Source organism: Microtetraspora sp. AC03309 (assembly GCF_020826795.1).
In the GTDB taxonomy this organism is placed as follows: domain Bacteria; phylum Actinomycetota; class Actinomycetes; order Streptosporangiales; family Streptosporangiaceae; genus Microtetraspora; species Microtetraspora glauca.
Genome location: NZ_JADDIL010000012.1, coordinates 53,485 through 111,155, shown reverse-complemented (window position 1 = coordinate 111,155; position 57,671 = coordinate 53,485). Strand labels below are relative to the sequence as shown.

Genomic DNA, 57,671 nt, shown 5'->3' with positions numbered 1-57,671 from the left:
GCGAGCTTCGCCAATCCCTTCGCCGGCGGCCCCCAAGCGCCGGTCGAGATCCACGTCGCCTTCGACGGCCATGACCCGGAGCTCGCGGCCGAGGCCATCGACCCGATCCGCCGGCTCAGCACGGCGATCGACGACGATATCGCGCTGAAACCCTGTGCGGACACGCTCGTGGATGGCGCGACCCCGCCGCCTGGCATCCAGCTTGTCACCCGAAGCGCATTCGTCGACAAGGAGTCGGTGTCCGAGGTCCTGCGGATCCTCGCTGAGGTCGGGGCGTCGGAGCGGTCGCCGTTCATCGCTGTCCGCAGCGTCGGCGGTGCGGTGTCCCGAATCCCCGACGATGCCACCGCCTACGCACATCGCCGGGCGGAGTTGATGGTCGTGACCACCACCGCGGGTCCGACGCCGGTCGTCGAGGCCGCTCGTCCTGCTCTGGAAGAGATCTGGGGGAGACTCACACCTCACGTCAACGGCGTCTACGCGAACTTCCTCTCTTCCGCCACCGAGGAGGATGTCGCCGCGATCTATCCAACGGAGACCTACAAGCGGCTCGCGGCGGTCAAGCGTCAGTACGACCCCCGCAATCTCTTCGCCCGAAACCACAACGTCCGCCCTCAGTAGGCCGTGCGGACCATCCAAGCCGTCTGCGGCGCCCCGGCCAGTTCGGACAACAAGGAGTAGCCGGCGCCGCACACCGTTCTCCTTGCCGTCATTGCCGGGGCCGCCCCAGAGCGGGGCGGCCCCGGCAAGGCAGGGGTCAACCCTGACATTTGGCGACCAACCGGACGCCAGGGGGCGATCAGCGACCCCTCACCCACGCGAGAGCCTCACCCGGCCGACCATCACTCCTAATCAGGATTGATTTACCTACGGGCATTAGGTTAATTTAATGACATGAGGCAAGATCGGAGGCTCCGCCGGCGCAACGAGACCGTCCAGGAGATCCTCGACACCGCGATCGAGGTCATGGCGGAAGAAGGCGTGGCCGCGCTCAGCCTCGCGGAGGTCGCACGACGGATAGGCATCCGCCCGCCCTCCCTCTACCAGTACTTCCCGTCGAAAATCGCCATCTACGACGCACTCTTCGAACGCGGCATGCGCCGATCGGTCGAGATCCTCGCCCCCTACCGCGCCACGATCGCCGACGACCCATGCGGCGCCATCGCCGCCGGCCAGGAGGCGACCATCGCCTGGATGACGGCCAACCCAGTGCTCGCGCAACTCATGTACTGGCGACCGGCACCCGGATTCGAACCTTCCTCCCAGGCATTCGAACCCGCCGTACAACAACTGGAAATCCTGCGCGAGGCACTCCAGGCCGCCGTGAACGCCGGACAACTGGCACCCGCCGCGGCGAGCGAGGAGGGCCTCGCCCTCTACACGGTGCTGATCTCCGGGGTGATCAGCCAGCAACTCTCCAACGAACCGTCCGCGCCCCCCGGACAGGGACGCTTCACCCGGTACGCGCGCACGGCACTCGACATGTTCTTCCGCTACTACGCCCCCGAGGAGGGCGAGACCGATGATCCCATCCTTCGTCGAAGCCGCACGGCTGCCCCAGACTGATCGCGACCAGGCCGCGCCGATCTCCGACGCCGAGGGCCGCGCGACACTCGCACTACTCGGAGAGCTCCGCCACGACGACTGGGCACGCCCCACCGACTGCGTCGAATGGGATGTCCGCACCCTGGTCTCCCACCTCGTCGGCCAGTGCGAGGACAACATCCACCTACGCACGATGATGCGGCGGCAGCTCACCGGACGGCGACGATACCCCGGCAAGATCGCTCTGGACGCCCACATGGCCGTACAGATCGACGACCACGCCACGGAAACCGGACCGGCACTCGTCGAGGAGTTCGCCCGGCTGTGGCCCCGCGCCGTACGCGCCCGCCTGCGGAGACCGAGCACGCTCCGACGCGTCACGATCGACAGCGGCATACCCGGCACGCCCCGGATGCCCATCGGCTACCTTCTCGACGTCATCTACCCCCGCGACCTGTGGATGCATCGCGTCGACCTCGCCCGCGCGACGGGGCGGCCGATCACCACGGGGGAGCACGACCGGCAGATCACCGAACAGGTCATCCGCGACCTGGCACTGACCTGGACGGGCCCACCGATCGCACTGGAGCTCACCGGCCCGGCCGGAGGGTCCTGGCTGATCGGCACCGGCGATCCGGCGGGAGTCGTACGAGCGGACGCCGTGGCATACATGCGCGCCCTCGCCGGCCGCGACGACGACGTGCGCCTGGAACTCGTCTCCGGCGACTCGACCGCATCCGCCGCCGCCCGCCAGGCCAGAGTCGTCTTCTGACGCCCCTCCCGGCGCCAGCCGCTCAGCGCATGACCCGCCGCCCACCGGCGCGGCCCAGGGGAGACCAGGGGAGACCAGGGGAAAGGACACACGCGATGAAACCTCAGGCGACCGCGCCGGCCGACACACGCATGATGGGCATCATCCACGACGCGCTGCGCCGTGACCTCGAACGCACACGCCACGCGCTCACCGAACGGCCATATCCCGAGAACGGCCGACGGGAGGCGATCGGCGACCACCTCCGCTGGATGATGCGTTACCTGCACGACCACCACAGCAGCGAAGACCGCGGCCTGTGGCCACTGCTCCGGCGCAAGCAGCAGGTCCTGGCCGACCACGGGATCGCCGCGGACATGCTGGACATCGAGAACGCCTTCACCGGCCACGAGCTGGGGACCAAGTCCCCCTACATCCGCAATCTCAACTTCGCCTCCGGTGGCGGGGGAGGAGGCGGCACCAGCACCCCCAACGTGGGCCCACGCTCGACCATGACCTTCGTCAACATCGGCCCGCCACCGCTTCAACGGGCGCCCCAGCCCACCCCCCGAACAGGGACGACAGATGCGACACCGCGATGGAACATCTATCCGGTCGATACCGTCCAGCCGACGACTCCGACCGTCTCCTTCGAGCTGACCCAGCCGCTGCCCTATCTGTGGCCCATTTCCAGTGGAAGCCCGTACCGCGAGACGTATGAGGTGAAGATCAACGTGGACCAGCTCATTCGCTGATGATCGGCACCGACCAGATCACGAGCTGAGCGACCACGGGCCGACGCCCGCCTGATCTGGACGCCTGGGACTCGCCTCTGTGCGTGCGGCGAGTCCCATCGCACCCGTCGCACAGTGCGACTCGGGCACGTTGAGCGCCAGCACCGGCCGTACAGGAGGGCCGGACCTAGCGCGAGGAATGCGGCCGTCTCGACGTCGAGACGGCCGCGCCGACTGCCCCGATCGGGGAGGCCGCAGACGGCCTACTTGACATAATGTTCATTATCGAGCATTGGGAAGAGGCTTCCTCAGACCCTGCCAGAGCCGTACGATCACGGCGTGTCCATAGGAAATCCCGGGTTCGTCATCGTCCTCATCCTGCTGGTGATCGCCGTCCTGGTGATCGTCGTCATCCTGGCGGCACGTGCGGGAGCCCGACCCAGCACGCAGCTCGCGTGGCGGACGCCGGGAATGATGCCGCCGATCTCACTCGATCTTCAGGACCGCGTCCGCGAACTGTGCGCGGACAGCAAGAAGATCCACGCGATCAAGCTGGTCAGGGAGGAAACCGGACTGGGCCTCAAGGAGGCCAAGACCGTCGTCGAGGCCCTGGAGGCCGGACATCCCGTCCCCGGCGAGCGCTCCGCCGAGCACGGCGATCTCGCCTCCCGCGTACGCGAACTCAAGGCCGCCGGCCGCACCGAGCAGGCGATCTTCCTCGTACGCGGCGAGACCGGCATGGGACAGGACGAAGCCGAGATCTTCGTCAACGCCCTCTGACACTCCCGATCCGCCTTCCCAAGGGCCGCGCGGCCGACAGATCCGCGCCCAGGCGAACGCGTCACCAGCGCGAAGTGTGGTCACCGCACCCGCTGACCGCGCGCAGCAGTCGTACGGCCGATTCCGCGTGATGGGTCGCCGCGTGCGCACTCCCCAACACCTCAATGTCCCGAAAAATCACCTTAAGTCCCATACCAGACAGAAGGTGAATTCTGTTTGGTATAGGACGCACGGCTACCGATGCCCCACCGTCACCGGTGAGACGAAGGAACACAGAGAAAAGAGGGCTGGCACACTCGGCAATCAACGGAGATCCAGTTCTTCAACGGATAGTTGTGGAAGATCACCTCTCTACTGGATCTCCGTTCCCATGTCCGGGGAACTCACGTTCTTGACAGCGCCACGAGCGCCCTAACTACCCGGCCTTGGGGGAAGCCCACGCGGCTTGGCCACCTGCCGCCGCAACACCGCCAACTGATGCCCGCAACACCAAGATCTCGAAGTCTTTGTCATGATCGCTCCTGGGCAGCAGCCGCAGGAGCGAGAAGGCGTTCGTCACCATGAGGTAGGCCAAGCGCAGCACCACGACCGATCATCATGCCCGCCCCGCAGCGCTCGGGACACCCACCGGGGCCGAGATCGCCCACCATGCCTACGACCTGCACGGATGAATATTCGGCACCCGCAGAGCTGTACCGGCACGAGGTTCCGGCATCTGCGGGTTAGCCTCGGCGGGTGAAGGTCATGGTCACCGGCGCATCCGGATTCATCGGGAGACACATCGCTGAGGCACTTGAAGCGGCCGGTCACGACATAACGGGATTCGACCTGCGAAACGGAGACGACATCCGGGACGCGGGCGCACTCGACCGGGTGCTGGACGGCGTGGACGCGGTGGTCCACCAGGCGGCCAAAGTCGGGCTCGGCGTGGACGTGGCGGACATGCCCGGCTATGTCTCCGTGAACGCGTACGGGACCGCCGTCCTGCTCGCCGCGATGGCCCGGCACCACATCGCACGACTGGTGCTGGCCTCATCGATGGTCGTCTACGGCGAGGGCGCCTACACCTGCGCCGAGCACGGACGGGTGCGGCCGGGACCACGCGCCGAGAACGACCTGGCGGCCGGGTTCTTCGAACCACGCTGCCCGCGCTGCGCCGCCGCGCTGACCCCGGCCGCCATCGGTGAGGACGCGCCCCCTGACCCACGCAGCGCGTACGCGACCACGAAGCTCGCCCAGGAGCATTTGGCCGCGAACTGGGCACGCGAGACCAGTGGCACGGCGGTCGCCCTTCGCTACCACAACGTGTACGGCCCGTGGATGCCCAAGGACACGCCTTATTCCGGGGTGGCAGCGATCTTCCGGTCTGCGCTGGAGACGGGGAGAGCGCCCGCCGTGTTCGAGGACGGCGCGCAGCGGCGCGACTTCGTGCACGTCCGCGACGTCGCCCAGGCGAACGCCGCCGCCCTCGATGCGGGGTCACCCGGCGCGCTGGCCGCGTACAACATCGCTAGCGGCGATCCGCACACCGTCGGCGAACTGGCCGCCGCACTCGCGGCGGAGCGCGGCGGCCCGGAGCCGGTGATCACGGGCGAGTACCGCCTGGGCGACGTGCGGCACATCGTGGCCTCGCCGGACAGGGCGGCGAGAGAGCTCGGATTCCGCGCGCGGATCGGCTTCGCAGACGGCATGAGGGAGCTCGCCATCGCGCCGCTGGGATGAGACCGCCCCGCTGCCCCACGTCCGCACTGCCGCCCAGCCTCCACCCACCGCCGCGCTGCCGCGACCCGGTCACCGCCCCGGCCGCGACCCGGCGTCGCGGATCGCCCGAGCGGCGTTGATCAGGCCGATGTGGCTGAATGCCTGGGGGAAGTTCCCGATCGGTTCCCCAGTGGCCCGGTCCACCTCCTCGGCCAGTAGGCCGACGTCGTTGGCGTACGAGACGGCCGTGCGAAACACCTGCTCGCCGCGTCCGGTCTCACCGGTGAGGGCCAGCGCGTGGGCCAGCCAGAACGTGCACAGGAGGAACGCTCCCTCCACGCCGCCGAGCCCGTCGCGGGTGCGATAGCGCAGAACCAGGCCGCGCCTGTCGGTCAGCTCTGTCGCGACGGCGTTCACGGTCGCCCGTACGCGCGGGTCGTCGCCGGGAAGGAACCCGACCAGCGGGAGCATCAGCGCCGACGCGTCCAGGCCCGTTCCGTCGAGCACCTGGGTGAAAGCGCCCGCTTTATCACTCCAGCCATGGGTGAGGATCGCGGCGCGGATCCGCTCTCTGGTGAGTTTCCAGTGGGAGACCCGGTCGGTGGCGTGCAGGACGGGGGCCAGCGCGACCGCGCGGTCTAGGGCGACCCAGCACATCAGCTTGGAGTGCAGGAAGTGCCGGCTCGGTCCACGCATCTCCCAGATGCCCTGGTCCGGCTCCTGCCAGCGCCTGGCCGCCGATTCGGCCGCGCCGAGCAGAAAGGCGCGGGTGAGCGGGTCGAACCTGCCGCAGGAGAGCTCGTGGGCAGCGTCGAGCAGCTCGCCGTAGACATCGAGCTGACGCTGACGCCAGGCGTCGTTGCCGACCCGGACCGGGGCGCTGTCGCGCCAGCCGGTCAGATGAGGCAGTGACCGCTCGCTCAGGTCGCGCTCGCCGCCCACGCCGTACATGATCGGCAGGTCCGTGTCATGGTCGAGCAGGCCGGCCGCGGCACCGGCGAGAAATGTGAAGAACGCGGTCTCCTCCCTTTCGCACGCCGCCGTGGAGAGCGCCTGCAGAGTGAGGCTGGCATCCCGTACCCAGGTGTAGCGGTAATCCCAGTTCCGTTCCCCGCCGACGCACTCGGGCAGCGATGTGGTGGCGGCGGCGACGATGGCGCCGGTCGGAGCGAACGTCAGCGCGCGCAGCACCCGCCCGCTGTGGCCCACCTGTTCCTGCCACGGGCCTTGGTAACGCGCGTGCGCCCGGGACCAGGAGCGCCATCCCGCGGCCGTGTCCCTGATCCGGCAGTGGACACGCCACGGGTGCCAGCATCGCGGTTCCGGCTCCCAGCCGGGACCGGTGTGCAGGGCGAGGCAGAGGCGCCGCCCGGCGCGCAGCGTGACCGTCGCGCGCGCGGTCGCGTCCTGGATCCGCAGGTCGATCGGGCACGACAAGGTGACCGTCTGGGCTCCCCCGCGCGCCACCAGCCCGCCGCGAACCGGCTCCATCAAAGGCCGGATGAGCCCGAACTCGGGCCGGGGGGCGAAGTCCATGATGATCGGTACGTGTCCTTCGACGCAGGTCACCTCGCGCAGGAGTGCGCCCGGGGAGGCCGCCCCGAGTGCGTGCCCTCGTTCCCGGCGGCCCAGGGCGAGCGCGTCGCGGAGCACCGCGGTCCCGGACCCGGTACGGAAAGTCGTCTCGATCACCAGGGTGTCCTCGAGGTATCTGCGAGTGATCTCGGCGGGGCAGGCTGGGCCGACGGACCAGTACCCGGCGTTCTCGTCGAGCAGCCGGGCGAAGATCGCCGGGCTGTCGAAGCGGGGAGAGCACAGCCAGTCGACCGACCCGGCCGAGGAGACCAGGGCTGCGGATCGGCAGTCCGACAACAGTGCGTAGTCGCTGATAGCTCGCGTACTCAACGGGCACCTCGCCAGGGTGGATCAGTGCGAGTCGGACTTTCGCCGTGCCCGCCTTCTCAGCGCGCTGGCGTACGCCAGTGCCGATCCGGCGAGGAGCACGCCGGTCACCAGGAGCCAGCGCCCCAGGTACGGGGTGGTGTCCAGCGCCACGGACGCCCGGTACCTGCGCTCGGACAGGCGGAACACGAGGGGAAACCAGATGAGCAGCAGCAGCACGGACAGGCCGACCGGGACGCGCAGGTAGTTGATCCACGGCGGAGGGCGGAGCGGCTCCGCCGGCGGCCGGGGACGACGCAACGGCTGCCGCCGCACGGTGCCGTCGGCGATCGTGTACAAGGGGTAGAGCAGGAGGTCGTGGATGACCGCCGCGCCGACGAACCAGACGACGAACCCCACCCAGATACCGGCCACGACGACCCGGCTGGCGGCGTAGCCGGCCAGCGCGAAGCAGGCGAGCAGCACGAGCAGATGCAGCGGCCCCGCGCCGTAGCGACCGGCCGCCCACCGGCGCAGCGCGCGAATCCGGGAGCGCATCGCCGTCACATCCCCGTGTGCCGGAAGCTGAGCCTGCGCACCCACTTGGTGTTGTGCACGCCGGGGGCGTTCGGAACGATGATCCGGGCCGGATAGCCGTGATCGAAGGAGAGATCCGCGCCGTTGACCCGCAACGCCAGCAGGGAGCGGGGGTCGGCCACCTGCCTCGCGCTCAGCGACGCCTCGGAGAACGCGCCGCCGCGTTCCAGCGATTCGACGAAGACCTCGGTCAGGCCGGGGGTCAGGCCCGCCAGGCGGGCGAGGTCGGTCAGGCGCACGCCTGTCCAGGTCTGCTGGGTCGACCAGCCTTCCACACACGCGATCGGCAGCGCGTACGTGTACAACGGCATCGCCAGCAGATCCGCGCGGGACAGCCGCAGCCGGCGAGGCCCGACCAGGTCGAGCCGCCAGCCCGGTCCGGCGCCGGCCGGGTCGACCCCCATGGCCGCCGCGGACTTGTTGACCTGGAAGTCGTTCGGCCCGGGGCCGTACACGCGGCCGTGCGGAGACAGCAGGGCGGTACGGCGCAGCGGCCCGTCCAGGGTCTGCCCGACGGACAGTCCGAAGATCAGTAGCGAGCCGCCTCCGACGAATCCGAGCAGGCCGCGCCGGGAGATGGTGGGCTCGGCGGGGCGGGTGGCCACCAGGCCGTAGGGATCGGGCGGTTCCTGGCGGGTGCCGCCCAGGTCGGTACGGAGTTCCCGGCGCAGGCTTCGCGACCGCAACCCGCCAACCATCCGCGGCAGTTTGAAGGCGACGTGGACGGCGAACGCCGCGATGAAGATCCACGCGCCGTAGAGATGGGCCGGGTAGAAGGAGAACGGGAACACCGTGTAGAAGAGCTGGATGTTGAGCACGCCGGTGACGAACTCGAACACCGCGCCGCCCACGAGGAGCAGCAGGCTGGCCCGTTCGACCGCCTGTGCCACGGAGCGGGCGGGCGGCCAGGTGAAGAGCTTGGGGATGACCGACCACAACTTGGCCAGCAGCACGGGGATGAGCGTCAGCCCGAGGATGACATGCGCGCCCTGCGTCACCCGGTACAGCCACGCGGGCCGCGTCGGCCAGTCGAAGAAATAGAACCCGAGCAGTCCTCTCTCCGGCGTCGTGTCGTTGCCCGGCAGCCACGGGTTGTACGCGGCGTACGACAGCAGCCCGGTGACGGCGATGATCGGAATGCCGATCAGCAGGACGACGCCGAACACCGAGGTCAGCCAGGGGCCGCGCAGCGGGCTGCGCCAGAAGTCCGGCCGGAACGGGCCGGGTGGCGGGTGCGCCCGCAGCCATGAACCGATGCTTCGTGGCGACGGATGTCCGCCGTGCTCATGACCAAGCCGTGCTCTCGGTTCTTCTGGCACCGGACCACCCCGCAATCGGCGCCCGCGGGTGCATGCCGCACAGGCACCGGTCTGCCGGAAATGTCTCTTTCGCATATTGTAGCGGTACGATTACGATCTGATGTCACGGGCCAACCGGTCGAAGGCCGCGGCACACGAACCCCGGTCGACGGGCAGCCACAGCGCCGACGGCCGTACCCTCGGTCCGGCGACCGGTCGGAACAGCTGCCGTGGGACACCCGCGAGCAGCGTCCCGGGACAACGGCGGTAGGCGCGGGCCAAGCCGGACGGGAAGCCTTCGAGGTCGACGGGCTGCTCGACGACGATCGCGGCGAACCGCCGTTCGGCGACCGCCCGGTCGACGTCGCGTGCCAGCGACGCCTGCGCGGTACGGCTCGTGCCGCGCACGATGTCGTACACGGCCCCCCGATGGGCCACGGCCGGCAACCCGGCGATGACGGCGAGGCCGGGATCGGAGAAGACCGCGACCGGCCCGCCGAAACCCCGCAACCACGCGAGGAGCCCATCGCCCACGCGCCTGTCGGCCGCGGTGGGAACCGTCCGGCCCGGAGCGAATGTCGTTGCGGCCAGGAACACGATCTGCGCGAGGACCAGCACCCCGGCCATGGCGCCGCGCCACCCGGTAGGGGCACCGCCCATCGCCACACCGGCGAGCAACGCCACCACCGCGAACACGGGAAGCATGTTGTTGGCCGCGCCGCCCGCGTGCAACAGCCCCGCGTAGCCCTCCACAACCAGGGCGAGGCAGCCCACCGCGAGCACCGGCGAGACCCTCCCCGCCGCGAGCAGCGCCGCCCCGAGCGCGACGCCCATGACCGGGAACAGGTACCAGATCCAGAACCCGGCCCAGGCCGCATGCTCGAAGGGGTGCTCGCCCAGCAACCGGAAGACGTAGAACACGTACCACCCCCGGCTCGCCGCGCCCCAGAGCAACGTGGTCAACCCCACCAGGAGGACGAAGGTCCCGGCCGTGATCAGCGCCAGGCGGCGTGCGGCACCGAACAGCAGCACCGCGATGATCGCCGCCGCTTCGGCGAGCGCGTTCTGCTTGGTGAGGAACGCGGCGGCGAGCAGCAGGCCCGCCGCCACCGCGCCGCGCGGGCGGCGCATCCACCGTGCGGCGTACAGCCCGGCGAGGCTGAAGGCGAGGAACAGCGAGTCCACCCGGGCCAGGTCGAACCACGTGCCGGTCGCGAAGTAGGTCGCGGCGTACAGGCCCGCCGCCGCGACCCCCGCGGCCAGGTCTCCCGTCTCCCGTTGAACCAGCCGGGTGAGCAGCGCGAAGCAGGACAGTGTGGCGAGAAGCGACACCAGCCGGAGCGGCAGGTAGGACATCCCGAGAAGACCGGCCGGCCCCGCCGCCACGACGAAGTACAGCGGGGGGTAACCATCCGGCACGTAGTCGATCGTGGGAGCGGAGTAAAGCGGCCGCCCGGCGAGCAACCGCCCCACCTCGACCAGGGAGTTGCCCTCCAGCCACTCCAGGCCGTACGGGTAGCCCACGCGGCGCACGGCCGTCCACAGGAACACGCCGATCGCCGCGAGCCCCGCCATCGCGGCGGGCACCCGCACGACCCGCGCGCCCCAGGCGGCCACGCCCCTGGCGTACGGACGGGGTGCGCGCGGCGGGCAGGCTCCCGAGCTCACGGGTGACCGCCCCGGCCTGCGGCGATCCGGCCGGCGCAGGCGGCGAAACGAGTCAAGGGGGCGAGGGCGGCGACCGCGACAACGTCCTCGGCGGTGTCGACGTCCCGCAGGACCGGCAGCTCGGCCACCCGCAGGCCCGCCTCGCGCAACCGCAGGAGCTGGGCGGCGCCGGTGCCCGGCGTCGATACGGGGATGCCGCGAAGGAGCTCCGGATCCGGCTCGCGCAGCCCGAGCGCCCAGAACCCACCGTCCAGCGCCAGGCCGAACCACGCGTCGACGCCGTCCCAGCCGACGGCGAGCAGCTCGGGCGCGACCTGCGGGGTGTCCATGCCGATCAACAGCGAGGGTCCGCCTACCGAGCCGAACGCCGAGGCCAGCCGCTCGTCCAGCCCGCCCTCACACTGTTGGATCACCTCGAACCCCTCCGGCAGCCATGGCCCCACTCCCCCGTCCAGCACCAGCACGCGGCGCCGCGCGGGAGCGGCGAGCACAGCCGCCAGCGTGTCGGACAGCGCCGCCTCGGCGAGAAGCGCGGCCTGCTCGAAGGTGTACGGCGGCACCAGCCGGGTCTTGACCCGGCCGGGCACCGGTTCCTTGGCGATGACCAGCAAGGTCGTTCCGGTCCTGTCCCCGATGGCCCGGGTCTCCCCTGCCTTCAACGGGCCAACACCTTCCTCATGTCATGTACCGCCTGCCAGTACCCACGCGGCGTACCGGTGACCTTCGAGCGGCCGATGCGTGGCCGGTAGTCCACGTCCGCCTCGCTCACCCGCCAACCGGCGTCGGCGGCCCGCACCAGCATCTCCAGCGCGTACCCGCACCGCTGGTCGGTCAGGTCCAGGGCGAGGAGATCCGCACGCCGGGCCGCCCGCATCGGCCCGAGGTCGCGTACGCGGATCCCGGTGCGACGTCGTGCGCGCCGGGCGAGTACACGGTTGGCCAGCCGCGCGGGAAAGGGCCAGACGCCCCGGGCGACAGGCCGGCGGCGTCCGAGCACCAAGTCGGCGTCGCCGTGCAGGACCGGCCCGGCGACCAGGGGAAGCTGCCGTGGGTCCAGGGTGGCGTCGCAGTCGCAGAAGCAGACCACGTCTGTGGTCGCCGTGCGCAAGCCGTGCGCGCAGGCCGCACCGAAGCCGCGCCGGGGCTCGGCCACCACCACGGCGCCGAGCGACGAGGCGATCTCCGCCGATCCGTCGGCCGAGCCGTTGTCCACCACGATCGCTCGGAAGCCTTGTGGGAGGCGGTCGAGCACCCAGGGCAGCGCTTCGGCTTCGTCCAGGCAGGGCAGGATGACGTCCACACTCACATGACCACTTTAAGTGACCATATGAGCGCATGTCGTAGCCATAGGTCAATTGCATCGGCCGAGTATTCGGCACTCACAGGCAAAACCAATGAGATAACCCGGTTCCGGCCGCCTACCAGGCGCCACTGGCGAAGCTGCTCTCGTCCTGTCGGCCATCTGTTGCCCACCACAGCGACACGGGGGGCGACATCCAGTAAGACGCGAAGGCTAGCAGCAACTCGTCCCTTCCGTCGTTGTCGTAGTCCGCCGCCCCCCAGGGGCGCGCCGCGCGCTGCTCGTCGCTCAGGTTGTGGCCGTCTGGCCCGATGGCCGGTCCGGATCGGCGGATCACGTGCCCGCCACGTCGCAGCCCCTTCTGCGCGCCGCGGAGAATCTCGACGCCCGAGGCTCCGCGGCCGAGCGCGAGATCATCGTGCCCGTCACCGTCGTAGTCTCCCGCCACCATCCCACGGGCTGGGCCGATGTCCCCGAGCACCTGTGGACTGCGCCCGGCCGCGCCGAAGTAGACCGTCATCACCTGGTCGACCCCTGGTGGTTCGGTCTCGTAGCCGGGCTCGTCATTACGGCTGCCGCTATCGGCGACCACGACGTCACCTCGGCCGTCGCCGTCGAAGTCTCCGAACGCGGAGGAGTTACCCGCGTTCAGCCTGCGGGCCCGGGTAGACAGCCCGCCGGGTCCGCCTTCAAGCAGCCACGACGGCGCCTGCTCGCCGTCATCGAGTGCGTACACGAGCAGGTCGGTGGCGTGGCGCCCGTTCATTCTGCTGGCGATCAGCCGTCCGAACTCACCGCCGGTCGGTGAGGACTGGATGGTGTGACGGCGTGGGGCACCATCTCGGGTGAAGGGCCCGTACAACACAGCCAGGTCGTCGCCGGACTGATCCGGGCTCGGCACCGGCATCGCCAGGTCCGCGACGCCATCGCCGTTGAAGTCCCCCGGCACCGCCGGGCGCGAGAAGAGGTTCAGCGTGACCGGCACCTGGACGGAGGTCGGCCGCGCCGCAGGGTCCACCCCTTTCGGGCCGCCCCATAAGAGGTACGGCCGGCTAGGCGCGTTCGCGCTCGCGTCCAGGCCGAAAACCACCACGTCGGCGAAGCCGTCGCCGTCCAGGTCACCGGTACTCGTTCTCAGGTCGAAGTCGAATCCCGTACCGGTCGTAACCGTGCGAGTAGCGGAGTTGAGCCCGTCTGCCGAGCCGTACACGATCGCGAGATAGGTCCCCGCGTCGCCGCGAGGGGCCGTGAAGACGAGGTCCGCGAAGCCGTCACCGTTGACGTCGTCGGGATTGTGGCTGCCCTTGCCCTTACCCGTGAGCGGCGAAGTCGGTGCCGGCACCGGCTCCAGGGACGACTGTGACACTGAAGGCGACACTGAAGGCGACACGGAAGGTAACGCAGCCGGGGATGGGCCCGGCCCTCGCTCGGCACCGCATCCACCGAGCAGCAGCGCGATCAGGACTGTCACCGCAGCCCTATTCCCGATCTTCATCGTGTTCCCTCGGCAGCTGGGTTCAATTTGGATCGAGACCATCTTCGCGGGCCAGACCGAGGGCTGGCAGTAGTCTCGCCGACCGGAGTGCATGATGTGGAGACACGCCTATTGCCAAAACATCAGGCTTGAGCTCGCACAGGCCGCGGAGGTTTGGGTCGATCACGGCCTGTCAATCCCCTGAAAACGTGGAGACGGTCCTCAGCCCTTGGCGGCTCCGGCCAGGTTCCCGCCCAGGTCAGCTGTCCGTCGTGGCCGGCCGTACCGGTGCGAAGGTCGCCTGACCGGCGCGGCGGAAGCACCAGAGGCGACGGCCGAGTGCGACCGCCCCGAGCACGCAGCAGGTGAGGCAGAAGAGCGCCAGCAGCGGCAGCAGCCAGGCGGTGATGATCCAGTACTGGAAGCTGAACGCCCCCCAGATCAGCGTCGGCAGCACCGCGCCCAGCACCGTCACCAGGGCAAGGGGCACGAGCCGCAGAACCAGCCTCGGCCGGCGCGCCGCGCGGCGTCGCGAGGCCCAGCGGCGCGCTCGGACGACCGCGGTGACCAGCAGTGCGGCCATCCCCACCGTGAGCCCGAGCAGGACCGCGTTCACGACGGTGAGCGGGTTGCTCATCGGCGTTGCCGGTGCCCCGATCCGTTCGGCGAGAAGGTTGGTCGAGAGCAGGCTGGGATCGCCGCCGCTGTTGGTGAGGACGAGGGCGGCCACGCCGGTCTTGGGTGAGAAGACCATGTCCCCGGTCCACGTCGCCAGTGTTCCGCCGTGGCCGATCACCGACGGCGGGGCATCTGCTGCGACGGGGCGGGCCTGCCAGCCGAGGGCGTAGTCGCCGGCCTTCGGCTGGACGGTGTGCAACTCGGCCAGGGAGCCGGCACTCAGCAGGTCCGCACCGAGGCTTCCCTGGTTGAACCTCAGCCACCGCACCATGTCGTCCAGAGTCGAGATCACCCCGCCGTTGCCGACGCAGATCCCCGGCATCTCCGGTGCCGCGACGGCGACCCCGAGAACGACCTCGTACCCGGACGGCAGGCCCTCGGCGCGATCGGAACACCCCAGCGTCGAGCTGGTGCCGGTCATGCCCAGCGGCGTGAACAGTTCGGTGTGGAGGAAGGCGTCGAAGGACTTCCCCGACACCACCTCGACGATCCTCGCCGCGATCGAGTAGTTGGTGTTGTGGTACTCCGAGCGGGTGCCCGGATCGGCGGCCAGGGTCTTGTCGGCCAGCCTGGCCACAATTTCCTGCGCGCTGCGCGGAGGCGGGAACACGTACTCGTTGTTCGTGCTGTTCGACAGCCCCGAGGTGTGGCTGAGGATCTGGCGCACGGTGATCCCGGTGAAGCGGGGATCGGCCATCCTGAAGTCGGGCAGGACCTTGACGACCGGGTCGTCCAGGGAGATGTGGTCACGGTCGACCAGCAGCATGATCGCCGCCGCCGTCATCGACTTGCTCATCGACGCGATCCGGAACCGTGTCCGAGCCGTCACCGCGTTGCCGTCCCCGTCCCGACCGCGGACGATCGTCTCGACCGACGACCCGTCGATCACGGCCGCCGCGACACCCGGCGTGCCGTAGACGGAGCGGTAATCGTCGACCAGCCGTTCGCCGGTGGCATGGGCCGGTGCTGTCCAGCCGAGCAGCAGGGCGACGAGCACACCGCCGAGGACGAGGAGGGAGGTCGCACGAGGAAAGCGGAGACGTAGGAAACGCACGACGTCGAACCTAGGCTGGGCGTCACCGGCCGACATCACCCGAAGGGGTGAGCCGGGACCACCCGGCAGGATGGAATCCTCAGTCAGGCAGATCGCTGCGACCGACGAGCCCGTTCTCGTACGCGTGGATCACCGCGTGCACGCGGTCGCGCAGGTTCAGTTTCTGCAGGACAGCCCGGACGTGCGACTTCACCGTGTTCTCGCTCAGCACCAGTTCCGCGCAGATCTCGCTGTTGGACCTGCCGCGGGCGAGCAGTCCGAAGATCTCGACCTCGCGCGGGGTGAGGCCGTCCAGGGCTGTCGTCCGCCGCATCGGCACCTGCCGTACGAGATCGAGGATCGTCGCGGCAACCCCCGGCGCGAGCGCCGACGTCCCGGAGGCGACGTCACACACGGCCTGGGCCAGGGCGGCGGGCCGGACGTCCTTGGTCAGGTAGCCGCTCGCGCCGGCCCGGATGGCGGCCACGACCAGTTCGTCATCATCGAAGGTCGTCAGCATGAGCACCCGGGTCGCCGGTGCGATCCTGACGATCTCCGCCGTGGCGGCGACCCCGTCCATGCGTGGCATGCGGATGTCCATCAGTACCACGTCCAGGCGATGTCGTCGGACGACCTCGATCGCGTCGCCGCCGTTCGCGACGTCGTGGGTGACCTCGATGCGCTCGTCTGCCGACAGCACCGTACGGAGCGAGACCCGCAACAGCTCCTGATCGTCGACGAGCATGACACGGATCCCGGTCACGCCCCCTCCTTCGTGGGGAGCCGCGTCTGCAGCACCCACCCGTCGTCCCCGTCGTCGATCGACAGGGTGCCGCCTGCGGTACGCACACGTTCCTCGATCCCTATCAAGCCGGTCCCTTGGCTGCCGGCGTCGCGAAGTGCCCTGCCGCCGTCGTCACGAACCTCCACCACCAGCTCAGCCGGGGTCCAGCGCAGGCGAACGGTCACCTCGACCGGTGGTTGGAGGTGGCGCAGCGCGTTGGTGATGCCCTCCTGCACGGTACGGACCGCCGCGACCTCGGCACTCAGGCTCAGTGGCCGTCGCTCACCCACCTCCGCGAATGTCACCACATGGAGCGGGCTCGCCGCCGAGGCCACGAGGTCAGGGAGGGCATCGAGCGAGATCGGGACCTCTTTGCGCCGGGAACCGGCGCGCGGCGCCACGGTGGCGGGGCCCAAGGTGGCCAGCATCGCTCGCAGACCTTGATGGGCGTCCCGGCCGGCCTCGGCGATGGCGCCGAGTTCACGGCGGGTCGCCGGATCCGCCGTCGTCACCGCCGCGGCCTCGATCCGCGCGACCATGACTGTGACCGTGTGGGCGATCACGTCGTGCAGGTCGCGGCGGATGCTGGCCCGTTCGTCCGCGACCGCCGCGGCCAGTCGTTCGCTCTCGGCTCGTCGGCCGGCCTCGTGCCTGCGGCGTATCAGCAGGGCCGCAAGCCACATACCGCCGACCACGAGCATCAGCGACCCGCCCTCGACCAGGCGGGCCCACCCAGGGACGTCAGGGGGCTGCCGGGCCCACGCCACCAGCTCGGTGAGGACGATCCCGAGCGCGGCGACGGCCAACGCCACCACCGAGGACCTGACCGAGACCCGGGTGGTCAGCCGCCACAACGTGAGGGGGAAGCACACAGCCGAGGGCAGCATGCTCGGTGACCAACCCAGGAAGGGCGTCATCACCTGGATGAGCATTGCCAGCGCGCCGATCGCGTACCCCGCCCACGGCCGTCGATGGGCCACCACCGCTCCCACATGGAGCAGGACGGCAGCGGCCGCCACGGCGAAGATCTGCCACAGGTCCGCGCCGAGGTGCCAGCCGCCCGCCAGGATGAGCACCGTCAGGAGAGCCAGGACCACGTGCGCCACCGTCATCGTCGCCGGCCATGGACGGCCACCGAGTACACAGCGGCCATCGACATCCGCAAGCTCAGCGGCGACGAGCCCCGGTGGTGTCCGGATCTGCCGATGAGCGCGCACCCCTGGCTTCCGGAGCGACGTCACGTGACGAGCACGGCGGTGAGCATCGAGAGATACGACTCGTGGGCGAGACGCAGGCTGTCAAGGTCGGACGTCTCGAACCACGCCACAGCGTCGTGCTCGTCCGGCGCGGCGTTGACGGGTGTTCCGGTCCACCTGTCGATCAACCAGATCTGCATGTCGAACGTCGCGGTCCGGATCTCATGCATCGGCGGGCTGGACGGCTCCGATGCCGTGATTCCCAACTCCTCCCGAAGCTCGCGGACAAGGCTCTCTTTCGGATCCTCCCCCTCCTCAACATGACCGCCCGGCAGGTCCCACACATCGGGATACCAACGGCGTCCGGCGCTTCGATGACACAGCAACACCCGATCGCCGTCGCGAAGAACGGCCGTCACAATCCGGACCGGAGTGGAGTCGTCAACGGAGATCGTCATCCGCGCATTCTGACCCATGCGGATCTGAGTTCGGTCAACTTGGCCTACGTGAATGAAGAGATCATCATCCTCTGACCTGCTGGAAGGCTCCGACAACCCTAGATAACAGCAGGTCAGTGCAGCAGGCACTCGACCTCGCCAGCCGTTTCCATACGGCCCTGGCCAAGATCGGCGAAGGCAAGCGAACCTCGGCAAGCCGTTGCCTTTGGTTCTGCTGGGACCACTTTGCTGAGACGGCCGCGTCGGCGGGCGGGGCGATGTCAAGAAACCCGCACTTCATAGACCCGGCTTCGGGGCCACTTTAGTGAGACGGGACCATTTTGCGTGAGACGGGACAAATCGCCGTCAGCCCGGCACTGGAAGAGAGGCGTCCGCGCAGGAGCTCGCCCGGTAGGGCGCCGTTTCCTTGAGGCGGGGAGTTCACTGATGCCGGTGCCGGAGTGCTCGTTGCTCGGCGGCGTCGAGTGCGGGTGTGAGGGGGGCGAGCGTGGTGCGAAGGAGGTCCGGTAGCGAGCCGGACGGCACGACGAGCCCGCTGGTTGTGGAGGACGAGGCAGTCGTTCGCAGCCACTGCTCGAGCGCCACGCGAACCGCGGCGGCCACGCTCGCCGCGAGCACCCGTGCGGTGTGCGGGTCGCCATCGCCGAGACGTTCGGCGATGGCGTCGGTGAGGGGATGTTCGATCGCGGTGGCGGTTTCTATGAATGCGTCGCGCAACGCGGGACGGGTGGTGATCAGCAACAGCGCGTCCCGGCCGGATGCGTCCGGGGCGGTGTACTGATCCACGATCGCCTCGATGACGGCATTGGCGAGGCCGACGCCGTCGGGCCGGTCGGCCACCGCCGCCGCGACTCGCGCTTCCCGTTCGCCGGCGACGGCGGCGACGATCGCCTGTTCGCGGCTGGAGAAGTAGTTGTTGTACGTCCTCGGTGAGACGCCGGCGGCCTCGGCGATGTCATCAACGCGCACGTTGTCCGGTCCGCGCTCAAGAGCAAGCCGCAGGGCCGCCGCGCGCAAGGCCTCTCGGGTGGCCTGCTTCTTCTGTTCGCGCAACCCGGTCCGTCTCGTTGTCACCGTCTCAGCCTCCCAGTTTGAATGCGTGTACGCAAACTTGCGCGTACGCAATTTCCTGCTTAGCCTGGCGCACGGCCGCCTTCGCTGCCCTCGCCGAGTACTACCGCGGCTGACCACGTCGCAAAGACCGCACCTTGCGGCGAGCCACACCGGCCACCACCCGCAGACCGGCCGGGCGCTTCGGCGCTTCATCCGTCCTGCCCCTTTTGCGGCAAACAAGGGAGTCCACATGATCACAGATGTCGTCATCGCCGGCGGCGGTCCAAACGGGCTGATGCTGGCCTGCGAGCTGAGCCTGGCAGGGGCCCGGCCGGTCGTGCTGGAGCGGCTGCCGGAGCCGAGCGAGGAACCGAAGGCGAACGGATTGCTCGGCCAGGTCGTGAAAATGCTCGACCGCCGGGGGCTGTGCGAACGTCTCAGTGGTAGCCCAGAACCGCCGCAGCCGAACTCCGCGTACTTCATGTTCGGCGCGATGGGCCTGGACCTGAGCCTTCTGGAGGACAGCCCCATCTATGCCCTGCCGGTGCCGCAGCGACGCATCGTGCAGGTTCTGCAGGAGCGCGCCATCGAACTGGGCGTGGAGATCCGGCGGGGACATGAGGTCGTTGGCCTGTCGCAGGACGATGACGCGGTCACCGTCGACGTCGCGAGTCCGGGTGGGGCGTACCACCTGCGGGCCCGCCATCTTGTCGGCGCGGATGGAGCCCACAGCACCACGCGCAAGCTCTCCGGCATCGGATTCCCCGGCATCACCTACGACCGGATGACGGTGCGCTCAGCGCATGCGACGGTCCCGGCGGACTGGGTCGATCCTGCGACCGGTGCACTGAACGTGCCCGGCTACGGCGCCGTCATGCCGTTCATGCCCCATCGCACCGAGCGCGGAGGGTTCTCCTACGCGCCGATGCCTGGCCACCCGCCGCTGGTCAGCACCACTGAGTGGGACCAACCCGCGACTGACGCTCCGATGAGCCTGGAGGAGTTGCGGGCGAGCGTCCGCCACGTGCTCGGCGTCGACGTGCCGCTTGGTCCGCCCGACGGCCAAGGACCGCACGCGCTGCGCCGACTGACCGGCGGTAACACCCGGGTCGCCGAACGGTTCGCCGACGGCCGGGTGTTCCTGATCGGTGACGCCGCCCACGTGTACGCCGCCACGGGGGGCGGTCCAGGGCTCAACCTCGGCCTGCAGGACGCGGTCAACCTCGGCTGGAAACTCGCCGCCGAGATCCGTGGAAGCGCCCCGTCCGGGCTGCTGAACACTTACGAGACAGAGCGGCGATCGGCCGCCCAGCGCATGGTGCTGAACGCGCAGGCGCAGGCGGCCCTGATCGCCCCCGGCAGCGATGTCACAGGACTTCGCGAGGTGTTCACCGAACTGCTCCGCGACCCGGACACCGTGCAGCGCCTGGCCGAACTCACCGCGGGCGCCGACGTCCGCTACGACATGGGCGGACGCGAGACGCACCCGCTGACCGGCCGGTTCGCCCCGGACATGGAACTGCACACCCCGACCGGTCCGGTCCGCCTCGCCGAGCTGGCCAGATCCGCACGCCCTCTGCTGCTCGACCTGACCGAAGAGGCATCACTGGCGGAGACCCTTGCCCTGCGGCACGACCAGGTCGATATCGTCACGGCGCGCTCCCAGACCCCCGCGCCCACCGCCCTGCTCCTTCGACCGGACTGCTATGTGGCCTGGGCATCCGCATCGCCCCGGCCCGATGCCATGGAGATCGAAACACTCCGGGCAGCCTTGCAGCGGTGGTTCGGAGTCATCGAACCCGCCCACTCCTGAAGCCGTGAGCGTTGACTCGGGCACGTATGTGGGCCGTCCAACACTTATTTTCCTGTCTTCCTGCTCACACAGACCGAGCCGTGAGGCCCCTCCCCCGGCGCTGCCGCGGGGCTCGCTGAGATCCCGTCAGCGGTCGAGCTCCGGGTCGGCCTGCAGGATCCTGCGGTGCAGCTCACTGACCGCCCGGCCCGGCTGCAACCCCTGCTCGCGGATCAGTGTCTCGCGCAACGAGCTGTATACGGCCAGGGCCTCGCTCTGACGGCTGCACCGGTACAGCGAGAGCATGAGCAACGCGTGCAGGGACTCGCGCAGCGGGTGGGCGATGATCAGCTCCCGCAGGCGGGGCACCACCTCGGCCTGCCGTCCGAGCGCGAGGTCGGCCTCCGCCTCGGCCTCGAGCGCGAGCAGCCGCGTCTCCTCCAGCCGCCCCGCGTGCGCGAGGATCATGGGGCTGGCGGGCACGTCGGCGAGCGCGGGCCCCCGCCACAGCCGCAGCGCCGATGCCAGCCGGCCCCGCGCCCGCGCGTGCTCGCCCATCCGAGACGCCCGCCGCCCCTCCGCGACCAGCCCCTCGAAACACGTGGCGTCGGTCTCCCCCGGCACCGCCCGCAGCTCGTACCCGCTGCCCCGCGTCACCAGGTGTCCGCCGACCAGGTGGCGGATCCGCCACACGTATCCCTGCAATGTCTTGCGGGCGAACGCGGGCTGGGCGCCCTGCCACAGCTCCTCGATGATCCGTTCGGCCGGGATCGGCCGCCCCATGTTGATGGCGAGGATGGCCAGCACGGCCCGATGCTTGGGCGCCGGCACCGGGGTCACGTTGCCGTCGAGGGTCAGCCGCAACGGACCGAGCAGGCCGAGCCGGAGTTCCGGAGACGTGGCGAGCAAGCGGTACCTCCTGCGTGCGCCGGGCGCCACAGGCCGCCCCGGGGCGTGATCTTTTCGCGTTCTATACTGCGGGGCGGGGCTTGCGCGGAGCTTGCGCCCGTGGGGAAGGGGCGGCGTGCACTTCAGGATCCTCGGGACTCTGGAGATCTCACGAGAGGGCATCCCCATGCCGCTCACGGCGCCCAAGCAGCGCGCCCTGCTCGCACTCCTCCTGCTGTGCGGCGACCACGCCGTCCCGGCGGCGCGGCTGGTCGACGAGCTGTGGGGGTCCACCCCGCCCAGGAGCGCCGACAGCACCCTGTACTCCCTGGTCTCCCGGTTGCGGCGAGCGGGAGTCGACCGGATCGTACGCGAGCCGGGCGGTTACCGGTTGCCCATGGAGGGCGCCACCCTCGACCTGCACACCTTCCAGCGGAGGGCGAGCCGGGCGCGGGAGCTGACGCGCGACGGCCGGCCCGGGGACGCGGCCGAGCTCTACAGGCGCGCCCTGGCCCTGTGGCGGTCGACCCCGCTCGCCGACGTCCCCGCGTCGCCGCTGGTCACCGCCGAACGCGACCGGATCGGCGCGCTACGCCTGGCGGCCGTCGAGGAGTACGCCGACGTGCTCGCCATGCTGGACCAGCACACCGTGAGTGTCCCCGAACTGCGCCGGACGCTGGCCAACCATCCCCTGAACGAGTCTCTGTGGGCCCGGCTCGTCCGCGCGCTCGCCCGATCCGGGCGCACCGGCGAGGCGCTGGCCGCGTACGGCACCGCGCGCCGGGTGCTCGCCGAGGAGCTGGGTCTGGAACCCTGCGAGGAACTGCGGAACCTGCACGCGTGGGTCCTGCGCGGCGGGATCCCCCAACCGGCGGACCATGCCGCACAGGGACCGTTGCCGCAAGCACCGGATCCGCAAGGGCCGGATCCGCAAGCACCGGGCGCCCCGGAGACGGAAAGCCCGGGGATGGAAGACCCTGGCGCGTCGGCCGCGCACCCGCAGGACGACCCCGTCGAAGCCCCCGGATCGCCCGTTCCGCGCTGGCTTCCGCCCGACCTCGACCGCTTCACCGGCCGCGCCGCAGAACTGCGCGAGCTGCGGTCGGCCGCCACCGCCGACGTGACGGTGATCAGCGGGATGCCGGGTGTGGGCAAGTCCGCGCTCGCCGTCCACTGGGCGCACCGCGCCGCCGCCCACTTCCCCGACGGGCAGCTCTTCATCGACCTGCGCGGCCACCGCCCCCGGCAGGCGGTCACGCCGAGGGACGCCCTGGACCGGCTCGTGCGCGCCCTCGGCCTGCCACCCGAGCGGGTTCCCGCCGACGAGGACGACCTCGGCGCCGCCTTCCGGACGCTGCTGTCGGGCAAACGGGTCCTCATCGTCCTGGACAACGCGGCCGACCCCAGCCAGGTCCGGCAGCTGCTGCCGGGCGAGCCCGGCTGCCTGGTGCTGGTGACCAGCCGCAACCGGCTCACCGGGCTGGCCCTGCGCCACCGCGTGCGCGTCATCGAACTGGCCGCGCTGTCCGAACCCGAGGCGGTCGCCCTGCTCACCACCGCCATCGCCCCCGCGCGGCCGCCCGACCCGGCGGCCGTGGCGGAACTCGCCCGCCAGTGCGGTCGCCTGCCGCTGGCCCTGCGCATCGCCGCCGCCCACCTGGCCGACAACCCCGGCCGCACGGTCGCCCGCTTCGTCGCCGACCTGACCGAACGCGGCAGGCTGCGCGGCCTGCGCCTGCCCGGCGACCCTCACGACGCCGTCGGCGCCGCGTTCGACCTCTCGTACCGGACGCTGGCCCGCGCCGACCGGGTTGCCTTCCGCCGTCTCGGGCTGGTCCCCGGCGGGGAGTTCACCCCGCCCGCGCTCGCCGCGATGCTCGCCTCTACCCCCGCCCGCGCCCGCGCCCACCTGGACGCGCTGCGGACCGCCAGCCTGATCGAGTCCCGCCGTGACGCGCCGGGCGAGGAACGGTACCGGTTCCACGACCTGCTGCATGACTACGCCCGCCACCGCGCCGAGAAGGAGGACTCCCCCGCCGTACGCGCGGCGACCGTCGCCCGCCTGATGGGCTGGTACATCTCCCTCGCCGCCGCCCCGGCCGACCCGGCCCCGCTGCACGCCGAGCACGAGAGCCTCCTGGCCGCCGTACGGTACGCCGCCGCGCACGGCCTGGACGCCGCCTGGCGGCTGCCCGCCGCGCTGGCCCGCCACCTGGAGCTGCGCCAGCGTCTGCATGACGCCGTCGAAATGCACACCCTCGCCGTCGCGGCCGCGACCCGGGCTGAACGGCTCGCTCAGGCAGCCGCCGCGAACGACCACCTCGCCACCGTGCTGCGCCATCTCGGCCGCTACCCCGACGCGCTCGCCGCGCACCGGCACGCCTTGGAGACCTGCCGCCGCCTCGGCGACCGGCGCGGGGTGAGCGCCGCGCTACGCGGCATCGGCACCGTCCGGGCCATGCTCGGCCACTACGACGAGGCCCTGGTCCACCTCGGGCAAGCGCTGCGCATCGACGAGGACGCGGGCGATGACGGCGCCCTGGCCGGGACGCTCACCGTGCTCGGCCTGCTCGCCCGCAACCTCGGCCGCCTCGAGGAGGCCGTCGCCCGCTACGAACGCGCCCTGGACATCCACCGCCGCACCGGCGACATCGTGGAGACCGCCAGAGTGCTCAACAATCTGGGCGTCGCCCGCGAGGAACAGGGCCGCCACGCCGAGGCCCTGGACCTCTACCGCCAGGCCCTGGACCTCTACCGGACGCTGGGCAGCCGCAAGGGCCAGGGCCGCGCGATCAACAACATCGGCCTTGTGCTGGTGAAACTCGGCCGCGCCGACGAGGCGCTCGGGCACCTGCTCCAGGGCCTGGCGATCCACCGCGACAACGGCGACCGCCGCGGCGAGGCCGAGGCGAGCAACGACCTCGCCGACCTGTACCACCGGCTCGGACGGCGGGCGCGGGCGCTGGAGCACTTCGAGCGGGCGCTGCGCATCCGCGCCGAGATCGGCGACCGGCGCGGCCTGGCCGAGACCCACCGCGATCTCGGTGACGCGTACGCCGAGATGGGTGAGGAAGCGGCCGCCCGCCGTCACCACGACGCGGCCGCGGAGATTTTCGTCGGGCTCGGCCTCAGGCCGACGCGGGCACGATGAGCCCGGCTGTCAGCAGCTCCTCCACCCCGCGTTCCAGCCCGGCGGCCGACCTCGGCCCGGCCGCCCGCGCGTACCCCTCCCGGAGCGTGGACAGGTCCCCGCCGTCGCACAGCGCGTAGATCAGCCAGGCGTGGCCGTTCAGCCACCGGAAACGCGGCGGCTCCGGGGAGACCGCGAGGAGCTGGCGCTGCTCGGGTAGCGGGCACGCCTCCACCGGGACGGCCCGCCGGTATCCACGCGGATCCAGCTCCGCCTTTTCCTGGGGGCCCTCATCGGCGTCGGTGGGCCGCTGCTCGGGCAGGATGCCCGGCGCGATCGGTTCGAGCGCGCCCAGCAGCCAGCGGATGAACCGTCTGCCCTCCGCGGTGAGCAGGTGCCCGTGGACGCTGTACGCCTGCTGACCCAGATAGGCGGCGCGTTCGGCGCTCGTGGTGAACTCGCCCTTCTCGGCCGCCTGGCTCCCCGGAGTGGGCCGGTCCACGAACTCGGTGCTGGGCGGTGCCCCGTACCGGCCGCGCAGTTCGGGCCCGGCCTGCGCGGCCGCCGCCCGGAACAGCAGGAGATGGGCGTAGACGTGCAACGCGAACAGCACCCGGGTCAGCGACCACGGCTGGACCCGCCACGGGATCGGCACGAGGACGTCCGGGTCGCGCGCCAGCGAGCCGGTGCGCAATACGTCGAACAGCTTCAGGTGCAGCCCCTCGTGGAAGAGTGTCTCGGCCGCCACCCACGGATCCTCCGTCCGCTCGGGGGCCATGAAGAACGCCGATGGGATCGGATCGCCGCCCGCGAGGGAGTTGAGGACCCCCTCCACTCCTTCGTCCCGTAGGAAGCCGGCCAGGCTGATGTGCCGCAGGACCCCCGCTCCCGCGTGCGGCAGCAGTTGGGCCAGCAGTTCCCCGCCACGCGCCACCCCGGCGATCATGTCCGCGTCCGGCGTCACCCGGTGCCCGGAGGACTCGCGCAGCAGCGTCCCGGCCAGTAGCTCCTCCAGGCGGCCCGCCATCTTCTCGTCCGCGCCGGTGACCGGGGCGAGCTCGGTCCACACCCACGACGGGCCCCGCTCCGGCCACGGCCGCACCCGGGGGCGGGTCAACCGCTCGCACGGCCCCACACCGTCGAGCACGTCGGCCACGCCGAGCTCCAGGAACGCCGTGAACGCGCTCGGCTCGCCCGCCTGGCGCTCCAGGAAGGTCATGTCGTTCTCGAACGCGTTGCGCAGCACCGGGTCGTACATCAACGGCCGCAACTCGGCGTCCCCGGCCGCGTGCAGGCGGCCCAGCCGCTCCGCGGCGTGGGGGTGGCGCCGCGCCAGGACGCGCAGCCCCAGCCGGTAGCGGGCCAGATTCCGTTCCTCGATCGCCTCCGCCACGCTGAACTGGGGGTCGGAGCCGAGCTCCAGGTCGATGTCGGGCAGCGAGTTCACCAAGGGTCACCTCGATTTACGGCGGGAATCACCGGTGCGTTCACCGGTCGTGTTCACGGGAGGACCGGCGGCGGTGCGGCCGCCGCCGGTCCGATCGGTGTCCGGCGTACCGTCAGCCGCGCGGGGACGAGTACGGCGGGACCCAGGCGCGCTCGTGCGGAGCGTCCGTCACCACTGAGGGCTCGGCGTCGGTGGGCAGCGAGAACTGCGGAAGTTCGATCGTCTGGGCCGGCATGATGATCACTCCATTTCGGTCGGAGACTTGCTGGTCTCGAATCTAGGGACCCTGGGTGTCGCGCCGGTGTGGCGGCGGTGTGGCGTCTCCGATCACCATTGCCACCGTCCCGCGGTACCTTCGGTGGCATCTCTTCTGGCGCCGCTCGGGGCCTGCTGACCTCGTCCTCCTGGTTCGCCCGGCGCAGTGTGGACGGCCGGGTGTGACCGGCCGGCCTGTCCTGATCGCGGAGGAGAAGAAGACCGGCCCGAACCAGATGCACTTCGATCTGACGAGCACGTCCCTTGAGGACCAGCAGCGGACGGTGGCGAGGTCGCTCGAACTCGGTGCGCGGCACATCGACGTCGGGCGACGCCCGGAAGAGGATCATGTGGTGCTCGCCGATCCCGATGGCAACGAGTTCTGTGTGTCGACCCCCCGATAGCGTGCCGCTGCGACCGGTACGCGCGTCGTGACTCGGGCGGGGACGGCGCGACCCGGCGGCCGGACCGGTCCATCGTGCCCTTAGGCTCGGGGCACCCCCTCTCCCGCCGTTCGAAAGGTGATGCCCTCATGCCCTCCGCGTTCCGCCTCTTCCGTGCCGTCGCGATCGCCGAGGCGTACTCCTGGGCAGGGCTGCTCATCGGCATGTTCTTCAAGTACGTCGTCGTCGGCGACGAGATCGGCGTGCGGATCTTCGGTCCGATCCACGGGGCGATCTTCGTGCTCTACGGGCTCGCCGTGCTGGCCGCCGCGAGGGCGGGCCGATGGAGCTTCGGCACCGTCGTGCTGGGGCTGGCATGCGCGGTGCCGCCGTTCACCACGGTCTGGTTCGAGCGGCGGATGACCCGGCGCCTGGAGCCGGCCGTCCAGGTGGCCGCCTGACGAAGGGTCTGGGGACCGCCGGACAGGATCCGGCGGTCCTCAGGCCGAGGCCGCCGGGATCCGCGCGTACGACGTGCTCGTGGAGAACCAGCGGTTGACGCGGACGGCACTGGCCGGCATCACCGGTCACTCCGCGGTCAGCGGCTTGGCGATGTGTTCGAGTGACTGCTGCTCCGCGCGTACGCCGAAGGCCAGTTCGGCGATCCCGCCGAGGGCCATGGCGGCGGCTCCGATGAGGAAGCCGACGGCGACGAGGGTCATGCTTCCGGTGGCGATGAACTCGCCGAACACCAGCGGTCCGGTGATGCCGCCGATTCCGGTCCCGACGGCGTAGAACAGGGCGATCGCCAGTGCCCTGGTCTCCATCGGGAAGATCTCGCTGACGGTGAGGTAGGCCGAGCTCGCGCCCGCCGAGGCCACGAAGAACGTGAGCGCGACCAGCGCGACGAACGACACCGCGGTCAGGCCGCCGTTCATCAGGAGGAGGGCGAGGACGACGGCGAGCGCGGCCGACCCCAGGTAGGTCCCCGAGATCATCGGTACGCGGCCGACCGTGTCGAAGAGCCGGCCGAGCAGGAGCGGGCCGAGGAAGTTGCCGAACGCGAAGACCACCATGAAGTACGGCACGGCCCCTGAGGCCACGCCGAAGAAGGTGTGCAGCATGGTGCCGAGGTCGAACGTGACGGCGTTGTAGAGGAACGCCTGTCCGATGAACAGGGCCAGTCCGAGGATCGTCCGGCGGGGGTAGCGCTTGATCGCGACTTCGGCGATCTCCCGGAAGGGGATCGCCCGGCGCTGCCGTACGGTGATGGCCCCGTGGGGTGGTGTCAGCTCGCGGCCGGTCTCGGCGCGTACCTCGGTCTCGATCGTGCCGACGATGCGTTCCGCTTCCTTCTCGCGGCCATGGATGAACAGCCAGCGGGGGCTTTCGGGCACGTGCCTGCGTACGATCATGATGCCGATGCCGAGAAGGCCGCCGAGGCCGAAGGCGAGCCGCCATCCGATGTCCGTGGGTAACAGGTCGGACAGCAGAACCAGCGCGGCGGCGCTGCCGAGGGCCGATCCGGCCCAGAAGCTGCCGTTGATGGTGAGGTCGACCTGGCCGCGGTTGCGTGCCGGGATGAGCTCGTCGATGGCCGAGTTGATCGCGGCGTACTCCCCTCCGATGCCCATTCCGGTGAGGAACCTGAACAGGTACAGATACCAGGGGGCGAAGGAGAAGGCGGTGGCCACGGTCGCGACGACGTACAACGCGAGCGTGATCATGAACAGTTTCTTGCGGCCGTGGCGGTCGGTGAGCTGCCCGAAGATCAGGGCGCCGGCGCAGGCTCCGGCCACGTAGACCGCGGCGGCGGTGCCGATGTCGGCGGCCGTCAGGTCGATTCCGCTGCCGCGTTCCGTCATGCGGGGGGCGATCGCGCCGACGATGGTCACCTCGATCCCGTCGAGGATCCATACGGTTCCCAGGCCGACGACGATCCGCCAGTGGAAGCGCGACCAGGGCAGCCGGTCCAGGCGCGCCGGGATGCCGGTGCTGACGACCTTGAGCTGCTCGGCTCCCATCGGCACCGCTCCCCCGCTGCGCCCGTGCTCTCACCGCCGCCGTGTCCGTGTGTGTTCGTGTGTGTGTCGGTGTGTGTCGCCTCCCGGCGTACGGCGGGCGCGGAGAGGCGTGTCTCCCAGCCTCTCGGCCGGGCCGGGCGGGCGCATCCCTCGATCGGGTAGTCGTACGGGTGGCCGCGCGGATGTCGGTGGGGCCGGATACGGTGTGGATCATGCTTCCGGCTCGGTTGAACCGCCTCACCGTGGAGGAGGCCGTGGATCGCTACGTGGAGCTGGTCCGGGCCAAGACACTGACGGGGGCGCTGTCCCCCGCGACCGCCGAGGTGTACGCGCGGGACGTCGCCACGTTCGTACGGCTGGCGGGTGCGGGCCGGGTGCTGGACGACCTCACGGGTGAGGACGTGGACGCGGTGCTGCTGGCGTTCGCGCGCAAGCCGGACGAGCGGCGGCGGGAGCCGGAGGCGGGGTTGCAGAGCGCGGCGTCGCAGGCGCGGTTCCGCCGCTCGGTGTCGGCGTTGTTCAAGCACGCGGCGGTGGCGGGGTGGGTGCAGCTCAACCCGATGGCGGCCTCGTCGGTGACCGCGCGGGAGCGTGGGGGGTTGCGGGCCGAGCGGCGGGCGCTCACCAAGGAGCAGGCCGAGGGGTTGATCGGGGCGGCGCGCTCTCCCGCCGAGGAGCCCGCGCGCAGGAAGGATCAACGTACCGATGCCCGTGACGCGTTGATCGTGCTGTTGCTGGCCACGGTGGGGCCGAGGGTGTCAGAGCTGGTGCGGGCGAACGTCGAGGATTTCTACACCAATGACGGGGTGCGCTACTGGCGGATCTTCGGCAAGGGGGGCATGACGCGGGACGTGCCGCTTCCGCGTGACGTCGCCGAGGTGTTCGACGCCTACCTCGCGGTGCGGGTGGCGAGCCAGGAGAAGGCGCTGTTGTTGTCGTGGAGGGGCAGGCGGCTGGCCCGGGGCGACGTGCAGGGGGTGATCGACCGGGTGCAGCGGCGGGTGGAGCCGGGGCGGCGGCGAAGCGTGACGCCGCACGGGTTGCGGCACACGACCGCGACGCATCTGCTGGCGGACGGCACGGACATGGACGCGGTTCGCCGCGTACTGGGGCACAGCGATCTGTCGACGCTCGGCCGTTATCGCGACGATCTCCCGGGTGAGCTGGAGGTGGCGATGCGGGCGCATCCGCTGCTGCGCGGCCCTCGGGGCATGGCGGACGTCCCGGCTGCCGGATCGGCCGACGCCTCGGCCGTACCGGGCGATCCGGAACACGGTGGCACAGGTGACGCGGGTGAGCGCGGCGCTGAGGGTGACGGCCTGTCGGCCGGACGTTGAGCCCCGATCCGGCGTGTGCTCGCTGGCCGGTCTGAAGCGGGACGTTGCCGTGCCGCGCGGTGTGGGCTGCGAGTACGGCGTGAGCAGCCCGCTCGGCTGGAGGGCCGGGGCGAGCACTCAGGTGGACGGCGCACGACAGTCATCACAACAATCGCCATATGACCATGTTCTCCGCGCTTGCCTCCTTCGCCGTCGTCGCCGGCCTGATGACGATCGTTCCCGGTCTGGACACCGCCCTGGTCCTGAGATCGGCGATCACGGGCGGACGGCGGCACGCGTTCGCGACCGCGCTGGGCGTCAACACGGGCGTGTTGGTGTGGGGCGCGGGGGCCGCGGTGGGTGTCTCGGCCCTCCTGACCGCGTCGCAGACGGCGTACACGGTCCTGCGGCTGGCCGGAGCGGCCTATCTCATCTGGTTCGGGGCCACCATGGTGTGGCGCACGATGCGCGGGCGGCCCGCATCCTCGGCGACCACATCCTCAGCGAGCGCGTCCACGCAGCCTGCGCTCCCCCAGCTCGCACTCCCCGAGGCGGCGAACAGGGAAGGCGCCGACCCTGAGGTGAAGATCGGCTCCGCGTCGGTGACAGGGCCGGTGACAGGGCCGGCTGGGGCGTGGGCGCGCGGGTTGGTGACGAACCTGCTCAACCCCAAGATCGGCGTGTTCTACGTGGCCATGCTGCCGCAGTTCATCCCGGCGGACGCGCCGCACCTGCTGACGGGCCTGCTGCTGGCGCTGGTGCACAACGTCGAGGGGATGGCGTGGTTCACCTTGCTGATCTTCGGTACCCACCTGGCGCGCACCTGGCTGATGGGGGCCCGAGTCCATCGGATCATCGACCGGATCACCGGCACCGCACTGGTCGGGTTCGGAGTGCGCCTGGCCCTGTCCGGCGACTGAGCGGCCGGCGGGCCGCCTGGCGGTGAAGGTCGCGCCACCCATCGCCCACCCATCGCCGACCCGTCAGCCCGGCCACCTGAGCCAGGAGCGGGTCGCGGCGCCCCGGAAGATCCTCGCGGTGTCCATCGCCGAGGTGGCGGCCAGGCCGGCCACCGCCGACGACGCGGATTCCGGTCAGCTCGGCCTTCTTCGCCCGGCGTAGCTGCTCAGGGTCGGTCATCTCCAGGTGAGCCAGGTCCAGGTCGGCGATCTCGGCGCCCCTCCCACGGTGACATGGTCGTGCTTCCCATCGGGCGCTTTCCTTATTTGCACCATACATGTAGATATATAAAGTGCTAGTGCACTAGATGAATGGAGATAGCAGTGATCGAGTTCCATCTGGATGCGAAGTCCGGCGTCTCTCCGTACCTGCAGCTGGTCCAGCAGGTACGGCATGCGCTACGGCTCGGCCTGCTGCACGAGGGCGACCAGTTGCCGACCGTCAAGGAGGTCGTGGCGCATTTGGCGATCAACGCCAACACCGTCCTCAAGGCCTACCGGGAACTCGAGCACGAGGGCCTGGTCGCCGCCCGGCCAGGGGTGGGGACGTTCGTGACGGCGACACTCACCGACACCTCGCTGGCCGCGCACGGCCCGCTGCGGCTGGAACTGCGGCGCTGGCTGGCCAAGGCCCGCCGCGCCGGCCTCGACGACGAAAGCATCGAGGCCCTCTTCATGACCACCTTTCGGACCACCGCTCAGGAGGACATAGCGTGACTTCTGTCTTAGAGGCCCAGGCATTGGGCAAGAGGTACGGCAAGCGCTGGGCGCTGCGCGAGTGCACCATCGACATTCCGGCGGGCCACGTCGTCGGGTTGGTGGGTCCCAACGGGGCCGGCAAGACGACGCTGCTGAAGCTCGCCTGCGGTCAGCTTGAGCCCACGGCGGGGAGCGTGAGAGTGCTCGGCGGCCGCCCCGCTGACGGTCCGGCGCAGCTGGCCAAGGTCGGATTCGTCGCCCAGGAGACCCCCGTCTACGCGGGACTGACCGTCGCCGATCACCTGCGGCTGGGAGCGGCGCTCAACCCCCGCTGGGATGCCAGGCTGGCACAGGACCGGATCACCGAGCTCGGCCTGGTCCCCACCCAGCGGGCGGGCAAGCTGTCGGGCGGCCAGCGCGCCCAGCTCGCCCTCACCCTGGGCATGGCCAAGCGACCCGAGCTGCTGATCCTGGACGAGCCGGTCGCCGCGCTCGACCCGCTGGCCCGCCGCGAGTTCCTGCAGGCGCTGATGGAGGCCACGGTCGAGCACGAGTTCAGCGTGATCCTCTCCTCCCACCTGGTCTCCGACCTGGAACGCATCTGCGACTACCTGATCGTGCTGGTCGACTCGCGGGTGCAGGTCGAAGGGGAGACCGACAAGCTGCTGGCCACTCATCACCGGCTCACCGGCCCACGCCGCGACCCCGACCGGCTCCCCGCCGACCAGCACGTCGTCTCCGCCAGCCACACCGACCGGCAGAGCACGTACGTGATCCGGACCGACGCCCCGATCCACGACCCCGCCTGGACGGTCACCCAGCTCAGCCTGGAAGACCTCGTCCTCGCCTACATGGACAAGCGCACAGCGGAGAACCGGCGAGTCGCCCTGGAGGTGCAGCGATGATCTGGCTGACCTGGCGTCAGTTCCGCGGCTCGGCCACGATGATGGCCGCGCTGCTCGTCGTCGTCGCCGCCGTCATGGCGCTGACCGGCCCGCAGATAGCGGACGACTACACCACGGGCCTGGCCAAGTGCGTGCAGGAAGACACGTGCGCTGCCTTCTTCGACGGCTTCTTCGAAGAGAACATCACCCCCTTCATGGTGGTCACGCTCGCCGTCCTCCTCATTCCCGCCATCGCGGGGCTCTTCTGGGGGGCGCCACTGATCACCCGGGAGCTGGAGGCGGGCACGCACCTGCTGGTGTGGAACCAGTCCGTCACCCGCACCCGCTGGCTGGCGGTCAAGCTCGTCCTCACCGGCCTGGCCGCGGTGGGCGCCGCCTGCGTGTGCGGTCTCGTGGTGACCTGGTGGTCGCAACCGCTGGACAAGTCGGCCGGCCCGGGCTGGGCCGTCATGGACCCGCTGGTGTTCAGCGCGCGAGGGATCGTTCCCATGGGATATGCGGCCTTCGCCTTCGTCCTGGGCGTCACCATGGGCGTCGTCTTCCGGCGCACGCTGCCCGCCATGGCCCTGACGCTGGCCGTCTTCGCCGCCGTCCAGGTCGCGATGCCCCTGCTGGTCCGCCCGCATCTGGCCGCCCCGGTCACCTCGACGTTCGAGCTCAGCACGGAGAACGTGGACGGCATCGGCATCTCCACGGACGGACGGATGAGGGTGACCGTGGAGCCGGTGATCCCCGGCCACACCGGCGCCTGGGTCCTGACCAGCAACGTCGTCGATTCTTCCGGAAAGGTCATCGACGACGGCAAGGGCGAGGCCGAGGTCAAGGGCGTCTCCTCCACCTCGGGACCTTGCGGCGCCCCCGGCGCCGGTTCACCGAACCTCTGCAATGCCGAGATCAGCCGGCACGGTTACCGGCAACTGGCGACCTACCAGCCCCTTGAGCGCTTCTGGCCCTTCCAGTGGATCGAGACCGGCATCTACGCCCTGCTGACGGCCGGGATGACGGGACTGTGCTTCTGGGTGGTGCGGAGGCGCCTGTCATGAGGTGGAAGAGCGCGGCCGCCGGACTGGCCCTCCTTCTGGCGGCCGCCTGCTCGGCACCCACGGTGCCGAGGGCCGAGGGGACCAAGGCCACCCTGGGCGGCGCGTCGGCCTGCGCCCGGTCCTCGGCCCCCACCGGAGCGATGACGCCCACCACGGTCGACGTCATCGAGCAGGCCTACTACTGCATCCTCGACAACTACTACAGCGGCGCCACACTGGATGCCCGCAAGCTGCTGCTGGCCGGGTTCACCGCCATGACGCAGGAACTCAACCGGGGCGGCCGGGACGTGCCCGAGGCGATGATGCCGCCGCTGACCGGCGACCGGAAGGCCGACTGGGCCGCTTTCGAGGCGGCCTACCGCAAGGTCACCGACCGGGTGCCGCAGCTCGCCGACAAGCTGGCCGCCGCCACCCTGGAGGCCATCGTGGCCGCACTCGGCGACAACCACGCCCGCTGGACGCACGACGACACGCGCTCGCCCGACTACTACGACGGCGACAGGTACGGCCTGGGCCTGGAGACCAACGCCAACGCCGGTCACCTCGCCGTGGCCGTGGCCCCGCTGTTCGTCACCGACGTCGTGGGCGGCGCGGCCCAGGAGGCAGGGGTACGGCCCGGCGACGTCATCGAGTCGGCCGACGGATCGGCGACCTTCGTCAACGGCAAGCCCGTCCCTCCGGCGATCGCCGCCCTGAACCCGGTCTACCCGGAGGCGCGCCCGGTCGAGCTGAGCCTGCTGCGGCGAAGCACCGGCCGCCGCTGGACCGTCACCCTCAAGCCCGGCCTGTTCACCCCCACCCCGGACGCCCTGCGGATGGTGGGCTCCAAGCTGGTGGACGGCAAGGTCGCCTATGTACGGCTGCGCGGATTCGCCACCGACGGGGCGACCAGGGTGCTGCGGGAGATCACCCGGCTGCGTACCGGCCGGACGCTCACCGGCGTCGTGCTGGACCTGCGCGGCAACGGCGGCGGCAGTCCCGTGGAGGCCACCCGCCTGGTGAGCGCGTTCGTCCACGGCAAGGTCACCGCCTACCAGTGCGACGTCTCCGGCCAGTGCGACACCAGCCGCACGGACGACACCGTCGAACTGGTCGGCCTCCCTCTGATCGTGCTCACCGACCGCGACTGCGCCTCGGCCTGCGAGCACTTCAGCTCCGCCATCAAGGACAACGGCGCAGGACGGCTGATCGGCACCAGGACCGCGGGCGTCATCTCCGGTCCCGCCGATCCTTGGCTGCTGTCGAACAACACGCTGCTGACCTTCCCCTCCAAGCACCACCTGGGACCCAACCGCGAGGTGATCGACGGGGTCGGGGTGGCGCCCGACTCCTACGTGCCCCTGACCCCGGCCGATGCCGCCGCCGGGCGGGACGCCGCCCTGGCCAAGGCCCTGACCCTGCTGCAGGAGTGATCCGATGACTCGTTCTCTGACGGCCGTCCTGCTCCTCCTGGCCGCGTCCGCCTGCTCCACGCCCGCCGCGCCCCGCTCTGATCCGGCCGCCTCGCCCAGCGTCTCGGTCACGCCGGGCACCCCGACCACCCTGCCCGCGCCCACCGGCGAGCACGCTGTCGGCACCAGCGTGCTGTACCTGAAGGACACCTCCCGTCCCGACCCGTGGAACCTGGACGTCTCCGTCAGGGAGCTCAAGGTCACCCTCTGGTACCCCACCAGGCAGAAGGGAGGTCAGCGCGCGCCGTACATGACGGCCAAGGAGTCGGAGCTGCTGCTGAAGGGCGGCAGGATCGCGGGCGTGCCGTACGACGTGCTGAGCAAGACCCGGACCAACGCCGTCCGGGACGCCGAACCCGAAGGACGGAAGCTGCCGCTGGTCGTGCTCTCTCCCGGCTTCACCAAGCCGGTGAGCACACTCACCTCGCTGGCCGAGGAGCTGGCCAGCCGGGGCTATCTGGTGGCCGGGATCGATCATCCCTACGAGAGTTACGCCACGACACTGGCAGACGGGACGGTCGCCGAGTGCCTGGCCTGCGACAGCGACCGCGATCCCGGCTTCGGCCCGCGCGTGACCCAGATCCGGTCCGCCGACGTCTCGTTCGTCCTCGACTCCCTGGGGAAGTGGCCCGTCGACCGCGCGCGGATCGCGATGGTCGGCCAGTCGATCGGCGGGGCGAGCGCGGTGGCGGCCATGGTGACCGACTCGCGGATCCGCGCCGCGATCAACATGGACGGCACCACCTACGCCCGCATCCCCAAGGGCGGCTTCACCAAGCCGGTCATGTTCATGGGTTCGCCCGGCCACGTCCCCGGCGGCGGTGACGCCTCGTGGGACCGTGACTGGAAGCTGCTGACCGGGTGGAAGCGGTGGATCATGCTGACAGGTTCGGAACACGCCTCCTTCACCGACACCCCGCTGATGGCGGCGACCCTGGGCGTCAAACCCGTGTACGGCGTGCTCACCGGGGCTCGCGGTTCGGAGCTCACCCGCACGTACGTGGCGGCCTTCCTCGACCAGCACCTGAAGTCGCAGCGGCAGCCCCTCCTGGGCAAGCCGTCATCGCGCTACCCCGAGGTCACGTTCTGCCCCGCGACCTGCGGTCAATCCTGAGGCCCCGCGTCCCCTGACGCCCGGATCGGGGCCGCCTCGCGTGCCTGGTCGGCGAGAGCGGGGTCCAGGGTGTCGGGCAGGCGCAGGAACAGGTGCCAGTGCCACTCGTCACGGGGCACCTCCAGAGGCGGCCGGGTGTCCTCGACCCACCAGCGGCCCTCCAGGGGAGGCATGGGAAACCCACCCGAGAGCCGCATGAGCGCACCGGCGTCATGACATGTCCTCCAAAGGGATCATGAGATGGGTGACCAGCTGTTCAGACGGCGTGGTCGAGGGATCACTGACATAGACCTCACGCAGCGGCCCCGCCGGAAAGTGGCCGCGCTCGGCGCACCAGGCGAGCAGCGCGTGCGCGGTGAGCGCGATCTGGTCGTAGGGCCCGACATGGGTGGCACGGGCGAAGGCGCCCCCGGGCAGGATGTCCAGCGACGTCCCGGGCGGCGCGCCGTGGCCGTGCTCGCCCGGGACCACCGTCCCCGGCAACACCACTCCGACCGTGACCGGGACGGTGTCGCCGAAGTCGACCGGGAACAGGCCGATGAGCCACACCGGCCCGCCGCCCGTCCCGGGCTCGGCGGCTCTCTCCGGCCCGGCCCCCTGCCCAAGGGCGGCGAGCAGGCGGGCGACACAGGCGGAGGTGACCCGTCCGATCTCCTCCGGCGTGGCCGCGACGTCGCGGAGCACCGCGACGCGGCGCGGCGGCTCGGTCACCACGCTCACCTGTGGGGTGGGCAGGCCGCTCTCCAGAATCCGTTCCAGGGTCTGGAGCGTGCGACGCCGCCGGGCCAGCTCGGTTTCGAGATCGTCCCGTACGCGGGCGAGTGCGGAGGCCGCCCGGCGGTCCCCCGTACGCGGGGATCCGGCATCGGCCACCTGGTCCGCCGGGACCGGGTTCAGCGTTTCTCCGGTGTCCGCCATCGGCCCGATCACGGTGGCGATCACGGTGGCGATCACGGCGAGAGGGACGTCGAGCGAGCGCAGCAGCCCGATCGCCAGGGCGGCCCGCGCCTGCCCGGCCCGGTAGTAGCGGTAGCCGCTGTCCGGGTCGATCCACACGGGTTCGAGCAGTCCGAGGTCGGCGTAGTTGCGCAGCTGTTTGACGCTGAGCCGGGCCAGCCGGGCGAACTGCCCGATGGACAACAGGTCGTCGTTCACGCGATCCAGCATGGTCCCTCCCCCCGTGGGAGAGTCCACTCAGCACGTACGCTCCCGCTGCTCGGGCCGCGTACCACCGGCGACGGCGTGTGACGGCGCCGGGAGACGACGGGGCCACGCGGTGAGGAAGAAATCCGTTACGCAAAGAACGGAGGGAACGGGAGGAAGATGGGCGACCCCGCCGGGAGACCCCCTGCCGGGCCGGCGGACCCTCTGGGTCGGAGCCACGGAGGGGAGGACGGCGAGGATGGCGGGGATGGCGCGGATGGCGCGGAGCGGGAGGGCGGCGCGTCACAGCCGATCCGCGTCCGCGATCACCTCGAGGATGAACTCGCCGACGAGACGGACCCGCCTCTCGGGGTCGGTGAGCGAGGGGTCGGGCCAGGCCGGCTCACCACGCCGGTGGGCGAGGGCCGCCCGAATGAGCGAATGCCAACGCACGCCGAAGGTGTCGAGCGCGTACTCACCCGCGGTCTCCTTCGGGATCACCTCACCGGTGGCGATCGTGTGGTGCAGGCGGGGCGGGCCGAGCGCGCCCCAGGCCGCCAACGGCTCCGCCATCCAGCGCGCCGGGACGAACGGCAGACTCGGCGCCCTCCCGGCCAACGCCCTGTCTGCCCACTTCCGCCAGTAGCTGTGCAGGTTGTCCAGGTTCCAGGCGCGCAGCCGGTCCGGTTCCGGGTCGAGACCGAGCTCGTCCGGAGCCTGCCCCCGCACGGTGATCCCCCGGTCACGCAGCACCTTCCACATCACCGGGTTCACGTCGAAGCCGCGGCCGCGGACGAAGGACGAACCGGTGTGCGAGGCCAGCGGCCGGATCTCCGTCACCGGCCTGCCGAGGTCCCCGGCCGACACGAACACCCCGTTCATCGTCCCCGGGACGGTCGGCCGAACCCGGACCAGTGCTCGCCCGACGGCCCGGGCGTTCCCGGCCGGGTGAAGCACGCGCAGCCGGCGTACGTCCCGCGCGCTGAGGTCGCCCTCCACCACGGCGACGAAGTCGATGTCGCTGCGGCCCGCGCGCCACGCGCCCAGCGCCGCCGAGCCGACGACGTAGAAGCCGGTGATCCGTCCTGGGAGCAGCCGGTCCGCGACGGCCAGGTAGCCGGTGACGAACCGTACGGCATCGGGATGCAGCATCCACGGAGTCTGCCACAGGCAGCCTTGACCGCGCCGCGACGACGCGGTACCCGTCCACCGGCGCCGGAGAGCGGGCGGCCCCTCCGCGGGGCATGGTGTTTCCCGTCGGGGGACGTGACGTTCCCGCACCGCCTCGCCCGGTCGGTACAGTGCACGCGCTCGGCGCGCATCGCCCCGGCATCGAGGACGGCGAGGCCGGGAGCCTGTCGGTCGAAACCGGCTTGACCCTCACGTCACGAGAGACCGCAGGCTGGATCGCGAAAGGAGGAGAGCCATGAGCTACTCGGTCGGCCAGGTGGCGGCCTTCGCCGGTGTGACGGTCCGCACGCTGCACCACTACGACGAGATCGGGCTGCTGTCCCCCAGCGAGCGGACCCACGCCGGATACCGCCGCTACAGCGAGCCCGATCTCGACCGTCTGCAGCGGGTCCTGTTCTACCGCAAGCTCGGATTCTCCCTGGAGGAGATCGCCGCCATCCTCGACGAGCCGGGCGTGGACGCGCTCACGCACCTGCGCCGCCAGCACGAACTGCTGCGCAGGCGGATCGTCCGGCTCACCGAGATGGCCGAGGCGGTCGAGACAGCGATGGAGGCCCAGATCATGGGGATTTCCCTCACCCCGCAGGAGCGGTTCGAGGTGTTCGGCGACTTCCGGCCCGAGGAGTACGCCGAGGAGGTGGAGGAGCGCTGGGGCGGCACCGACACCTTCGAGCAGAGCAGACGCCGCACCTCCTCCTACACCAAGGAGGACTGGCTGCGGATCACGACGGAGGCGGCCGAAGCGCTGGCCGGGTTCGCCGCCGCGTACGAGGCCGGTGTCCCCGCCGACGGCGAGCAGGCGATGGACGCCGCCGAGCGGCACCGCGCCCACATCAGCCGCTGGTTCTACGACTGCGGCTACGAGATCCACAAGGGGCTCGGTGAGCTGTACGTCAGCGACCCGAGGTTCACGGCGAACTACGAGTCCACTGCGGTGGGGCTTGCCCAGTACGTCCGGGACGCCATCCACGCCAACGCCGGCCGCAGGTCCTGACCCCCTCTTTCTGACCGGCTGACCGGTTCACCACCCGGCTGCGGTGGCCGCGCCGTGTCCTGATCACCGGCGTCGGCGTCGCGCACCGACGACGGCGGCGAGGTGAGCCGGTCAGCCCGTACGGCTCGGCTCGCCTCCGGCCCGGCCCGCCGCCGTCATCCCTTCGCGGATGAGTCCCCACGCCCGTTCGGCGGTCCGACGCCGGGCGGGGGCCGGAGTCCTGGCCAGGATCCCGGCGAGCATGCCGACGGCCAGGAGGAGATCACCGCTGGTGAGGTCGCTCCGGATGCCGCCGGCTCGCTGGGCTCTGGAGAGCGGGGCCACCAGCAGGGTCTCCACACGGGCGTGGACGTCGCGGATGCGAGGGTCGATCGGCGCCATGCTGACCATGTCGATGAACGCGGTCGAGGCGATGGTCTGCTCGGTGATGAGCGCCAGCAGGTCGGTGAGTGTGGTGCCGGGTTCGGCCGCCAGCGCCTCCAGATCGTTCACGCTGTCCTCGAACACGGCCAGGGCCAGGCTGACGCGGTCGGGAAAGTGCCGGTAGAGGCTGCCCTGACCGACCCCCGCCCTGCGGGCGACCAAGCTGAGCGGCGCGTCGTAGCCAGCGTCGGCGAAGACCTCGCGAGCCGCGGCTATCAGCGCCGCACGGTTCTCCGCGGCGGCACTGGGCCCTCTGTTGGGTCGACGCGTAGCAGGCACAGCGGGTATTTTAACAACCGGACAATATTGTCCGGTTGTTTGCGGAGGCGACATGACCGACGGGACCGCACGAACCACCGTTCCTGATCAGCACGGCCTCCGACGCCAGTCGGCCTCACCGGACCTGGCGCCCACCTTCCCCCCAAAGGACTGAGCGCATGACCACCGACACCTTCACCGACCGCGTCAGCCTCATCACCGGCGCGGGCTCCGGAATCGGCCGGGCCATGGCCCTCGCCTTCGCCAAAGCAGGCGCTCGCGTCGTGGCCTGTGACATCAACGCGGAAAGCGCCGATCGGACCGCCACCGAGATCGGCGACGCCGCCATCGCCGTCGCCGCAGACATCTCCGACGAGGCGGCGGTCACCGCGCTGGTCGAGCGGGCCATCGGCGAGTACGGCCGCATCGACGTGCTGTGCAACAACGCCGGAATCATGGACGACATGGCCCTGCCCGCCGACGTCACCCTCCAGCAATGGGAACGCGTCCTGCGGGTCAACCTCACCGGCACTTTCCTGCTCACTCACGCCGTTCTCCCCCACATGCTCGCCCAAGGCGCCGGCGCCATCGTCAACACCGCCTCCGAAGCCGGCATCCGCGGCGGCGCCGCCGGCGCCGCCTACACCGCCTCCAAGCACGGCGTCGTCGGCCTCACCCGCAGCGTCGCGTGGGCATACGCCAAAGACGGCATCCGCTGCAACGCCATCCTCCCCGGCCCCACCATGACCGGCATCGTGGAATCCGCCGCCTCCTTCGACCCCACCGGCCTGGCCCGCCTCGCCCCGGTCCTCGCCCTCGGCGAGAGCATGGCCCAACCCGAGCAGATGGCCGACGCCGCCCTCTTCCTCGCCTCCGGCGCCGCCTCGTTCATCAACGGCGCCATCATCCCGGTCGACGGCGGCTGGTCAGCCGCCTGACGCGTCACGCACACCCCCAGATCGAAGGATCAGCACGATGACAGAGCAGTGGGACGCCCACGTCGACGTCCTCATCGCGGGAACCGGCGCGGCCGGGCTGACCGCGGCCATCACCGCCGCCGACGCCGGGCTCGGCGTCCTCGTCGTGGAGAGCACCCCGAAGTGGGGCGGCACCACGGCCGTCTCCGGCGGCGGCCTGTGGATGCCGGTCAACCCGCTCATGATCCGGGCCGGCGTCCCGGACTCCGTCGAGGAGGCCCTGCAGTACATGCAGGCGTCCATCGGCGACGCCGGCCCCGCCTCCTCCCCCGAACGCAGGCGCGCCTTCCTCGACAGTGGACCCGCGGTGATGCGGCTGCTCGGCCGCCTCGGCGTCCGCTGGACCCGGGCCAAGGACTACCCCGACTACTATCCCGACCGCCCCGGCGGCAAGGTGGGCCGCGGAGTCGAGGTGGCGCCCTTCGACACCAAACTGCTCGGCTCCTGGTACGCCACCGCCCGCGCCGCGGACGGGCTCCCCGCACCCGTGACCACCGACGACGTGTGGCTGCTGGCACGGGCCTGGTCCACCCCCGGAGGCTTCGTCCGCGGCGCCCGCTTCGTCTTCCGCACGGTCGGCGGCCTCGCGTCCGGCAAGCGGCTGGTGGGCCTGGGTGGCGCCCTGAGCTGCTCCCTCATGCACATCGTCCGCACCCAGCAGACCCCGGTCTGGTTGTCATCGCCGATCGTCGAGTTGATCATCGAGGACGGCGTCGTCGTCGGCGCGGTGATCGACAAGAAGGGCCGCCGGATGCGCGTACGCGCGCGGCGCGGCGTCGTACTCGCCGCCGGGGGCTTCGCCCGTAACACGGAGTGGCGGCAGAAGCACCACGGCATCCCCGGCTACTCCGCGGCACCGGAGGGCGACCTCGGCACCGCCATCGACCTCGGCGCCCGGGCCGGGGCCGCGCTGGAACTCATGGACGACGCCTGGTGGGGCGCGGGCACCGTCAGCCCCGACGGCGCCCACGGCTTCATTCTGTCGGAGCGGTCCATGCCGTTCTCCATCGTGGTCGACGCGGCAGGCGAGCGCTTCACGAACGAGTCGGCCTCCTACATCGACTTCGGCCACGCCATGCTCTCCCACACCGTGCCGGGGCCGACGTGGCTGGTCACCGACGTCCGGCACGCCCGCCGCTACCTGTCCACCGCCTACGTGGGCCGCAAGAAGCAATGGCTGGCCGCCGGCACCCTGGTCGAGGCCGCGTCGCTGCACGAACTCGCGGACATCACCGGCATGGATCCGGCACGGCTGGCCGCGACCGTCGAACGGTTCAACGGCTTCGCCCGTACCGGCGTCGACGCCGACTTCGGGCGCGGCAGGACCGTCTACGACAACTACTACGGCGACCCCAGGGTCAAGCCGAACCCCAACCTCGGCCCGCTGGAGCGCGGCCCCTTCCGCGCCCTGCGGCTCTACCCCGGTGACCTGGGCACCAAGGGCGGCCTACTGACCGACGCCGACGCCCGCGTGCTCCGCGAGGACGGCACCGTCATCCCCGGCCTGTACGCCGCGGGCAACACCACCGCCTCGGTCATGGGCCGCACCTACCCCGGTCCCGGCTCGACCATCGGCCCGGCCGTCGTCTTCGGCTACCGCGCCGCACGGCACGCCGCCACGCCCGCCTGAGAACCACCACGTAGTACTGCCGGATCAGGCCCTCCCCGCGCAGCACCTTCGACACGATCCGGAGCCATTCCATGGGAGGGTTACCGCATTCACCTGCGTGAAATGCAACCGAAACACCGGCTGGCCAGGATGGCGTCATGATCAGGGCGATTCTGTTCGACCTCGACGAGACACTTTTCGACCACCGCCAGGCGGTCGCCTACGCCGCGACCGCCTGGACGGAGTCGTTCTCGCCCGGGCACGAACTGCTGACAGAGGTCCCCGCCCTCTGGCTGGACCTGGAGGCCAGACACCTCCCCTCCTGGCACGCCGGGGAGTGTTCCTTCGACGAGCAGCGCCGCAGGCGGCTCCGGGACTTCTGCCGGCGCCTCGGCCTGCCCCTCCCCACCGACCTCGACGCGGCGTACGGGGACTTCCTCCTGCACTACGAGGCCGCCTGGGCGGCCTTCCCCGACGCCGCCCAGGCGATGGACGCGCTGTCCGGGCTCGGCCTGACGCTCGGCGTGCTCACCAATGGCGTACCGGTCCAGCAGGAGGCCAAGCTGCGCCGCATCGGCCTGATGGACCGCCTCGACCCCGTCCTGACCCCCGACGCGCTCGGCGGCAACTTCAAACCCACCGCCGCGTGCTACCTCGCGGCGGCCGCCAAACTCGGCCTGCGCCCGCAGGAGATCCTCCTCGTCGGGGACAACCGCGACCTCGACGCGATCGGCCCCACCACGGTGGGCATGCACGGCGTCTGGCTCGACCGCTACGGCACACCCCAGGAGCGGGACGACCACGCGACCGGCGGCCCTCCCCGGATCACCTCGCTCCTGGAACTCCCCGCGCTGCTCAACTGTCGTCGCCGCCCGTGAATCCCGTGACGGCACGGACGCGGCCCCGGAGCTTCGCCGCGTTCGGGTACCGGCCCGAGTCGCCGGAGGCGGCGGGCATGGTCGAAGCGGAACAGAACGCCGCCGAGATCGACGACCACACGGTGGATCCTCACGCGGTGGCCTCCCGTACCACGGTCCGGATTTCGTCCAGCAGGGCGGTGAGGTCGGCTTCGGTGGTCTCCGGGTGGAGGATGCAGGCACGCAGCGCCGCCGTGCCGGAGAGCCGGGTACCGGTGAGGAAGGCGTGGCCGCGGCCTCGCACGACGGCGGGGATGGCCTGGTTCAGTGCGTCTGTCGCGGCCGCGTCGAGCGTGGCGGGCCGGTAGCGGAAGGCGATGACGGAGGTGACGGCAGGCGCGAGCAGGTCGAAGTCGTCGGAGGCTTCGATCATGGCGGCGAGGGTGCGCGCGAGCCGGGTGGTTCGCCCCACCAGGCGGACGATTCCCTCGCGCCCGAGGTGGGAGATCGTGGCCCATACCCGCAGCGCGCGGAACGGACGGGTCTGTTCGGGGCCGTACTCGGAAAACCACCCCAGTGCGTCGGCCTCGTCGTCGCGAAGATAGGGCGGCACGAGGCTGAAGGTGTCGCGCGCTTCGACGGGATCGCGGAAGAGGACGCAGCCGGCGTCGACGGGGACGCCGAGCCACTTGTGCGGGTCCAAAACGAGGGAATCCGCCCGTTCCAGCCCGGCGTAGAGGTGGCGGGCTCCCTCGGCGAGAATGCCGAGGGCGCCATAGGCGCCGTCGATGTGGAACCACAGCCCGCATTCACGGGCGATCCCGGCGACTTCGTCCAGAGGGTCGACAGTGCCGGTGTTCACCGTTCCCGCGCTGGCCGCGACGAAGAACGGTCGCACACCCGCCTCCCTGTCCGCCGTGATCAGACGGCGCAGTGCGCCGGTCTCCATGCGGTAGGCGCCGTCGACCGGAACCGTGCGGATGTACCGACTTCCCATACCGAGGAGTTCCACCGCCTTGCGCACACAGCTGTGCGCCTCGGCCGAGACGTAGATCGCCAGCGGACGCTGTCCGTACAGACCCGTCTCGCGCACGTTGTGGCCCTGTCGGCGGACAGCCCGCTGTCGGGCGGTGGCCAGCGCGATGACGGTGGCCACCGAAGCCCCGCTCGCCAGCAGCCCGGCCCCTGGTTGGTACGGGAAGTCCACCAGCTCCGCCAGCCACCGCACGACCGTACGCTCCAGCAGGACACCGGCGTGTTCGCCCCCGGCGCAGCTCGGGTTCATCGCCGCCGCCAAAGGCGCGACCAGGACACCGGCGGGCGAGGGCGGGGAGTTGACCCAGCCGAAGAACCGGGGATGCCCGTTGCCCATCGGGTAGGGCAGGATCCGGTCGCGCACGTCGTGCAGCAGGTCCGCCAAGGGGCGCCCCGCCCCGGGCAGGGGCTGCCGGGTGAGCCATGAGCGGTCCGCTTCGGCCACCGGCCGCCACACCGGTCCACCGGGCACGGCGGCCAGGTGATCGACTGCCAGGTCCACCGCCGACCGGCCCGCTCGTCGCAGGTCATCCATCATGGCCTCCATGCGGGGGACGGCCGTGGGAGCCGGCTGCAAGGCCCAGCGCCATGGCCAGGTAGTACACGCACGGACCGGCGGAATCGTTGGCGAAGGCGTGCCGGCGGTTTCCGGGGAAGTAGGCGGCGTCCCCTGCCTCCAGGAGGTGCGGAACACCATCGACGGTCAGGCGCAGACACCCGGTCTCCACCGCCACGTACTCGTGCGACCCCGCCGCATGCGGGGAGAACTCCCCTGCGTCCACGCCCGGCCCCAGGGTGGTGCGCATGAACTCGAACTCCACATCCGGCAGGACAGGGGACAGAATCCGCCGTTCCCACCCGGAGGGATCCCGTACCACGTGCTGCCGGTCGCCGGGCAGGACCACGACATCAGGACGTACCGGCTCATCCAGAAGCCGGGCGATCGAGGTGCCCAGCGCGGTCGCCAGCCGGTCAAGGACCAGCACACTCGGCGTCTTGGCGCCGCGCTCCACCTCGGACACCATGCTTCGGCTGACCCCGCTCAGCTCGGCGAGCCGCTCCAACGCCATGCTCTGGGCCCGCCGCTCAGCCCGGATCCTGGCCCCCAGCTCGCCCATGGACAAACCACTGGAAAACGTGTTGCCGTCACCCATTCGTCCACTATAGCGATCGCTTTCCGCTTTAGAAGACGATCTGCCCGTGGAAGGGGGAAGACCAAGTACGCGAGCAACGAGGCCGACGGCGACCCGCGCCACCACCGTCCGTTCGTTCCGCGATCCCCTCGGGTCAGGGGTGACCCGATCAGAATCCTCCACAAGTGGTCAGAGGCACCACTGCCCCTTTCTCCCGTACGTGGCTTCCTTCGGAAGGGCCTGCCGTGACGCGCCCAGGCGATCTCAGCCGACCCGGTTCGCCGCGACCCGGCGGCGGGCGTAGCCCAGACGCTCGTACAGCCGGACGGCGGACCCGTTCCAGTCGTCCACCATCAGCGCCGCCCGGCCATGATCGGCCAGCAGCGCCGCCGTCACGAACCGGCACACCCGCTCGGCCAGCCCACGCCCCCGCGCCCGCTCCGCGGTCGCCACCCCCGCCAGGAGCCCCACCGTGGGCGCGGACCACGCGTCGGCCGCGACCGCCACCAGCGCCTCCGCCGCGTCCCGGACCCCGGCCCACCGCGACACCCGGGCGATGCCCGGCACCGCGTACGAGGACGGGTTCGCCCGCGCGAGCAACTCGCCCACCTCGGGACCGGCGGCCGGGCCCAGCCATCCCGGCTCCGACCCCGCCACGGATTCCGGCATGGATTCCGGCATGGATTCCGGCATGGATTCGGGCTCCCGCCCGCGGCCCTCGCGGCCACCGGCCGCATCAGCGGGAGCGAGCGAGGTGGTGACCATCCACGAGAACGGCACCGCCTCCGTCAACCCCTCGACCCGCGCCGACATCTCCATGATCAGCTCGACGTCACCGAACAACCGGTACGTCGGCCCCGACTCGGCCAGCGCATGCCGTACGAGCGGCAGAGCGCACGCCGCGCTTCCCCCGACGGCCAGCCGGTCACGGCGGGACGCACCCGGACTGGCCACCGCCACCGCGTCACCCAGCGCCCACGCCCGCACTCCCGGCCGCATCCCCTGAGCCGCCCACACGATCAGATCGTCGTCCCCGCACGCGTCGACGACCTCGGCGACCGTGGTCAGCTCCCGGAGCGCCCCACCCCGCCACGGCGCCGACGACGAAGACGAAGACGGGGACCGTACCGCGGGCGGCTCAGGAGCCGACGTCACAGGATCGCACCCGGCGCGTACGCGGCCGCCTCCGGATAGCGTGCCGTGATCTCACCCACTCGCTCGACGAGCGCCGCCACCTGCCCCGACGCCGCACCCGTGAACGAGATCCGATCGGCCAGCAGCGCGTCGAGCCGCTCCCTGTCCAGCGGGAACCGCTCGTCGGCGGCGAGCCGGTCCAGCAGCGCGTTCGCCGACCCCTGCGACCGCATCGCCAGCGCCGACGCCACCGCGTGCTCCTTGATCAGCTCGTGCCCCGTCTCCCGGCCGACACCCGCGCGCACCGCCGCCATCAGCATCTTGGTCGTCCCGAGGAACGGCAGGTACCGATCGAGCTCCGCCTCGATCACCGCAGGGAACGCGCCGAACTCGTCCAGCACGGTCAGCATCGTCTCCACCAGGCCGTCGAACGCGAAGAACGCGTCCGGCAGCGCCACCCGGCGCACCACCGAGCAGGACACGTCGCCCTCGTTCCACTGGTCCCCGGCCAGCTCGCCCACCATCGACGCGTACCCGCGCAGGATCACCGTCAGGCCGTTGACCCGCTCGCAGGAGCGCGTGTTCATCTTGTGCGGCATCGCCGAGGAACCGACCTGGCCCTCCTTGAAGCCCTCCGTGACCAGCTCGTGCCCGGCCATCAGCCGGATCGTCTTGGCCAGCGACGACGGCGCGGCGGCCAGCTGCACCAGCGCCGACACCACGTCGTAGTCCAGCGAGCGCGGGTACACCTGCCCCACGCTGGTGAACCGGCGCGCGAAGCCCAGATGCGCGGCGACCCGATCCTCCAGATCCGCCAGCTTCTCCGGCGTGCCGAGCAGATCCAGCATGTCCTGCGCGGTACCGACCGGACCCTTCACCCCGCGCAGCGGATACCGCTCGATCAGATCCTCGAGCCGCCCGAACGCCACCAGCAGCTCGTCCGCCGCCGTCGCGAACCGCTTGCCCAGCGTGGTCGCCTGCGCGGCGACGTTGTGCGAACGCCCGGCCATGACCAGCTCGGCGTTCTCGGCCGCCAGCCGGGACAACCGCGACAGCAACGCCACCGTCCGCGCCCGCACCAGCAGCAGGCTGTCGCGGATCTGCAATTGCTCGACGTTCTCGGTCAGGTCACGCGAGGTCATCCCCTTGTGCACCTGCTCGTGCCCCGCCAGCGCGTTGAACTCCTCGATCCGGGCCTTCACGTCGTGCCGGGTGACCCGCTCCCGCGCGGCGATGGAGGCGAGATCGACCTGCTCGGCCACCTTCTCGTAGTCGGCGACCGCCTGCGGCGGCACCTCCACACCGAGGTCGGCCTGGGCCCTGAGCACCGCGAGCCACAACCGGCGTTCCAGCACCACCTTGTGCTCGGGAGACCACAGACGGGCCAGCTCCGCCGAGGCATAGCGGGCGGCCAGGACATTGGGGATACGCGGCTTGTCACTCACGTTGCCTCAGTTTATTGAGTGCCCCCGGTACGGCTCGCGCCGGTCCCCCACAGGAGAACCGGCGCGCACCGCGTCCGTTCCGGATCCGCCCCGAACAACGTCCCCTTTCGGCGTCGATTCGGCGTCGGATCCGGGATGAATCGGCTACTTCGACGGCGCGAGCGCGTCCTTGTCGTACACCTTCACGTCCGCTTCCGGACGGTCCTTCGGCGTACGGCGCAGCCGCTCCTTCATCCGCTCCACGATCGTGTAGAGCGTCGGCACCAGCACCAGCGTCAGCAGCGTCGAGGAGATCAACCCACCGATCACCACGATCGCCAGAGGCTGCGAGATGAACCCGCCCGACCCCGTCACGCCCAGCGCCATCGGCGTCAGCGCGCAGATCGTCGCGATCGCGGTCATCAGGATCGGCCGCAACCTGCGCCGGCCTCCCTCCAGCACCGCCTCGACGATCCCCAGCCCCCGCTCGCGGTACTGGTTGATCAGGTCGATCAGCACGATCGCGTTGGTCACCACGATGCCGATCAGCATCAGCATGCCGATCAGCGCCGGGACGCCCAGAGCGGTGTCGGTCACCAGCAGCAGCCCGATCGCACCCGTCGCCGCGAACGGGATCGACACCAGCAGGATCAGCGGCTGCACGAAGCTGCGGAACGTCGCCACCATGATCATGAAGACGATCGCCACCGCCAGCAGCATCGCCAGCCCGAGGTCCGCGAACGCCTTCTCCTGGTCCGCGCTCGCCCCGCCGATCTTGTACGACACGCCCGTGGGCAGCTTCACGCCCTTCAGCTTGTCCGTCACCTTCGCCGTGATCGCGCCCAGGTCCGCCGCGTCCGCCTTGCCGGACACGCTCGCCGTACGGTCACCGTTCAGACGGGTGATCTGGGTCGGCCCGTCCGCCCGCACCACGTCCGCCACCGAACTCAGCTTGACCAGACCGGAGGCGGTCGGCAGTGTGATCTTCTCGATCTCCGCCAGGTTCGCCGGAGCGTCACCCATCCGCAGCACGATGTCGCTGGACCGGCCGTCCAGGCTGATCGACCCCAGCGGCGCGCCACGGAACGCCTGCGCGACGAGCTGGCCGACACCCGTCTCGGTCAGCCCCTTGGCCGCGGCCTTCTCCCGGTCCACGTGGACCTCGATCCGGGGCGCGCTGTCCTCCAGGTTGGAGGAGACCTCCCGCAGGCCCGCGACCCCCGACATCGCCTCGACCACCGCGGTCGCCGCCGTCTTCAGCTCGCCGGTGTCCGCACCCTGCAGGATGACCTGCACCTGGTCGGAGCTGAACCCGCCGTCCGAACCGCCGACGGTGATCTCACCCGCGCCGGACAGGCCCTTCAGCCGGTCGCGCAGCGACTCCTGGAACGCCGCCGTGTCCACGCCCTCGGCCACCGTCACCGAGTACGACGCGCGGTCGGCGCTGCCGCCCAGCCCACCCATGAACTGGCTGCCGCCGCCCACCGTGACCTGGTACGACTCGATCTGCGTGAACTCGGAGAAGACCGTCTCGACCTTCTTGGCCGCCGCGTCCGTGACGGCCAGCGCGGTGCCGACGGGCATGCGCTGCGTGACCGAGATCGAGTCGTTGCCCGAGGAGTCCAGGAAGTTCGTCTTCAGGTTCGGCACCAGCGCCATCGTGCCGGCGAACACCACGAACCCGATCACCAGCGTGACCAACCGGCGCCGGGTCGCGAACCGCAGGACCGGCAGGTACATCCGCTGGAGCGGGCTGCGCAGCTCCCGCAGCTCCGCCTCCTCCCGTACGGCCTCCGCCTCCGCCGGCGACAGCACCGGAGCCTTCAGGAACCAGTACGCCAGCACCGGGATCACGGTCAGAGACACCACCAGCGACGCGAGCAGCGCCACCGTCACGGTCACCGCGAACGGGCTGAACAGCTGGCCCACCATGCCGCCGACGAACGCGATCGGCAGGAACACCGCGACCGTCGTCAGCGTGGACGCGGTCACCGCCCCCGACACCTCGCGCACCGCGGTGACGATCGCCTGTCGCTTGTTCTCCCCGTAACCGAGGTGCCGCTTGATGTTCTCCAGTACCACGATCGAGTCGTCCACGACCCGGCCGACCGCGATCGTCAACGCGCCCAGCGTCAGCAGGTTCAGCGAGTAGTCGCCCACCCACAACGCGATGAGCGCCATCACCACCGACAGCGGGATCGACACCGCCGTCACGATGGTCGACCGTACCGACAGCAGGAACACCAGGATGACCAGCACCGCGAACGCCAGGCCGAGCAGGCCCTCGGTGGTGAGGTCCTCGATCGACCGCTCCACGTACGGCGCCTGGTCGAACACGACCGTCAGCTCCGAGGCGTCCCCGACCGATCGGGTCAGCTCCGGCAGCGCGGCCCGCACGTCATGGGAGATCCGTACCGCGTTGCCGTCCGGCTTCATCGTGATCGACACGCCGAGGCTGGGCTTCCCATTGGTCCGGGTCAGCGTGGACGCGTCGGTGTCCTTGACCGTGATGTCGGCGACGTCGCCCAGCTTGACCGGCTTGGGCTGCGTCGGCTTGGCCGCGCCCTGCGTGCGGCCGGGGATCTGCCCGCCCGCGCCCGTGGCACCGGAGACACCGCCGGCGCCTCCGGTACGGCCGGTCGCTCCGGCGCCGCCCGTGGCGGCACCCGCGGGGGCGGCGGGGGCGAGGTAGAGGTTCTTCAGGTCGTCGACCGTCTCGATGCGGTCACCGACCTGCACGGTCAGCGTGCGGTCCTTCTCCGTGACACCGCCCGCCGGGATAGCCACCCCGTTCGCGCGCAGCAGTTCGGGGATCGAGGCGGCCGACAGGCCGCGCATCGCGAGCTTGACCTGGTCGGGCGTGATGACGACCTGCTTCTCCCGCGCCCCGGAGACGGTCGCCTCCCGGACACCGTCGATGCCCTGAAGCTTCGGCACCATGATCCGCTCGAGCCGGTCGAACATCGTGTACTGGTCGCCCACGTCACCCACGGCGATCACCATCACCGGGATGTCGTCGGTGTTGCCGGCGATCACCTGCGGATCGACGCCCGAGGGAAGCCGCGCGCCGATGCGCCCCACGGCCTGCTGCATCTTGCCGACGGCGGCGTCGATGTCGGTGCCATACTCGAACGCGACCTGAATCTGCGCCAGGCCCTCCTTGGACGTTGAGGTGATGTCGGTGGCGCCCGCGATGCCCTGGAAGCTGTTCTCGATCGGCTTGGTGACCTGTTCCTCGACGATCTCGGGCGACGCGCCGGGGTAGGCCGCCACCACGAACGCCCCTGGGAAGCTCAGGGACGGGAACAGTTGCTGCTTGAGAGAGGGAATCGCGAAGGCGCCCAGCGCGCTGAGCACGACCGCGATCATCATGACGAGAGTGCGGTTGCCCAGGCTCAGGCGAGCCAGGAAGGTCATCTGGCGAAGCTCCTTCACGGATGATCAGGGAGAAAGGATTCGCCCCACCCTAACACTTCGCCTCATGCGAATAATTCGCCTTCGAATTAATGACTGGTAAACTGACTCGCCGACGCGAGGGGTGAACGTGGGCGACAACGAGGCGACAGGACAGCCGGGCGGCGAGCGCGACGAGCGGTGCGCGCTGATCGACCGGCTCGTGCAGCTCCAGCGGACACTCGGCCGCTTCCTCGCCCACGACCGCTCCACCCCGCTGCTCGCCTCCAGCCTCACCATGCAGCAGCTCAAGGTCGTCGTGATGCTCTTCTTCCGCGACGCCTCCTCCGGCCAGCACCTCGCCAGAGCGCTCGGCACCGGCCTCGGCACCGTCACCGGGATCGTGGACCGCCTCGTCGCGCAGGGCCTCGTGAGCCGCCGCGAGGACCCCACCGACCGACGCGTACGCCTCGTCGAGCTCACCACCCGCGGCCGCCTCCTCGCCGAGGAGCTCATCGACGCCGGGACGTCCAACTACACGCGCCTACTCGGCCGGCTGGACACCGAGACCCTCCACACCCTCGAGAAGGTGATGGTCAAGGTCCAGCAGGCGGCCGACGACATGCTCGCCGGGAACACGCACCCCGCGCCCTGAACCACGCCACCCGAGAGCCGGCGCCTCCCGCGTACGACCCCGCGCGCACGGACGATTCGCCGCTGCCCCCTGCCTTTCCATGACCAAGGAAAGATAGGATGATCCGCTATGTCGTCCTATATCGAGGGACTGTTCTCCCTCCGTGGCCGCACCGCCCTGATCACGGGTGGCAGCTCGGGCATCGGCCGGGCCATGGCCGAGGCCATCGGCCGCGCCGGCGCAGCCGTCGTCATCGTCGCCCGCCGCGAAGCGGAGCTCGCGGCAGCCGTACGCGACCTCGAAGAGCACGGCGTACGCGCCGCGGCGATCAGCGCCGACCTCGGCGACCGCGCCGCCGTCGCGCGCGTCTGCGCCGAAGCCCCGGAGATCTTCGGCGACATCGACATCCTCGTCAACGACGCCGGCAACAACATCCGCCACCCGATGGCCGAGCTCACCCCCGACGACTACGACCAGACGATCGCGGTCAATCTCACCGCGCCGTACCTGCTCGGCCAGCACTTCGGCCCCCGCATGGCCGCCCGGGGCTGGGGACGCATCATCAACGTCGGCTCCCAGCAGTCGATCAGCGCCTTCGGCGACAGCGGAGCCTACGGAGCCTCCAAAGCCGCCGTCTGCGGCCTCACCCGGTCGCAGGCCGAGGCGTGGTCCAAGAACGGCGTCACCAGCAACACGATCATCCCCGGATTCGTGCTCACCCCGCTCACCGCCCCCGCCCAGGCCATCCCCGGACGCGTCGAGGCACTCGCCGCCCGCTCCATGACCGGCCGCAACGGGCTACCCGCCGACTTCGCCGGCATCGCCGCCTTCCTCGCCGGCGACGCCTCGGCCTACGTCACCGGCCAGAACATCTGCGTCGACGGCGGATTCAGCGTTCACTGACGTCGCAGCTCACCCGGCGACCTCCCTCTGACCACGCCGCCACGCAGTCGGGTCAACCGGCGGTCCAATGCGCCGGACGACTGAGCGCCGGCGGCAGCATGGTGGCGGCATTCCCCTTGGCCGCGTTGACCTGGGACTGGGTGAGGAAGATGCTGCCCGTGAGATCGGCGCCGCTCAGGTCGGCGTCGCGGAAGTCCACCCCGATCAGGTCAGCCCACCTCAGGTCGGCGTTCCTGAGGTCGGCCGCGATGAGATAGGCCCCACGGAGATTGGCCCCCCGCAGGTCGGCGCCCTTGAGCCTGGCCCCGATGAGGTCGGCCCCTCTGTGGTTCTTCTTGCGGCCGGGGACGCCGGCCCGCACCAGTTCGCCGGCGCGCAGTAGAAGACCGTTGACGTCCTGCCGCACCCCAGCGACGTCCACCTCCGCGAGCGCTTCGGCGCTGCCGCGCGTGAGACCGTCCACCTCGTCCAGCGCGCGGCGGAGATCGGGATGAATGGAGCGGGCGGCAGGCAGGGACAGCGCCTCGGCCAGATACCACAGCAGTTCGTGGAGCTGCCGCATGACGGCGAACACGTCGAACATCCGCCGCGCTGTGTGGGGTGCCTGTCGCCAGCTCTGACCGCCGAAGGTGATCTGGGAGACCTTCTGTCCCGCGCCCAGGCAGTCGAAGACGGTGCACCCGGGAAACCCACGCTCACGGAGATTCGCGTGGATCCCGCAGCGGAAGTCCGCCCGCAGGTTCGCGCACGGCTGCCCCGCGTCCTTGTCGACCGCGAAATCGGCCGACGCGGCGAAGGGCAAGGCGACACAGCACAGCCCGAAGCAGTTCGCACAGTCGGCGCGCAGACCGAGACGGTCGCTCTCAGCGGAAGGGGCTTGGCTCTTCTGGGACAACGTGCGTGATCTCCTGCCGTACAAGGGGTGAGTCGGGGGTGAGCACCGGGCATTTCGCCGCACTCTACGACACACCATTGTCGCCGACCGGATGCGGACGAAGTAAAGCGTGAACGAGGGCAGTGGCCGCGGGTAGCCGCAGGTAACCCGCGCGAGCTACCCGCCGTCGGACAACACGCGCAGCTCGCCGACGGGCAAGACTGAGCTTCACCGACCAGAAGGCTGGTCGGCCACGTGAGCGGTGAGCCGGGCTGCGGAGGTGCCCAGCCCGGTCGGGCCGGTCGGAAACGCGGTGGTCACGCGTGGGGTGCGGGAGGTTCGCTGTGCCTGGAAGCGCTGTTCGACGAAGGGGTCCACGGGCTCGTCGCCGAAGATGTTGCTCAGGTGCGCGATGAGGGCCGGCCGCAGGGGGATGCGGTGGCCGATCCGGCGCTCGTGGTAGCGCTCCTGGGTCTGCACGAACAGGAAGCCCGCATGCGCGTAGTGCACCAAGGCGTCGGGGGCGCCGCCGGCCACGAGGTCGTCGATGAGGTCGAGATAGACCGACTGGTAGGCCGTCTGCCGCTGTTGTGCGCGGTTCTCGTCGGCAGTGGGCTGGTAGAGGTCCAGCTGGTAGATGCCCATGGCGGACTTGCACAGGTCCATGGAGATCCCATCGCAGATGGCCGCGTCCGTGAGCCAGGTGTTCGAGCAGGGACCCGCGTCCCACAGGCGGGCGACCCCGAGCAAGCAGCCGTAGGGGTTGCCAGAGTACGTGTGGTAGACGACCGCGTCCCAGACTCCGGCCGAGTCGTTGAGGCGCGAGTGCAGGCTGGAGCGCTCACGGCCGGACACGAAGTCGAGCTTCTCCGCGTACTGGAACAGGTACTGGCGGACGAGCGCGAGCAGAGCGTGCACGGCGTCGTGCCCCCACCCCTGGTCGTCCAGCGCGGAGATGATGTCGCCGACCGTGCGGCCGTACATCCTGAACCGGCCCTGGACCAGGTCCAGCGGCGGGATGCACAGGTCGTCGCAGACCGTTGACACTCCGACATAGTGGAGGAATGCCGGCTGATCCGCATACCGCTCGCCACACCAGTTGGCCGCCCACTGGAGGGTATCCCGGCAGGTGTACATCGCGATGTCGGCGGCCGTCGTGTCGTTCTTGCGCCCCCAGTCCGTGTAGTCGATACGGGCGCCTTCGCCGGCGTCCGCCTGGGCGGCGGCCTCCCGCAGGACGGGCCACAGGTTCCACTCGTGGGTCTTCGCCGTACCCGCCGCATAGCCCTCGCCGCCCATCAGGAAGAACAGGTCGGCGGTGTCCTTGTTGTACGGGGACCTCCTCGACCGGGGAATTCCCGGCCTGGGTGCGCGTCTGGGGTAGTGCAGGTAGCCGCACCCGCTGGTGCCTGCGCACACCGGGCCGCACCACATCGCGTGCGACAGCTCCAGCAGCTCCGCCACCGTACGGGCCTCGGCCAGCTCACGTAGTGCCTCGGTCGCCGAGCGGCGGTAGTGGAGAGTATCCCGGGCCACTGGCACGGGCCGAAGCCCGGAATGGAAGTCAGCGGTCGTGATCACCAAGGCAGTCTGTCAGAGGGAGAGAGGTCGCCGTAGAACTCGCCGAAAATCGGGTGGATATGGCCCGATAGGCTCCTGATCTGAGGATCTTCGTGCTCTCGCAGCAGGTGGCCGGTCGGCGACGCGGGCGAACTCCGTACGGCCGTCGCCGACCTGATGCCCGAGCACACCGCCACCGGCCAGGAGAGCACCCCGGTCCACCGGAGCTGCCGGTCACCCTCGACATGCCCGGCAGGATCGCCGACTTCCTTGCGGCCACACCCGGACCATGATCCGGGTCAGCGGCTACCGCTGATTTCCATTCGGAGTGTGCTTCAGCCCTTGAAGGCAATTCGCCGGGAACCCTCAGCCTCGCCATCCGTGACCAGCTCCCGCAGGGCTTGGATGGGTTTGTTTTTGTTCGGCCGGGAAAGTTGATCTTCCAACAACCGGCCGCCTTTACAATGTAGATTCATAACTCCGATTCGGCCGGGGGATGGCCACACGGACCTCCCGCATCACCTCCGCCGCACCGCGCACCGGACCGCAGACCATGGGAGTTAGCCTGATGAGGAACACGGGAGGGATCACCATGACCGACTACGGCAGTGTGTCCACCACCGGCGACACCTGCACGCTGTACTTCGAGCGCCGCCTCCCCCACCCTGTCGAGCGTGTCTGGCGCGCCATCAGCGAGCCCAAGCACCTCATCGAATGGCTCGCGGAAGTCGAGATCGAGCTACGTCCCGGAGGCCGCGTCACGCTTCGCTGGCTCGGGACGGACGAGCACGGCAAGCAGACCGCGCAGCCCCTCGCCCACGGAGTGATCAGCGACTTCAAGCCCCCGCACGTCCTCCAGCTCGACACCGACGTCCACGGAACGCTCCGCTGGGAGCTGGAGGGAGACGGCAGCGGCTGCCTGCTCGTCTTCAACGCGATCGGTGACTACGGCGACCAGCTCACCAAGATCCTGGCCGGCTGGCACGCCCATCTGGACTTCCTGGCCGACTCCCTCGAGGGGCGCGTCGTCGACTGGCCCAACTGGCCGCGCACGCGCTGGGAGGTCCTGCACGGCTACTACAGGTCGCGCTGACTCCCCCGCCCGGTACGGCCTGCTCCGGGCGGGAGCGCAGTGGTCGCGAACGAGCCTGAATGGGTGCTGGCAAGGTCGTCCGCCTGGACGCCCGGAGTCGGTCGCCCGACGTGGCATTTCATCCCCTGTCGTCCGGTTTTCTGGGGTGCTGGGGCTGGTTGGCGGCCTGTCGGGAAACCAAACCGATTCCGACACCCCGAGAAGGCGCCACAGCGCTATCAAGCCCCCTTTGGGGCTGGGGACACGGTGGGAGCGGAGGACCGACTTATGGTGGGCACGCAAGGTCCGCATTGGAGGCGCACTCTGATGAACGGGCTTCGCCGTACTGGATGGGGTGCCTGGATGAACCCTCCAGGCCGACGGCGCGTCCCTTAGGTATGAAGAGATCGCGTTTGGCCGTCATCGCGGTGCTTGCGTCGTTGTGCGCCTGCGGCCAGTCTGGTGCTGATCCGGTACTCACTGTGGCCGGGACCGAGACGATCGTGTTGCCGCGGGCCGATCAGCCTAAAGCGCATCGGCCCACCCTGGAGCGGCTCAAGCGAGAGGCGGCGGCGTCGGGCCGGCCCCTGGAGGAGGTCGTCAAGCGGTACGCGACCCGGGTGGCTGCTACCTCGTCGCCCAAGCCGACGGACTTCGAGGGTTACGACCCTGCGGTGACCGACCCGGACGTGGCGATCGACGGCATTCCCTACGCCGAGC

General features: G+C 70.5%; 54 protein-coding genes (2 of these 54 only partly in view). 27 read left to right on the top strand and 27 right to left on the bottom strand.

From position 1 onward, the window contains the following. The 6 genes from IMZ11_RS09270 to IMZ11_RS09245 all read left to right on the top strand — a co-directional run. Positions 1-621: the 3' end of an FAD-binding oxidoreductase gene (locus IMZ11_RS09270; RefSeq protein ID WP_228639586.1), read on the top strand. 720 nt of this gene lie to the left of the window's left edge; the window shows 621 of its 1,341 coding nt (coding positions 721-1,341); the start codon falls outside the window, past its left edge; the stop codon is at positions 619-621. A 273-nt stretch (positions 622-894) separates the two neighbouring features. Continuing rightward, the gene (locus IMZ11_RS09265) at positions 895-1,566 is read left to right on the top strand and encodes a TetR/AcrR family transcriptional regulator (protein ID WP_228639584.1); all 672 of its coding nucleotides are present in this window, start codon (positions 895-897) and stop codon (positions 1,564-1,566) included. Then, positions 1,523-2,317 (top strand): maleylpyruvate isomerase family mycothiol-dependent enzyme, encoded by a 795-nt coding sequence (locus tag IMZ11_RS09260; RefSeq protein ID WP_228639582.1) that lies wholly within the window; start codon positions 1,523-1,525, stop codon positions 2,315-2,317. The genes IMZ11_RS09265 and IMZ11_RS09260 overlap by 44 nt, the downstream gene beginning before the upstream one ends. Positions 2,318-2,412: 95 nt before the next feature. After that, on the top strand, positions 2,413-3,051 hold the full coding sequence (locus tag IMZ11_RS09255) for a hemerythrin domain-containing protein (protein ID WP_228639580.1): 639 nt from the start codon (positions 2,413-2,415) through the stop codon (positions 3,049-3,051). A 318-nt stretch (positions 3,052-3,369) separates the two neighbouring features. Continuing rightward, positions 3,370-3,810, top strand: a complete 441-nt coding sequence (locus IMZ11_RS09250) for a ribosomal protein L7/L12 (RefSeq protein ID WP_228639578.1) — start codon at positions 3,370-3,372, stop codon at positions 3,808-3,810. Between the two features lie 735 nt (positions 3,811-4,545). Further along, complete coding sequence (locus IMZ11_RS09245; RefSeq protein ID WP_308066773.1) at positions 4,546-5,532, top strand: NAD-dependent epimerase/dehydratase family protein; 987 nt, start codon at positions 4,546-4,548, stop codon at positions 5,530-5,532. 69 nt (positions 5,533-5,601) lie between these two features. Here the strand turns inward: IMZ11_RS09245 and IMZ11_RS09240 are convergent, their stop codons facing one another. From IMZ11_RS09240 to IMZ11_RS09190, 11 genes are all read right to left on the bottom strand, one after another. Then, positions 5,602-7,416, bottom strand: a complete 1,815-nt coding sequence (locus IMZ11_RS09240) for a glycoside hydrolase family 15 protein (RefSeq protein WP_228639576.1) — start codon at positions 7,414-7,416, stop codon at positions 5,602-5,604. A gap of 21 nt (positions 7,417-7,437) precedes the next feature. Further along, positions 7,438-7,950 carry a hypothetical protein gene (locus IMZ11_RS09235; RefSeq protein ID WP_228639574.1) on the bottom strand — a complete coding sequence of 171 codons (513 nt, stop codon included), beginning with the start codon at positions 7,948-7,950 and terminating at the stop codon, positions 7,438-7,440. A 5-nt stretch (positions 7,951-7,955) separates the two neighbouring features. After that, the gene (locus IMZ11_RS46140; protein ID WP_228639572.1) at positions 7,956-9,308 is read right to left on the bottom strand and encodes a molybdopterin-dependent oxidoreductase; all 1,353 of its coding nucleotides are present in this window, start codon (positions 9,306-9,308) and stop codon (positions 7,956-7,958) included. 90 nt (positions 9,309-9,398) lie between these two features. Continuing rightward, positions 9,399-10,955, bottom strand: a complete 1,557-nt coding sequence (locus IMZ11_RS09225; protein ID WP_228639570.1) for a glycosyltransferase family 39 protein — start codon at positions 10,953-10,955, stop codon at positions 9,399-9,401. Further along, entirely contained in the window at positions 10,952-11,614 is a 663-nt protein-coding gene (locus IMZ11_RS09220) for a DUF2064 domain-containing protein (protein WP_228639568.1), read from the bottom strand. The genes IMZ11_RS09225 and IMZ11_RS09220 overlap by 4 nt, the downstream gene beginning before the upstream one ends. Then, positions 11,611-12,261: a glycosyltransferase family 2 protein gene (locus IMZ11_RS09215; RefSeq protein WP_228639566.1), complete on the bottom strand. Its 651-nt coding sequence runs from the start codon at positions 12,259-12,261 to the stop codon at positions 11,611-11,613. The genes IMZ11_RS09220 and IMZ11_RS09215 overlap by 4 nt, the downstream gene beginning before the upstream one ends. Positions 12,262-12,373: 112 nt before the next feature. Next, positions 12,374-13,597: a VCBS repeat-containing protein gene (locus IMZ11_RS09210; protein WP_228639564.1), complete on the bottom strand. Its 1,224-nt coding sequence runs from the start codon at positions 13,595-13,597 to the stop codon at positions 12,374-12,376. A 391-nt stretch (positions 13,598-13,988) separates the two neighbouring features. Then, positions 13,989-15,461, bottom strand: a complete 1,473-nt coding sequence (locus IMZ11_RS09205; RefSeq protein WP_228639562.1) for a serine hydrolase — start codon at positions 15,459-15,461, stop codon at positions 13,989-13,991. A gap of 79 nt (positions 15,462-15,540) precedes the next feature. Next, positions 15,541-16,203, bottom strand: coding sequence for a response regulator transcription factor (locus IMZ11_RS09200; protein WP_228639560.1), 663 nt, complete (start codon positions 16,201-16,203; stop codon positions 15,541-15,543). Continuing rightward, positions 16,200-17,321, bottom strand: coding sequence for a histidine kinase (locus IMZ11_RS09195; RefSeq protein ID WP_228639558.1), 1,122 nt, complete (start codon positions 17,319-17,321; stop codon positions 16,200-16,202). The genes IMZ11_RS09200 and IMZ11_RS09195 overlap by 4 nt, the downstream gene beginning before the upstream one ends. 140 nt (positions 17,322-17,461) lie before the next feature. Then, positions 17,462-17,809: an NUDIX hydrolase gene (locus tag IMZ11_RS09190; RefSeq protein WP_308066774.1), complete on the bottom strand. Its 348-nt coding sequence runs from the start codon at positions 17,807-17,809 to the stop codon at positions 17,462-17,464. Between IMZ11_RS09190 and IMZ11_RS09185 the strand changes: the two genes are divergently transcribed. Beyond that, a complete protein-coding gene (locus IMZ11_RS09185) occupies positions 17,741-17,953 on the top strand; it encodes a hypothetical protein (RefSeq protein WP_228639658.1) in 213 nt (70 codons plus the stop codon). The genes IMZ11_RS09190 and IMZ11_RS09185 overlap by 69 nt on opposite strands. A gap of 345 nt (positions 17,954-18,298) precedes the next feature. Here IMZ11_RS09185 and IMZ11_RS09180 read toward each other — a convergent pair whose 3' ends face one another. Further along, positions 18,299-18,931, bottom strand: coding sequence for a TetR/AcrR family transcriptional regulator (locus IMZ11_RS09180; protein WP_228639556.1), 633 nt, complete (start codon positions 18,929-18,931; stop codon positions 18,299-18,301). Positions 18,932-19,181: 250 nt separating this feature from the next. On the opposite strand from IMZ11_RS09180, the gene IMZ11_RS09175 reads away from it, so the two are divergent. Further along, positions 19,182-20,744, top strand: coding sequence for an FAD-dependent oxidoreductase (locus tag IMZ11_RS09175; protein WP_228639553.1), 1,563 nt, complete (start codon positions 19,182-19,184; stop codon positions 20,742-20,744). A 126-nt stretch (positions 20,745-20,870) separates the two neighbouring features. Here the strand turns inward: IMZ11_RS09175 and IMZ11_RS09170 are convergent, their stop codons facing one another. Continuing rightward, the gene (locus IMZ11_RS09170; protein ID WP_228639551.1) at positions 20,871-21,632 is read right to left on the bottom strand and encodes an AfsR/SARP family transcriptional regulator; all 762 of its coding nucleotides are present in this window, start codon (positions 21,630-21,632) and stop codon (positions 20,871-20,873) included. 115 nt (positions 21,633-21,747) lie between these two features. Here IMZ11_RS09170 and IMZ11_RS09165 point away from each other — a divergent pair, with 115 nt between their 5' ends. Then, entirely contained in the window at positions 21,748-24,762 is a 3,015-nt protein-coding gene (locus tag IMZ11_RS09165) for a tetratricopeptide repeat protein (RefSeq protein WP_228639549.1), read from the top strand. Here the strand turns inward: IMZ11_RS09165 and IMZ11_RS09160 are convergent. Both IMZ11_RS09160 and IMZ11_RS45090 read right to left on the bottom strand, forming a co-directional pair. After that, on the bottom strand, positions 24,740-26,188 hold the full coding sequence (locus IMZ11_RS09160) for an HEXXH motif-containing putative peptide modification protein (protein ID WP_228639547.1): 1,449 nt from the start codon (positions 26,186-26,188) through the stop codon (positions 24,740-24,742). The two genes, IMZ11_RS09165 and IMZ11_RS09160, sit on opposite strands and share 23 nt — an antisense overlap. A 112-nt stretch (positions 26,189-26,300) precedes the next feature. Then, positions 26,301-26,423: a hypothetical protein gene (locus IMZ11_RS45090; protein ID WP_255706195.1), complete on the bottom strand. Its 123-nt coding sequence runs from the start codon at positions 26,421-26,423 to the stop codon at positions 26,301-26,303. Positions 26,424-26,478: 55 nt separating this feature from the next. Here IMZ11_RS45090 and IMZ11_RS09155 point away from each other — a divergent pair, with 55 nt between their 5' ends. Continuing rightward, positions 26,479-26,847 carry a VOC family protein gene (locus tag IMZ11_RS09155; RefSeq protein WP_308066772.1) on the top strand — a complete coding sequence of 123 codons (369 nt, stop codon included), beginning with the start codon at positions 26,479-26,481 and terminating at the stop codon, positions 26,845-26,847. A gap of 128 nt (positions 26,848-26,975) precedes the next feature. Further along, positions 26,976-27,287 (top strand): DUF3817 domain-containing protein, encoded by a 312-nt coding sequence (locus IMZ11_RS09150; RefSeq protein ID WP_228639543.1) that lies wholly within the window; start codon positions 26,976-26,978, stop codon positions 27,285-27,287. Positions 27,288-27,413: 126 nt separating this feature from the next. On the opposite strand, the gene IMZ11_RS09145 is transcribed toward IMZ11_RS09150, so the two are convergent. Continuing rightward, positions 27,414-28,850 carry an MFS transporter gene (locus IMZ11_RS09145; RefSeq protein WP_228639541.1) on the bottom strand — a complete coding sequence of 479 codons (1,437 nt, stop codon included), beginning with the start codon at positions 28,848-28,850 and terminating at the stop codon, positions 27,414-27,416. Positions 28,851-29,062: 212 nt separating this feature from the next. On the opposite strand from IMZ11_RS09145, the gene IMZ11_RS09140 reads away from it, so the two are divergent. The 8 genes from IMZ11_RS09140 (at position 29,063) to IMZ11_RS09105 (ending at position 36,337) form a co-directional block, all read left to right on the top strand. Next, positions 29,063-30,187, top strand: coding sequence for a tyrosine-type recombinase/integrase (locus tag IMZ11_RS09140; RefSeq protein WP_228639539.1), 1,125 nt, complete (start codon positions 29,063-29,065; stop codon positions 30,185-30,187). A gap of 158 nt (positions 30,188-30,345) precedes the next feature. Continuing rightward, on the top strand, positions 30,346-31,086 hold the full coding sequence (locus IMZ11_RS09135) for a LysE family translocator (RefSeq protein ID WP_228639537.1): 741 nt from the start codon (positions 30,346-30,348) through the stop codon (positions 31,084-31,086). Positions 31,087-31,108: 22 nt separating this feature from the next. Continuing rightward, positions 31,109-31,288, top strand: a complete 180-nt coding sequence (locus IMZ11_RS09130) for a hypothetical protein (RefSeq protein ID WP_228639535.1) — start codon at positions 31,109-31,111, stop codon at positions 31,286-31,288. Positions 31,289-31,449: 161 nt separating this feature from the next. Continuing rightward, on the top strand, positions 31,450-31,842 hold the full coding sequence (locus tag IMZ11_RS09125) for a GntR family transcriptional regulator (RefSeq protein WP_228639533.1): 393 nt from the start codon (positions 31,450-31,452) through the stop codon (positions 31,840-31,842). Beyond that, positions 31,839-32,729, top strand: a complete 891-nt coding sequence (locus IMZ11_RS09120; RefSeq protein WP_228639531.1) for an ABC transporter ATP-binding protein — start codon at positions 31,839-31,841, stop codon at positions 32,727-32,729. Before IMZ11_RS09125 ends, IMZ11_RS09120 begins: the two co-directional genes overlap by 4 nt. Continuing rightward, a complete protein-coding gene (locus IMZ11_RS09115) occupies positions 32,726-33,772 on the top strand; it encodes an ABC transporter permease (protein ID WP_228639529.1) in 1,047 nt (348 codons plus the stop codon). The genes IMZ11_RS09120 and IMZ11_RS09115 overlap by 4 nt, the downstream gene beginning before the upstream one ends. Continuing rightward, positions 33,769-35,184 carry a S41 family peptidase gene (locus IMZ11_RS09110; RefSeq protein WP_228639527.1) on the top strand — a complete coding sequence of 472 codons (1,416 nt, stop codon included), beginning with the start codon at positions 33,769-33,771 and terminating at the stop codon, positions 35,182-35,184. The genes IMZ11_RS09115 and IMZ11_RS09110 overlap by 4 nt, the downstream gene beginning before the upstream one ends. A gap of 4 nt (positions 35,185-35,188) precedes the next feature. After that, positions 35,189-36,337, top strand: a complete 1,149-nt coding sequence (locus IMZ11_RS09105; RefSeq protein ID WP_228639525.1) for an alpha/beta hydrolase — start codon at positions 35,189-35,191, stop codon at positions 36,335-36,337. On the opposite strand, the gene IMZ11_RS09100 is transcribed toward IMZ11_RS09105, so the two are convergent. The 3 genes from IMZ11_RS09100 to IMZ11_RS09090 all read right to left on the bottom strand — a co-directional run bounded on the left by IMZ11_RS09100 (position 36,328) and on the right by IMZ11_RS09090 (position 38,632). Continuing rightward, positions 36,328-36,510, bottom strand: a complete 183-nt coding sequence (locus IMZ11_RS09100; protein ID WP_228639523.1) for a hypothetical protein — start codon at positions 36,508-36,510, stop codon at positions 36,328-36,330. The genes IMZ11_RS09105 and IMZ11_RS09100 overlap by 10 nt on opposite strands. 37 nt (positions 36,511-36,547) lie before the next feature. After that, positions 36,548-37,504: a GyrI-like domain-containing protein gene (locus tag IMZ11_RS09095; protein ID WP_228639521.1), complete on the bottom strand. Its 957-nt coding sequence runs from the start codon at positions 37,502-37,504 to the stop codon at positions 36,548-36,550. Positions 37,505-37,783: 279 nt separating this feature from the next. After that, positions 37,784-38,632: a nucleotidyltransferase domain-containing protein gene (locus IMZ11_RS09090; protein ID WP_228639519.1), complete on the bottom strand. Its 849-nt coding sequence runs from the start codon at positions 38,630-38,632 to the stop codon at positions 37,784-37,786. Positions 38,633-38,906: 274 nt separating this feature from the next. Between IMZ11_RS09090 and IMZ11_RS09085 the strand changes: the two genes are divergently transcribed. Further along, a complete protein-coding gene (locus IMZ11_RS09085; RefSeq protein WP_228639516.1) occupies positions 38,907-39,665 on the top strand; it encodes a MerR family transcriptional regulator in 759 nt (252 codons plus the stop codon). Positions 39,666-39,776: 111 nt separating this feature from the next. Here IMZ11_RS09085 and IMZ11_RS09080 read toward each other — a convergent pair whose 3' ends face one another. After that, positions 39,777-40,367, bottom strand: a complete 591-nt coding sequence (locus IMZ11_RS09080) for a TetR/AcrR family transcriptional regulator (RefSeq protein ID WP_228639514.1) — start codon at positions 40,365-40,367, stop codon at positions 39,777-39,779. 158 nt (positions 40,368-40,525) lie between these two features. Here IMZ11_RS09080 and IMZ11_RS09075 point away from each other — a divergent pair, with 158 nt between their 5' ends. From IMZ11_RS09075 to IMZ11_RS09065, 3 genes are all read left to right on the top strand, one after another. Further along, positions 40,526-41,284 (top strand): SDR family NAD(P)-dependent oxidoreductase, encoded by a 759-nt coding sequence (locus IMZ11_RS09075; protein WP_228639512.1) that lies wholly within the window; start codon positions 40,526-40,528, stop codon positions 41,282-41,284. A gap of 37 nt (positions 41,285-41,321) precedes the next feature. Next, positions 41,322-42,953, top strand: a complete 1,632-nt coding sequence (locus IMZ11_RS09070; protein WP_228639510.1) for an FAD-binding protein — start codon at positions 41,322-41,324, stop codon at positions 42,951-42,953. Positions 42,954-43,090: 137 nt separating this feature from the next. Further along, complete coding sequence (locus IMZ11_RS09065) at positions 43,091-43,810, top strand: HAD family hydrolase (protein ID WP_228639508.1); 720 nt, start codon at positions 43,091-43,093, stop codon at positions 43,808-43,810. A gap of 130 nt (positions 43,811-43,940) precedes the next feature. On the opposite strand, the gene IMZ11_RS09060 is transcribed toward IMZ11_RS09065, so the two are convergent. From IMZ11_RS09060 to IMZ11_RS09040, 5 genes are all read right to left on the bottom strand, one after another. Continuing rightward, positions 43,941-45,362, bottom strand: a complete 1,422-nt coding sequence (locus IMZ11_RS09060) for a pyridoxal-dependent decarboxylase (RefSeq protein WP_228639506.1) — start codon at positions 45,360-45,362, stop codon at positions 43,941-43,943. Then, entirely contained in the window at positions 45,352-45,978 is a 627-nt protein-coding gene (locus IMZ11_RS09055; RefSeq protein ID WP_228639504.1) for a helix-turn-helix domain-containing protein, read from the bottom strand. Before IMZ11_RS09055 ends, IMZ11_RS09060 begins: the two co-directional genes overlap by 11 nt. Positions 45,979-46,221: 243 nt before the next feature. Beyond that, positions 46,222-47,112, bottom strand: a complete 891-nt coding sequence (locus IMZ11_RS46135; RefSeq protein ID WP_228639502.1) for a GNAT family N-acetyltransferase — start codon at positions 47,110-47,112, stop codon at positions 46,222-46,224. After that, a complete protein-coding gene (purB, locus tag IMZ11_RS09045; protein WP_061254725.1) occupies positions 47,109-48,536 on the bottom strand; it encodes an adenylosuccinate lyase in 1,428 nt (475 codons plus the stop codon). The genes IMZ11_RS46135 and purB overlap by 4 nt, the downstream gene beginning before the upstream one ends. Before the next feature lie 144 nt (positions 48,537-48,680). Next, positions 48,681-51,932, bottom strand: a complete 3,252-nt coding sequence (locus tag IMZ11_RS09040; protein ID WP_228639500.1) for an efflux RND transporter permease subunit — start codon at positions 51,930-51,932, stop codon at positions 48,681-48,683. A gap of 127 nt (positions 51,933-52,059) precedes the next feature. On the opposite strand from IMZ11_RS09040, the gene IMZ11_RS09035 reads away from it, so the two are divergent. Together IMZ11_RS09035 and IMZ11_RS09030 are read left to right on the top strand one after the other, a co-directional pair. Then, positions 52,060-52,563, top strand: coding sequence for a MarR family winged helix-turn-helix transcriptional regulator (locus IMZ11_RS09035; RefSeq protein WP_228639498.1), 504 nt, complete (start codon positions 52,060-52,062; stop codon positions 52,561-52,563). A gap of 108 nt (positions 52,564-52,671) precedes the next feature. Continuing rightward, positions 52,672-53,445 carry an SDR family NAD(P)-dependent oxidoreductase gene (locus IMZ11_RS09030; RefSeq protein ID WP_228639496.1) on the top strand — a complete coding sequence of 258 codons (774 nt, stop codon included), beginning with the start codon at positions 52,672-52,674 and terminating at the stop codon, positions 53,443-53,445. Between the two features lie 52 nt (positions 53,446-53,497). Here IMZ11_RS09030 and IMZ11_RS09025 read toward each other — a convergent pair whose 3' ends face one another. Together IMZ11_RS09025 and IMZ11_RS09020 are read right to left on the bottom strand one after the other, a co-directional pair. After that, positions 53,498-54,340 carry a pentapeptide repeat-containing protein gene (locus tag IMZ11_RS09025; protein WP_228639494.1) on the bottom strand — a complete coding sequence of 281 codons (843 nt, stop codon included), beginning with the start codon at positions 54,338-54,340 and terminating at the stop codon, positions 53,498-53,500. Between the two features lie 207 nt (positions 54,341-54,547). Next, the gene (locus tag IMZ11_RS09020; RefSeq protein ID WP_228639492.1) at positions 54,548-55,900 is read right to left on the bottom strand and encodes a hypothetical protein; all 1,353 of its coding nucleotides are present in this window, start codon (positions 55,898-55,900) and stop codon (positions 54,548-54,550) included. Between the two features lie 547 nt (positions 55,901-56,447). On the opposite strand from IMZ11_RS09020, the gene IMZ11_RS09015 reads away from it, so the two are divergent. Further along, positions 56,448-56,972, top strand: a complete 525-nt coding sequence (locus IMZ11_RS09015) for an SRPBCC family protein (protein ID WP_228639490.1) — start codon at positions 56,448-56,450, stop codon at positions 56,970-56,972. Between the two features lie 461 nt (positions 56,973-57,433). Further along, positions 57,434-57,671, top strand: partial view of a hypothetical protein gene (locus tag IMZ11_RS09010; protein ID WP_228639488.1) — the beginning only. 506 nt of this gene lie beyond the right edge of the window; 238 of the gene's 744 nt are visible here — the first part of the coding sequence; its start codon is at positions 57,434-57,436; the stop codon falls past the right edge of the window.

What these genes read in the sequence shown, in the direction of transcription:
- IMZ11_RS09265 (WP_228639584.1), top strand. Translation starts at nt 895, where the DNA reads ATGAGGCAAGATCGGAGGCTCCGCCGGCGCAACGAGACCGTCCAGGAG.
- IMZ11_RS09260 (WP_228639582.1), top strand. Translation starts at nt 1,523, where the DNA reads ATGATCCCATCCTTCGTCGAAGCCGCACGGCTGCCCCAGACTGATCGC.
- IMZ11_RS09255 (WP_228639580.1), top strand. Translation starts at nt 2,413, where the DNA reads ATGAAACCTCAGGCGACCGCGCCGGCCGACACACGCATGATGGGCATC.
- IMZ11_RS09235 (WP_228639574.1), bottom strand. Translation starts at nt 7,950, where the DNA reads ATGCGCTCCCGGATTCGCGCGCTGCGCCGGTGGGCGGCCGGTCGCTAC.
- IMZ11_RS09185 (WP_228639658.1), top strand. Translation starts at nt 17,741, where the DNA reads ATGACCGCCCGGCAGGTCCCACACATCGGGATACCAACGGCGTCCGGC.
- IMZ11_RS09175 (WP_228639553.1), top strand. Translation starts at nt 19,182, where the DNA reads ATGATCACAGATGTCGTCATCGCCGGCGGCGGTCCAAACGGGCTGATG.
- IMZ11_RS45090 (WP_255706195.1), bottom strand. Translation starts at nt 26,423, where the DNA reads ATGCCGGCCCAGACGATCGAACTTCCGCAGTTCTCGCTGCCCACCGAC.
- IMZ11_RS09150 (WP_228639543.1), top strand. Translation starts at nt 26,976, where the DNA reads ATGCCCTCCGCGTTCCGCCTCTTCCGTGCCGTCGCGATCGCCGAGGCG.
- IMZ11_RS09145 (WP_228639541.1), bottom strand. Translation starts at nt 28,850, where the DNA reads ATGGGAGCCGAGCAGCTCAAGGTCGTCAGCACCGGCATCCCGGCGCGC.
- IMZ11_RS09140 (WP_228639539.1), top strand. Translation starts at nt 29,063, where the DNA reads ATGCTTCCGGCTCGGTTGAACCGCCTCACCGTGGAGGAGGCCGTGGAT.
- IMZ11_RS09135 (WP_228639537.1), top strand. Translation starts at nt 30,346, where the DNA reads ATGACCATGTTCTCCGCGCTTGCCTCCTTCGCCGTCGTCGCCGGCCTG.
- IMZ11_RS09115 (WP_228639529.1), top strand. Translation starts at nt 32,726, where the DNA reads ATGATCTGGCTGACCTGGCGTCAGTTCCGCGGCTCGGCCACGATGATG.
- IMZ11_RS09110 (WP_228639527.1), top strand. Translation starts at nt 33,769, where the DNA reads ATGAGGTGGAAGAGCGCGGCCGCCGGACTGGCCCTCCTTCTGGCGGCC.
- IMZ11_RS09105 (WP_228639525.1), top strand. Translation starts at nt 35,189, where the DNA reads ATGACTCGTTCTCTGACGGCCGTCCTGCTCCTCCTGGCCGCGTCCGCC.
- IMZ11_RS09100 (WP_228639523.1), bottom strand. Translation starts at nt 36,510, where the DNA reads ATGCCTCCCCTGGAGGGCCGCTGGTGGGTCGAGGACACCCGGCCGCCT.
- IMZ11_RS09095 (WP_228639521.1), bottom strand. Translation starts at nt 37,504, where the DNA reads ATGCTGGATCGCGTGAACGACGACCTGTTGTCCATCGGGCAGTTCGCC.
- IMZ11_RS09090 (WP_228639519.1), bottom strand. Translation starts at nt 38,632, where the DNA reads ATGCTGCATCCCGATGCCGTACGGTTCGTCACCGGCTACCTGGCCGTC.
- IMZ11_RS09085 (WP_228639516.1), top strand. Translation starts at nt 38,907, where the DNA reads ATGAGCTACTCGGTCGGCCAGGTGGCGGCCTTCGCCGGTGTGACGGTC.
- IMZ11_RS09075 (WP_228639512.1), top strand. Translation starts at nt 40,526, where the DNA reads ATGACCACCGACACCTTCACCGACCGCGTCAGCCTCATCACCGGCGCG.
- IMZ11_RS09070 (WP_228639510.1), top strand. Translation starts at nt 41,322, where the DNA reads ATGACAGAGCAGTGGGACGCCCACGTCGACGTCCTCATCGCGGGAACC.
- IMZ11_RS09065 (WP_228639508.1), top strand. Translation starts at nt 43,091, where the DNA reads ATGATCAGGGCGATTCTGTTCGACCTCGACGAGACACTTTTCGACCAC.
- IMZ11_RS09060 (WP_228639506.1), bottom strand. Translation starts at nt 45,362, where the DNA reads ATGATGGATGACCTGCGACGAGCGGGCCGGTCGGCGGTGGACCTGGCA.
- IMZ11_RS09055 (WP_228639504.1), bottom strand. Translation starts at nt 45,978, where the DNA reads ATGGGTGACGGCAACACGTTTTCCAGTGGTTTGTCCATGGGCGAGCTG.
- IMZ11_RS09040 (WP_228639500.1), bottom strand. Translation starts at nt 51,932, where the DNA reads ATGACCTTCCTGGCTCGCCTGAGCCTGGGCAACCGCACTCTCGTCATG.
- IMZ11_RS09030 (WP_228639496.1), top strand. Translation starts at nt 52,672, where the DNA reads ATGTCGTCCTATATCGAGGGACTGTTCTCCCTCCGTGGCCGCACCGCC.
- IMZ11_RS09015 (WP_228639490.1), top strand. Translation starts at nt 56,448, where the DNA reads ATGAGGAACACGGGAGGGATCACCATGACCGACTACGGCAGTGTGTCC.